Origin of the sequence: Thiomonas bhubaneswarensis, assembly GCF_001418255.1 — a bacterium.
In the GTDB taxonomy this organism is placed as follows: Bacteria; Pseudomonadota; Gammaproteobacteria; order Burkholderiales; family Burkholderiaceae_C; genus Thiomonas; species Thiomonas bhubaneswarensis.
In genome coordinates, this window is the sequence record NZ_LIPV01000005.1 from 224,070 (window position 1) to 280,284 (window position 56,215).

General features: G+C 66.2%; 57 protein-coding genes (2 of these 57 only partly in view). 34 read left to right on the forward strand and 23 right to left on the reverse strand.

Going from position 1 to position 56,215, the window contains the following annotated elements:
- Positions 1–304, reverse strand: partial view of an NRAMP family divalent metal transporter gene (locus ASC45_RS08535; protein WP_055450675.1) — the 5' end (the start) only. Its footprint begins 956 nt before the window's first position; the window shows 304 of its 1,260 coding nt (coding positions 1–304); it begins with the start codon at positions 302–304; its stop codon lies off the left edge, out of view.
- A 113-nt stretch (positions 305–417) separates the two neighbouring features.
- The gene (locus ASC45_RS08540; RefSeq protein ID WP_055450607.1) at positions 418–1,695 is read right to left on the reverse strand and encodes an Nramp family divalent metal transporter; all 1,278 of its coding nucleotides are present in this window, start codon (positions 1,693–1,695) and stop codon (positions 418–420) included.
- 199 nt (positions 1,696–1,894) lie between these two features.
- Here ASC45_RS08540 and ASC45_RS08545 point away from each other — a divergent pair, with 199 nt between their 5' ends.
- Positions 1,895–2,545 (forward strand): protein-L-isoaspartate O-methyltransferase family protein, encoded by a 651-nt coding sequence (locus ASC45_RS08545; protein ID WP_055450608.1) that lies wholly within the window; start codon positions 1,895–1,897, stop codon positions 2,543–2,545.
- A gap of 21 nt (positions 2,546–2,566) precedes the next feature.
- Positions 2,567–2,911: a rhodanese-like domain-containing protein gene (locus tag ASC45_RS08550; RefSeq protein ID WP_055450609.1), complete on the forward strand. Its 345-nt coding sequence runs from the start codon at positions 2,567–2,569 to the stop codon at positions 2,909–2,911.
- Here ASC45_RS08550 and ASC45_RS08555 read toward each other — a convergent pair.
- Genes ASC45_RS08555 through ASC45_RS08565 form a run of 3 tightly spaced genes read right to left on the reverse strand, consistent with a single transcriptional unit; the run spans position 2,905 to position 6,601 of the window.
- Entirely contained in the window at positions 2,905–4,191 is a 1,287-nt protein-coding gene (locus ASC45_RS08555; protein WP_342665692.1) for a 3-deoxy-D-manno-octulosonic acid transferase, read from the reverse strand. The genes ASC45_RS08550 and ASC45_RS08555 overlap by 7 nt on opposite strands.
- A 5-nt stretch (positions 4,192–4,196) precedes the next feature.
- A complete protein-coding gene (gene waaC / locus ASC45_RS08560; RefSeq protein WP_072243016.1) occupies positions 4,197–5,207 on the reverse strand; it encodes a lipopolysaccharide heptosyltransferase I in 1,011 nt (336 codons plus the stop codon).
- Positions 5,208–5,224: 17 nt separating this feature from the next.
- Positions 5,225–6,601: a phosphomannomutase/phosphoglucomutase gene (locus ASC45_RS08565; protein WP_055450611.1), complete on the reverse strand. Its 1,377-nt coding sequence runs from the start codon at positions 6,599–6,601 to the stop codon at positions 5,225–5,227.
- Positions 6,602–6,682: 81 nt separating this feature from the next.
- On the opposite strand from ASC45_RS08565, the gene ASC45_RS08570 reads away from it, so the two are divergent.
- Positions 6,683–7,537 (forward strand): symmetrical bis(5'-nucleosyl)-tetraphosphatase, encoded by an 855-nt coding sequence (locus ASC45_RS08570; protein ID WP_055450612.1) that lies wholly within the window; start codon positions 6,683–6,685, stop codon positions 7,535–7,537.
- Between the two features lie 18 nt (positions 7,538–7,555).
- On the opposite strand, the gene ASC45_RS08575 is transcribed toward ASC45_RS08570, so the two are convergent.
- On the reverse strand, positions 7,556–9,070 hold the full coding sequence (locus ASC45_RS08575) for an esterase-like activity of phytase family protein (protein ID WP_082454328.1): 1,515 nt from the start codon (positions 9,068–9,070) through the stop codon (positions 7,556–7,558).
- A 133-nt stretch (positions 9,071–9,203) separates the two neighbouring features.
- On the opposite strand from ASC45_RS08575, the gene ASC45_RS08580 reads away from it, so the two are divergent.
- The 3 genes from ASC45_RS08580 to ASC45_RS08590 are packed head-to-tail and all read left to right on the forward strand — an operon-like array spanning position 9,204 to position 12,320.
- Positions 9,204–10,895 (forward strand): AMP-binding protein, encoded by a 1,692-nt coding sequence (locus tag ASC45_RS08580; protein WP_055450614.1) that lies wholly within the window; start codon positions 9,204–9,206, stop codon positions 10,893–10,895.
- Positions 10,896–10,933: 38 nt separating this feature from the next.
- Complete coding sequence (locus tag ASC45_RS08585; protein WP_055450615.1) at positions 10,934–11,572, forward strand: MarC family protein; 639 nt, start codon at positions 10,934–10,936, stop codon at positions 11,570–11,572.
- Positions 11,573–11,603: 31 nt separating this feature from the next.
- Positions 11,604–12,320 carry a class I SAM-dependent methyltransferase gene (locus ASC45_RS08590; RefSeq protein ID WP_055450616.1) on the forward strand — a complete coding sequence of 239 codons (717 nt, stop codon included), beginning with the start codon at positions 11,604–11,606 and terminating at the stop codon, positions 12,318–12,320.
- A 1-nt stretch (position 12,321) separates the two neighbouring features.
- Here ASC45_RS08590 and orn read toward each other — a convergent pair whose 3' ends face one another.
- Positions 12,322–12,924, reverse strand: a complete 603-nt coding sequence (gene orn / locus ASC45_RS08595) for an oligoribonuclease (RefSeq protein ID WP_055450617.1) — start codon at positions 12,922–12,924, stop codon at positions 12,322–12,324.
- A 107-nt stretch (positions 12,925–13,031) separates the two neighbouring features.
- On the opposite strand from orn, the gene ASC45_RS08600 reads away from it, so the two are divergent.
- Genes ASC45_RS08600 through ASC45_RS08615 form a run of 4 tightly spaced genes read left to right on the forward strand, consistent with a single transcriptional unit; the run spans position 13,032 to position 15,985 of the window.
- A complete protein-coding gene (locus ASC45_RS08600; protein WP_055450618.1) occupies positions 13,032–14,342 on the forward strand; it encodes a M48 family metallopeptidase in 1,311 nt (436 codons plus the stop codon).
- A gap of 6 nt (positions 14,343–14,348) precedes the next feature.
- Positions 14,349–14,693, forward strand: a complete 345-nt coding sequence (locus ASC45_RS08605) for a 4a-hydroxytetrahydrobiopterin dehydratase (RefSeq protein WP_055450619.1) — start codon at positions 14,349–14,351, stop codon at positions 14,691–14,693.
- A gap of 9 nt (positions 14,694–14,702) precedes the next feature.
- The gene (rsgA, locus tag ASC45_RS08610; protein WP_055450620.1) at positions 14,703–15,668 is read left to right on the forward strand and encodes a ribosome small subunit-dependent GTPase A; all 966 of its coding nucleotides are present in this window, start codon (positions 14,703–14,705) and stop codon (positions 15,666–15,668) included.
- On the forward strand, positions 15,665–15,985 hold the full coding sequence (locus tag ASC45_RS08615) for a putative signal transducing protein (RefSeq protein ID WP_055450621.1): 321 nt from the start codon (positions 15,665–15,667) through the stop codon (positions 15,983–15,985). Before rsgA ends, ASC45_RS08615 begins: the two co-directional genes overlap by 4 nt.
- Here the strand turns inward: ASC45_RS08615 and ASC45_RS08620 are convergent.
- The 3 genes from ASC45_RS08620 to ASC45_RS08630 form a co-directional block, all read right to left on the reverse strand.
- Complete coding sequence (locus ASC45_RS08620) at positions 15,955–17,028, reverse strand: hypothetical protein (protein ID WP_174514711.1); 1,074 nt, start codon at positions 17,026–17,028, stop codon at positions 15,955–15,957. The two genes, ASC45_RS08615 and ASC45_RS08620, sit on opposite strands and share 31 nt — an antisense overlap.
- An 85-nt stretch (positions 17,029–17,113) precedes the next feature.
- Positions 17,114–18,049 carry an ornithine carbamoyltransferase gene (gene argF, locus ASC45_RS08625; protein WP_055450622.1) on the reverse strand — a complete coding sequence of 312 codons (936 nt, stop codon included), beginning with the start codon at positions 18,047–18,049 and terminating at the stop codon, positions 17,114–17,116.
- 17 nt (positions 18,050–18,066) lie between these two features.
- Positions 18,067–19,254 (reverse strand): aspartate aminotransferase family protein, encoded by a 1,188-nt coding sequence (locus tag ASC45_RS08630; RefSeq protein WP_055450623.1) that lies wholly within the window; start codon positions 19,252–19,254, stop codon positions 18,067–18,069.
- A 234-nt stretch (positions 19,255–19,488) separates the two neighbouring features.
- Between ASC45_RS08630 and ASC45_RS08635 the strand changes: the two genes are divergently transcribed.
- A complete protein-coding gene (locus tag ASC45_RS08635; protein WP_055450624.1) occupies positions 19,489–19,890 on the forward strand; it encodes a DUF3579 domain-containing protein in 402 nt (133 codons plus the stop codon).
- A gap of 117 nt (positions 19,891–20,007) precedes the next feature.
- Here ASC45_RS08635 and rpsT read toward each other — a convergent pair whose 3' ends face one another.
- Positions 20,008–20,304, reverse strand: coding sequence for a 30S ribosomal protein S20 (rpsT, locus tag ASC45_RS08640; RefSeq protein WP_055450677.1), 297 nt, complete (start codon positions 20,302–20,304; stop codon positions 20,008–20,010).
- A gap of 265 nt (positions 20,305–20,569) precedes the next feature.
- On the opposite strand from rpsT, the gene murJ reads away from it, so the two are divergent.
- The 5 genes from murJ (at position 20,570) to moeA (ending at position 24,833) form a co-directional block, all read left to right on the forward strand.
- A complete protein-coding gene (murJ, locus tag ASC45_RS08645) occupies positions 20,570–22,108 on the forward strand; it encodes a murein biosynthesis integral membrane protein MurJ (RefSeq protein WP_055450625.1) in 1,539 nt (512 codons plus the stop codon).
- Between the two features lie 97 nt (positions 22,109–22,205).
- The gene (locus ASC45_RS08650; protein WP_055450626.1) at positions 22,206–22,592 is read left to right on the forward strand and encodes a TraR/DksA family transcriptional regulator; all 387 of its coding nucleotides are present in this window, start codon (positions 22,206–22,208) and stop codon (positions 22,590–22,592) included.
- Positions 22,593–22,601: 9 nt separating this feature from the next.
- Entirely contained in the window at positions 22,602–22,943 is a 342-nt protein-coding gene (locus ASC45_RS08655) for a hypothetical protein (RefSeq protein ID WP_055450627.1), read from the forward strand.
- A gap of 1 nt (position 22,944) precedes the next feature.
- Positions 22,945–23,550 (forward strand): molybdenum cofactor guanylyltransferase MobA, encoded by a 606-nt coding sequence (gene mobA / locus ASC45_RS08660; protein ID WP_055450628.1) that lies wholly within the window; start codon positions 22,945–22,947, stop codon positions 23,548–23,550.
- Positions 23,547–24,833, forward strand: coding sequence for a molybdopterin molybdotransferase MoeA (gene moeA / locus ASC45_RS08665; protein WP_055450629.1), 1,287 nt, complete (start codon positions 23,547–23,549; stop codon positions 24,831–24,833). The genes mobA and moeA overlap by 4 nt, the downstream gene beginning before the upstream one ends.
- Here the strand turns inward: moeA and ASC45_RS08670 are convergent, their stop codons facing one another.
- The 4 genes from ASC45_RS08670 to upp form a co-directional block, all read right to left on the reverse strand.
- A complete protein-coding gene (locus tag ASC45_RS08670) occupies positions 24,834–25,271 on the reverse strand; it encodes a hypothetical protein (RefSeq protein ID WP_055450630.1) in 438 nt (145 codons plus the stop codon).
- A 118-nt stretch (positions 25,272–25,389) separates the two neighbouring features.
- Positions 25,390–26,709, reverse strand: coding sequence for a solute carrier family 23 protein (locus tag ASC45_RS08675; protein ID WP_055450631.1), 1,320 nt, complete (start codon positions 26,707–26,709; stop codon positions 25,390–25,392).
- 116 nt (positions 26,710–26,825) lie between these two features.
- The gene (locus ASC45_RS08680; protein WP_055450632.1) at positions 26,826–28,238 is read right to left on the reverse strand and encodes a purine-cytosine permease family protein; all 1,413 of its coding nucleotides are present in this window, start codon (positions 28,236–28,238) and stop codon (positions 26,826–26,828) included.
- A 152-nt stretch (positions 28,239–28,390) separates the two neighbouring features.
- Entirely contained in the window at positions 28,391–29,026 is a 636-nt protein-coding gene (upp, locus tag ASC45_RS08685; protein ID WP_055450633.1) for a uracil phosphoribosyltransferase, read from the reverse strand.
- A 221-nt stretch (positions 29,027–29,247) separates the two neighbouring features.
- Here upp and ASC45_RS08690 point away from each other — a divergent pair, with 221 nt between their 5' ends.
- The 9 genes from ASC45_RS08690 (at position 29,248) to ASC45_RS08725 (ending at position 38,646) form a co-directional block, all read left to right on the forward strand.
- A complete protein-coding gene (locus ASC45_RS08690) occupies positions 29,248–30,525 on the forward strand; it encodes a c-type cytochrome (RefSeq protein ID WP_055450634.1) in 1,278 nt (425 codons plus the stop codon).
- Positions 30,526–30,706: 181 nt separating this feature from the next.
- A complete protein-coding gene (locus ASC45_RS08695) occupies positions 30,707–31,954 on the forward strand; it encodes an amino acid ABC transporter substrate-binding protein (RefSeq protein ID WP_055450635.1) in 1,248 nt (415 codons plus the stop codon).
- A gap of 70 nt (positions 31,955–32,024) precedes the next feature.
- A complete protein-coding gene (locus tag ASC45_RS08700; RefSeq protein WP_055450636.1) occupies positions 32,025–32,906 on the forward strand; it encodes a branched-chain amino acid ABC transporter permease in 882 nt (293 codons plus the stop codon).
- Entirely contained in the window at positions 32,899–33,834 is a 936-nt protein-coding gene (locus tag ASC45_RS08705) for a branched-chain amino acid ABC transporter permease (protein ID WP_174514712.1), read from the forward strand. Before ASC45_RS08700 ends, ASC45_RS08705 begins: the two co-directional genes overlap by 8 nt.
- Before the next feature lie 28 nt (positions 33,835–33,862).
- The gene (locus ASC45_RS08710; RefSeq protein WP_245610005.1) at positions 33,863–34,546 is read left to right on the forward strand and encodes an ABC transporter ATP-binding protein; all 684 of its coding nucleotides are present in this window, start codon (positions 33,863–33,865) and stop codon (positions 34,544–34,546) included.
- Positions 34,543–35,262 carry an ABC transporter ATP-binding protein gene (locus tag ASC45_RS08715; RefSeq protein WP_055450637.1) on the forward strand — a complete coding sequence of 240 codons (720 nt, stop codon included), beginning with the start codon at positions 34,543–34,545 and terminating at the stop codon, positions 35,260–35,262. The genes ASC45_RS08710 and ASC45_RS08715 overlap by 4 nt, the downstream gene beginning before the upstream one ends.
- Positions 35,263–35,302: 40 nt before the next feature.
- Positions 35,303–35,440, forward strand: coding sequence for a hypothetical protein (locus ASC45_RS16190; RefSeq protein ID WP_342665693.1), 138 nt, complete (start codon positions 35,303–35,305; stop codon positions 35,438–35,440).
- Between the two features lie 12 nt (positions 35,441–35,452).
- Positions 35,453–36,367: a diguanylate cyclase gene (locus ASC45_RS08720; protein ID WP_342665694.1), complete on the forward strand. Its 915-nt coding sequence runs from the start codon at positions 35,453–35,455 to the stop codon at positions 36,365–36,367.
- Between the two features lie 176 nt (positions 36,368–36,543).
- Positions 36,544–38,646 (forward strand): GGDEF domain-containing protein, encoded by a 2,103-nt coding sequence (locus ASC45_RS08725; protein WP_055450680.1) that lies wholly within the window; start codon positions 36,544–36,546, stop codon positions 38,644–38,646.
- A gap of 9 nt (positions 38,647–38,655) precedes the next feature.
- On the opposite strand, the gene ASC45_RS08730 is transcribed toward ASC45_RS08725, so the two are convergent.
- From ASC45_RS08730 to ASC45_RS08750, 6 genes are read right to left on the reverse strand one after another with little or no spacing between them, the layout of a single operon-like run.
- A complete protein-coding gene (locus ASC45_RS08730) occupies positions 38,656–39,399 on the reverse strand; it encodes an SDR family NAD(P)-dependent oxidoreductase (protein ID WP_055450638.1) in 744 nt (247 codons plus the stop codon).
- Complete coding sequence (locus tag ASC45_RS08735) at positions 39,396–40,580, reverse strand: FAD-binding domain-containing protein (protein WP_055450639.1); 1,185 nt, start codon at positions 40,578–40,580, stop codon at positions 39,396–39,398. The genes ASC45_RS08730 and ASC45_RS08735 overlap by 4 nt, the downstream gene beginning before the upstream one ends.
- Positions 40,577–42,145, reverse strand: a complete 1,569-nt coding sequence (locus ASC45_RS08740) for a cryptochrome/photolyase family protein (protein WP_055450640.1) — start codon at positions 42,143–42,145, stop codon at positions 40,577–40,579. The genes ASC45_RS08735 and ASC45_RS08740 overlap by 4 nt, the downstream gene beginning before the upstream one ends.
- Complete coding sequence (locus ASC45_RS15515) at positions 42,120–42,314, reverse strand: DUF2256 domain-containing protein (RefSeq protein ID WP_072243018.1); 195 nt, start codon at positions 42,312–42,314, stop codon at positions 42,120–42,122. Before ASC45_RS15515 ends, ASC45_RS08740 begins: the two co-directional genes overlap by 26 nt.
- Complete coding sequence (locus tag ASC45_RS08745) at positions 42,311–43,810, reverse strand: cryptochrome/deoxyribodipyrimidine photo-lyase family protein (protein WP_055450641.1); 1,500 nt, start codon at positions 43,808–43,810, stop codon at positions 42,311–42,313. Before ASC45_RS08745 ends, ASC45_RS15515 begins: the two co-directional genes overlap by 4 nt.
- A gap of 53 nt (positions 43,811–43,863) precedes the next feature.
- Positions 43,864–45,777, reverse strand: a complete 1,914-nt coding sequence (locus ASC45_RS08750; protein ID WP_055450642.1) for a chorismate-binding protein — start codon at positions 45,775–45,777, stop codon at positions 43,864–43,866.
- A 129-nt stretch (positions 45,778–45,906) separates the two neighbouring features.
- Here ASC45_RS08750 and ASC45_RS08755 point away from each other — a divergent pair, with 129 nt between their 5' ends.
- From ASC45_RS08755 to ASC45_RS08780, 6 genes are all read left to right on the forward strand, one after another.
- Positions 45,907–48,006, forward strand: a complete 2,100-nt coding sequence (locus ASC45_RS08755) for a TonB-dependent receptor (RefSeq protein WP_055450643.1) — start codon at positions 45,907–45,909, stop codon at positions 48,004–48,006.
- 183 nt (positions 48,007–48,189) lie between these two features.
- The gene (locus tag ASC45_RS08760) at positions 48,190–49,512 is read left to right on the forward strand and encodes a branched-chain amino acid ABC transporter substrate-binding protein (protein WP_055450644.1); all 1,323 of its coding nucleotides are present in this window, start codon (positions 48,190–48,192) and stop codon (positions 49,510–49,512) included.
- 24 nt (positions 49,513–49,536) lie between these two features.
- A complete protein-coding gene (locus ASC45_RS08765; protein ID WP_055450645.1) occupies positions 49,537–50,511 on the forward strand; it encodes a branched-chain amino acid ABC transporter permease in 975 nt (324 codons plus the stop codon).
- Entirely contained in the window at positions 50,508–51,752 is a 1,245-nt protein-coding gene (locus ASC45_RS08770; RefSeq protein ID WP_055450646.1) for a branched-chain amino acid ABC transporter permease, read from the forward strand. The genes ASC45_RS08765 and ASC45_RS08770 overlap by 4 nt, the downstream gene beginning before the upstream one ends.
- Complete coding sequence (locus ASC45_RS08775) at positions 51,749–52,507, forward strand: ABC transporter ATP-binding protein (protein ID WP_055450647.1); 759 nt, start codon at positions 51,749–51,751, stop codon at positions 52,505–52,507. The genes ASC45_RS08770 and ASC45_RS08775 overlap by 4 nt, the downstream gene beginning before the upstream one ends.
- Positions 52,508–52,512: 5 nt before the next feature.
- Positions 52,513–53,214: an ABC transporter ATP-binding protein gene (locus tag ASC45_RS08780; protein WP_245610007.1), complete on the forward strand. Its 702-nt coding sequence runs from the start codon at positions 52,513–52,515 to the stop codon at positions 53,212–53,214.
- Here ASC45_RS08780 and ASC45_RS08785 read toward each other — a convergent pair.
- Positions 53,197–53,526, reverse strand: coding sequence for an RnfH family protein (locus tag ASC45_RS08785; protein ID WP_055450648.1), 330 nt, complete (start codon positions 53,524–53,526; stop codon positions 53,197–53,199). The genes ASC45_RS08780 and ASC45_RS08785 overlap by 18 nt on opposite strands.
- Positions 53,513–53,953 carry a type II toxin-antitoxin system RatA family toxin gene (locus ASC45_RS08790; RefSeq protein ID WP_055450649.1) on the reverse strand — a complete coding sequence of 147 codons (441 nt, stop codon included), beginning with the start codon at positions 53,951–53,953 and terminating at the stop codon, positions 53,513–53,515. Before ASC45_RS08790 ends, ASC45_RS08785 begins: the two co-directional genes overlap by 14 nt.
- A 76-nt stretch (positions 53,954–54,029) precedes the next feature.
- Between ASC45_RS08790 and smpB the strand changes: the two genes are divergently transcribed.
- The 3 genes from smpB to ASC45_RS08805 form a co-directional block, all read left to right on the forward strand.
- Positions 54,030–54,473, forward strand: a complete 444-nt coding sequence (gene smpB, locus ASC45_RS08795; protein ID WP_055450650.1) for an SsrA-binding protein SmpB — start codon at positions 54,030–54,032, stop codon at positions 54,471–54,473.
- A gap of 263 nt (positions 54,474–54,736) precedes the next feature.
- Entirely contained in the window at positions 54,737–56,041 is a 1,305-nt protein-coding gene (locus tag ASC45_RS08800; RefSeq protein ID WP_281173294.1) for an ammonium transporter, read from the forward strand.
- Between the two features lie 12 nt (positions 56,042–56,053).
- Positions 56,054–56,215, forward strand: the 5' portion of a protein-coding gene (locus ASC45_RS08805; RefSeq protein WP_055450651.1) for a hypothetical protein. It continues 129 nt past the right edge of the window; only the first 162 of its 291 coding nucleotides appear in the window; its start codon is at positions 56,054–56,056; the stop codon falls past the right edge of the window.

Below are 56,215 nucleotides of genomic sequence, written 5' to 3' on the forward strand. Positions count from 1 at the left end.
CCACCGACACCCAGGCCCAGCCGCCGCCGAAGGTTTCGCGGATCAACTCGCCATGCCCCTTTCCAGTGAAAATGCCCAACCGCACCGTCAGCTCCTGAACCACGTACAGGATAGGGATGAGCACGAGCTGCAGGCTGAGCAACTGATAACCCCACTGCGCCCCGCTCTGCGCCGCAGTGATCACGCTGCCGACATCGGTATCGGCCAGCATGACGACGAGCCCGGGGCCGAGCACGGCAAAAAACACGGCAAGGCGGGATAGCGGCGCGGAGCCGGGCTGCTGCAGCGATGGACTGGCGGACATGAGCATGTGCGAAGGTTGCCGCGGCGCGGCAGTACCGATGCAAATGCTAGTTACTTTTATTTGAAATTCAATTCCATTTACGTTTGCTCACACCTGTTGCCAGAACATCCGCCTCACAACAGCTTCACCAGCAACAGCACATTCAGCCCGACGATCAGAACCGCGACTGCCCAGCCCAGGCGCCGCAGCGCCGGGCGGTTGACCTGCTCGCCCATCAACTCTCGGTTGGAGGTGAACAGCAGCAACGGCACCAGGGCGAAGGGAATGCCGAACGACAGCACCACCTGAGAGAACACCAGGGTGCGCGTGGGGTCGATGCCCAGCATCACCACGACCACCGCAGGCAAGCTGGTCACCAGCCGCCGCACCCACAGCGGCACGGTGAAACCCACCAGGCCCTGCATCACCACCTGCCCGGCCATGGTGCCCACCACGCTGCTGGAAATGCCGCTGGCCAGCAGCGCCAGCGCGAACACCGTGGCCGCCCCCGCGCCCAGCACCGGGGCAAGGGTGCGGTAGGCCTCGCTCAGATCGTCGGCCGCGAGCCCTTTTTGATGAAAGGTAGCCGCAGCCACGGCCAGCATGGCCATGTTGATCAGCCCGGCCAGGCCCATGGCCAACATCACATCTTTCCAGGCAAACCGCACGAGCAGCGCCCGTCGCTGCACCGGGGCCTGGATGCGTCGCTGCGTGAGGCTGGAATGCAGGTAAATCACATGCGGCATTACCGTCGCTCCCAAAATGCCCACGGCGAGATAGACCGCATCGGGGCTGCCGCCGAAACTCGGCAGCAGCGTGCCCTGAACGATGGGCAGCAGGGCCGGACGACTCAGCGCCAGTTGCAGGCCATAGCCCAGCGCGATGACCGCGACCAGCGCGGCCACCACCAGTTCCAGCGGCCGAAAGCCCCGGCGCTCCAGCATCAGAATGCCCATGACGATCACGAACGCCGCCAGCACCGACACCCCCATCGGCAGGCCGAACAGCAGATTCAGCGCCAGCGCCGCACCGAGAAACTCGGCCAGATCGGTCATCATCGCCACGATTTCAGCCTGCACCCAGTAGAACCACACCAGCTTGCGCGGAAAGCGCTCGCGAATCAGCTCCGGGAGATTACGCCCTGTGGCAATGCCCAGCTTGGCCGACAGGCCCTGGACCAGAATGGCCGCCAGATTCGCCCAGAGCACCACCCACAACAAGGTGTAGCCGTGCTGGGCGCCGGCCTGGATGTTGGTGGCGAAATTGCCCGGATCGACATAGGCCACCGACGCGACGACCGCAGGCCCGATGAAAGGCAGCAGACGCCGCATGCCGCCCCTTCCCGGCCCGCCACTCAGCACAAGCTGCGCCGCGTGCGCCGTGCGCTGATCGAGTGTGGTGACATACGACATGGGTATCTCCCGGAGAACGTCCTGGAGATAATTTAGGCCGATCGATTTTTATTTCTAATTGGATTTATGTATTGCACCGTTAGCCCATCCGGACCGAAACGGCGCGGAATTTGCTTGACCGCAGACACCGGCGCGCACTGGGGGTAGGTGTGACAAATTAAACTATGCGCATTTTTTTGACTGCGCCAGCGGAGGACCGATGAGCATCGAGCAAGCCCGTTTCAACATGATCGAACAGCAAATCCGCCCGTGGAACGTGCTCGACGCCGGTGTGCTCGATCTGCTGGCCAGCGTGCGCCGCGAGGATTTCGTGCCTGCCGCCTACCGTGGTCTTGCCTTCATGGACATGGAAATTCCCCTGCCCTGCGGCCAGAACATGCTGGCGCCCAAGGTGGAAGCGCGGCTGCTGCAGGAACTCGCCGTGCGCAAGGACGAATGGGTGCTCGAAGTCGGCGCGGGCAGCGGTTTCATGGCGGCGCTGCTCGGCCATCGCGCCGCGGCGGTGCAGACGCTGGAACTGCACGAAGAGCTGGTGAGCATGGCGCGCGCCAACCTGCAGCGCGCAGGCATGACCAACGTCACCGTGGAGCAGGCTGACGGCGCTCACTACACCAAGCGCGGCGAGTTCGACGTGATCGTGCTCTCGGGCTCGGTGGCGCAGATTCCGCAAGACCTGCTGCAACGCCTGAAGGTCGGCGGACGGCTGGCGGCCATCGTCGGCTTCGAGCCAGTGATGCGCGCACAGATCGTCACCCGCGCCACCGAAACCGACTTCCGCACCCGCGACCTGTTCGACACCGTGGCCACGCGGCTGGAGCATTTCCCCGAACCGTCCCGCTTCCAATTCTGAATCTGAAAAAAGGACTCCCTAATGATCAAGCAACTCAGCGTGCGCGAGCTGGCCGACAAGGTCGAAGCTGCCACCGGCCCCATCACCGAATGGCAATTCCTCGACGTGCGCGAGCCCTGGGAGTTCCAGATGGCGGCCATCAAGCATCCCAACTGCCCGGTGGTTCACATCCCCATGAGCGTGGTGCCTCTGCGCCAGAACGAGCTCGATCCGGCCAAGCCGCTAGTCGTCATCTGCCGCAGCGGCAACCGTAGCATGATGATTGCCCGCTTTCTGGAGCAAAACGGTTTTGGTGAGCTTTACAACCTCAACGGCGGCATGACCGCATGGTCGCGCGAGATCGACCCTTCGGTGCCGCTTTACTGAGCACTGGCGTCGGGGGCGAGCGCCGCAGCAATCCACTCGGCCTGCCTGCGCGCCGCACCCTGATGCGCTGACGCGAATGCCAGCGCCTGCTGCGCCGCCTGCTGGCTAGCGTCGGCGTTGTCGATCCAGTCGCTCAGAGCCGCCCAGACCTGCGCAGCGTCGGCCGCCTGCACGGCAGCCCCTGCATCCAATGCCGCCTGCGCCGCAGCCGCAAAATTGAACTGCGACGGCCCCAGCACCACCGGGCAGCCGCAAGCGCAGGCCTCGATCAGATTCTGCCCACCCAGGGCAAGCAGACTGCCGCCGATGAAGGCCGCGTCGGCCATGGCGTAATACGCCGCCATTTCACCGACCGAGTCGCCCAGCCAGACAGCCGTCTGCGGCGTGGGCTGCGATGCGCTGCGCCGCTGCACCGACAGGCCCCGCGCCTGCAGCAACTGCGCGACCATGTCGAAACGCTGGGGATGGCGCGGCACCCACACCAGCAGCACCCGTTGCGCGAGCGCCGCGGGCAGCGCGTCCAGCAGCAGCGCCTCTTCGCTGCGCCCGCCCGACTCGCGGGTGGAGGCCAGCAGCAGCACCGGCCGCCCCGCCGCCGCCTTCCATGCCTGGCCGCGCCGCAGCAAAGCCGGGTCAGGATGCATGTCGAACTTCAGATTGCCCAGCACCAGCGCGTTCGCCGCGCCCAAGGCCAGGATGCGCCGGGCGTCGTCGGTTGTCTGCGCCGCAGCCTGCAACCCGCCCCAGGCCACGCGCGCCAACGAGGGCCAGCGCTGCCAGCGGCGCGCGCTGCGCTCGCTCAACCGCGCATTGGCCAACAGCAGCGGCACCCCGGCGCGGAGGCATTGCGCCGCCAGATTCGGCCAGACCTCGGTTTCCATCAGCACCGCGCAATCCGGCCGATGGCGCGCCAGAAACCGGCGCATCGGCCCCGGCAGGTCATAGGGCAGCCAGACCTGTTCGTCACCGGGCAGCAGCAGCGCCCGCCCCGCCTCACGCCCAGTGGCCGTCATGTGGGTGAGCAGCAGTCGCATGCCCGGCACCTGCTCGCGCAAAGCGGCGATGAGCGGCGCCGCCGCACGGGTTTCACCCAGCGAGACGGCGTGAACCCAGATCCGCGGCCCGTCCCCACGAGCGAATAAGGGCGATTCGCCGCGATACCAGCCCAGTCGCTGCGCCCAATGCTGGCGATAGAGCGGCTCCGCGCGCCCGCGCCACCACAACCGGACGAACGCCAGCGGCAGCAGCAGGCGCCAGAGCAAGGTGTAGAGGCGCAACACCGATCTCACCCGCGAGGGCGGTGACTCTCTGCCAGAACGGCCTGCGTCGCCTGCCACACCGCGTCCACCGCAGGCTGTTGGCCGCTGTCACCCAGACTGCGCCAGGGCCCGGCCGATTCGAACTCCACACTGTGCGGCGACGAGCCGGTGTAGATCGCCACAGCGGGTGTGCCCACCGCCGCAGCCAAGTAGAGCAGCCCGGTATCGACCCCGACGACGGCGCTTGCGCCTCGCAAAACCCGCATCCATTCGGCCAAGCCGAAGGCCGACGGTGCCGCCTGCGCCGCAGCAGCGGCCGCGCCATCACCCGCCCGCACCGCCGCGGCCAGACGCTCGGCGCGCTCGCGCTCGGCGGCATTACCCCAGGCAAACACGCACGCCCTGTCCTGCGCCGCCAACGCCTGACCGAGGGCGATCCAGCGCGCCTCGTCCCACAGCTTGCGATCCTTGGCCGTGGCGCTGAGCAGCATGACGTAAGACGCCTCGCCGGGCAACCATTCGGGACACTTGGCCTGCAGGCTCAGGCCGTAGCGTGGTTTGCCCTCCGGGGCGTAACCCAAAGCCCAAGCGACTAGCGCGCGATAACGCGGCACGGCGGCCTCGGTACGGTGCAGTGAGGTTTTCTGGCGGTGGCGGTAAAACAGCGGCGCCAGAGCTTCGCGCGCACTGGCCCACGACAGGCCGTAAAGCGGCCCGCGCGCCAGGCGCGCGATCAGCGCGCTTTTCACCAGACCCTGCAGATCGATCACCGCGTCGTAGGTCTCGGCGCGCAGCCCCGCCTTCCACTCGCGCCATTCGCGGCGCACGTCGGCCCGCCAGAAACCCTTGCGCCAGCGCCGCAGCGCCAGCGGGATGACCCGCCGCACACCGGGATGCGCGCGCACGATGTCGGCGTAGGCTTCCTCGACCAGCCAGTCGATCTGCGCGCCGGGGTGTGCGCTCAGGATGTCGTGCACCACCGGCAGGGCGTGCACGACGTCGCCCATCGAACTGGTCTTGACGATCAGGACGCGCAAGATGAAGTCAGTCCGGTTCAGAACGGCAGCTTCAGCGCCGGGTCCAGCGCGAGCAGGGCTGCGCGGAACTCGGTCTGCACCCGCGCCAGCGCGGCGGCATCGACGCCCTCGAAACGCAGCACCACACAAGGCGTGGTGTTGGACGGACGCGCCAGGCCGAAACCGTCGGCGTAGTCGGCGCGCACGCCGTCGATGGTGCTGATCTGCACCGCGCCGGGAAAGCGGCCCTCGCGCTGCAGGCGCTCGCACAAGGTGAAGTTGACGCCCTCGGGGGTATCGAGCTTGAGCTCCGGGGTGGAGACCGAATCGGGCAGTCCTTCAAGCACGGCGCCGGGGTTGTCCGTGCGCGAAAGGATTTCGAGCAGTCGCGCCGCGCCGTACTGCGCGTCGTCAAAGCCGTACCAGCGATCCTTGAAAAAGATGTGGCCACTCATCTCGCCGGCCAGCGGGGCTTGGATTTCCTTCATCCTGGCCTTGACCAGCGAATGCCCGGTGCGACCCATCACCGGTTCGCCGCCATGCCTGCGCACCCAAGCGGGAAGTTGCGCGGTGCATTTCACGTCGAACAGAATGGGCGCGCCGGGATTGCGCTCCAGCACCTCGGCGGCGTAGAGCATGAGCTGCCGGTCGGGCCAGATGATGGCGCCGCTGGGCGTGACCACGCCGAGCCGGTCGCCGTCGCCATCGAAAGCCAGCCCGAGTTCGGCGCCGGTGTCGCGCACGGTGCTTATGAGATCTTCGAGGTTGTGCGGGTCGGCGGGGTCGGGGTGATGGTTGGGAAAGGTGCCGTCGACTTCGCAAAACAGTTCGACGACGTCGCAACCGATCTCGCGCAGCAGCCGCGGCGCGAACGCGCCCGATACCCCATTGCCGCCATCGACCACCACCTTCATCGGGCGCGCCAGCTTGATATCGCCTTTGATGCGGCCGATGTAGTCGTCCACGATGCTGGCCTGGCGCAGCGTCCCCGTGCCGATGGCGAAGTCTTCACTCACCGTCAACTCGCGCAGCGCCTGAATCTGTTCGCCGAACAGGGCGTTGCCGCCAAGCACCATCTTCAGGCCGTTGTATTCCGGCGGGTTGTGGCTGCCGGTGATCTGGATGCCACTGACCACCGGCGTGGTGGCGCAGGCGTAATACAGCATGGGCGTGGCATTCATGCCGAGGTCGATCACGTCCGCCCCGCCGGCACGCAGCCCATCGCCCAGCGCCTTGGCCAAGGCGGGGCCGGAGAGCCGCCCATCGCGGCTGATGTTCACCGCCGTCTCGCCGCCACGGCGGGCCAGGGTGGCGAAAGCCTGGCCGATCAGGCGGCAGGCGTCTTCGGTGAGACTCTTGCCGACAATGCCGCGAATGTCGTAGGCCTTGAAAATCGAGGGATCGAGCTGCGCCATGAGGGCTCCGGTGAACGACGGGCAAGCAAACTTCAACTTGCGTCGATAGTATGGTCAGTTTGAAGATTCTAAGGAGAGGCTTTGGCGACCTATCTGATCGGCGACGTGCAGGGCTGTGCAGACGCGTTCAGCGCCCTGCTCGACGCGCTGCGGTTCGACCCGACGCATGACAGGCTCGTCGTCCTGGGCGATCTGGTCAACCGCGGTGCGCAATCGCTTCAGAGCATCGAGCGGCTCATGGCCCTGGGCGACAGCGCGCAGTGCCTGCTGGGCAACCACGACCTTCATCTGCTGGCTGTGGCGCACGGTGTGCGCAAGGCGCACCGCAATGACACGCTGGACGACATCCTGCAATCCCCGCGCCGCGCCGAGTTGCTCGACTGGGTGCGCAGCCGCCCTCTGGCGCTGATGGAACAGGGTTGGCTGCTGGTGCACGCTGGCGTGCTGCCACAGTGGTCGGCCGAAAAGACGCTGCAACTCGCTGCCGAAGTGGAGCGTCGCCTGCGCGCGCCCGACTATGTGGACTTCCTGCGCGTCATGTTCGGCAACCAGCCCGACGAGTGGAGCGAGAATCTGGCAGGGTTCGACCGCCTGCGCATCGTGGTCAACACCCTCACCCGCGCCCGCTTCCTCCAGGCCACCGGCCCTCACGCCGGGCGACTGGATTTCCACCACAAACAGGCCAGCGCCAACGGCGCCTCCGCCGAACTCCAGCCCTGGTTTGCGCTGCCGCAGCGCCGCACCGCGAAGACCCCCATCGCCTTCGGCCACTGGTCCACCCTGGGCCTGCACTGGGCACACAATGCCCTGTGCCTGGACAGCGGGTGTCTGTGGGGCGGCACGCTCACCGCGGTGAAGCTGCCGCCCGCCGGACAACCCTGGCTGGAGGTCACTCAGATCCCCTGCGACCGCAGCCTGGCGCCGATGACGGACTGAATCCGCACGGCGCCTAGCTTACTGCCCCAGCGCCTTGTTGATGACGTAGAAGTAAGACTGCGGCGAGACGATGCCGAAATCGTTGTCGGTCGTCAGCACAAAATTGTTGGGATCGAGAAAAGCTAGACCCTCGACCTTGCCGGGATTCGTGGCGGCCTTGGCGTCGGTGGCGGTGTTGAACACCAGCGTCTTGGTCACGGGGACGATGCCCGCCGATGCCAGGTCAGTCTGCTGCTCCAGCGACGGCTGGGTCGCGCGATCATCCCACTTGGTGCCGAGAATATTGGTCGCTTTGCTCAGATCGACTGCATAGAGTTTGGTGGTCAGACTGATGCGCTCGAGCTGGATGAGCTTGCCGCCTGGCGTCACGCTCATCTCGGAGAGTTTCACGTCGTTCTGCTTGGTCGAGTTGTCGAGGGCAAAGGTGTCGGGCGTATCGAGCACATACACATACTCCCCCGTCACCTGGCCAAAGCTGCCGTCTGACTTCAGGGAAGCCGTGAACAGTCGCACATTGCGCGAGATCTTGTAGGCGTCTTTCGACGGGTTGGACAGCGGGCTTTGGATCGAGAAATACAGTGTCTTGCCGTCTGCCGACAGGGCAACGCTCTCGATGCCGCGGTTCAAGCTGCGCAGATCCGTGATGCCAAGAAGCGCGCAGTTGATCGGATAGTTTGCGGCTTGCGCGCCAGCCGTGCCGTTTTTCAGCGCATCGCACACGCTCATGCTCTTGTTCGTGATCGGGTTGACCACGCCGCTGTCATTGGGCACGACACGCTCCAGCACCTGACCCGTGGCCGAGACATGCACCAGGCTGGGACCATATTCGTCGCCCAGCCAGAAACTGCCATCGGCCAGACGCACCATGGCCTCGGTGTCCAGCCCATTCTGGTTGAATGGCAGGGAGCCCAGCGTCTTGGTAAAGGCCAGTTCGGTGTTGGACACCGATTTATCGCTAGAGGTCGTTTTGGTCAGATCCTTGGGGCGATCGGGCAGGTCGTTGGAAAGCCCAGTCACTGGATTGCCATTGTTGTCGACGATTTTCAGAGTCTTGAGGGTTGTGGCCATGTTTTGGCCACCCGACTGAGCCAATTGCACCTGATAGATCGAAGGATCGAAACTCGGATCCGGGAAGATCTTGCCCGCCAAATTGCCGCAAAACCCTTTGATGCTGATGGGCGCATCGGCGACGTCCTCACAATCGATGTTCGGCCCGCGGTCGGAGGACGTCCACAGCACATTGAGCGCATCCTTGGGGTCGTGAAACGCCGCGCTGCCATAGCCCACGGTCATCTGGAACGGCTGAGATTGCGCTTGTGGCGCACTGGCTGCTGCTGGCGCACTGGCCGTGCTGAAGACGACGGGCGCCAGCAGATCCGTCGTGATGCTGTAAGTGCCCGCTGCGGCCACCACAGGTGTTACCGGTGTGGACTGCTGAACAACGGAATTACCAGAGCCGCCTCCGCAGGCGCCCAGCGATAGCGCGGCGAGCGCGGCAGTCAGCCAGTGCCATGATGTGGTCGGGTGATGCATGAAAACCTCCGTGGTGTCGTCTTTTTTGTAACCTTATGTTCTTTTTGTGACATCTCAGTGACCAGGTGTCACTGTGGTCTTGATCGCCTACCATCAAATCAGGCGAAACAGACCCAGACAAAGAGGAGACACCATGGTCCATCAAGACTTTCTCACCGCGCGCGACCTGCTGCTACGCCACCGCACCGACTACGTCCGTGCCTATGCCGAGTTCCAGTGGCCCGCGCTCGACCGTTTCAACTGGGCGCTGGACTATTTCGACCCCATGGCCGAGGGCAACGAGGCGCTGGCGCTATGGATCGTCGAAGAAGACGGCAGCGAGGCCCGCCACAGCTTTGCCGACATGGCACGACGTTCCGCGCGCATGGCCAACTTCCTGCGCGCACAGGGCGTGGGGCGAGGCGATCGCGTGCTGCTGATGCTGCCCAACTGCGTGGCTCTGTGGGACGTCATGCTCGCCTGCATCAAGCTTGGCGCGGTGATGATTCCGGCCACCACGCTGCTCACGCCCACCGATCTCGAAGATCGCATCGTTCGCGGCGAGGTCCGCCACGTTGTCTGCCTTCCAGCCGACACCGCGAAGTTCGCCGCCCTGCCCCAGGCGATCTGGTCGCGAGTCGCAGGCCGGTTTGCCGCAGGCGACGCACCGGCCGGATGGATCGCGCTCTCGGGGGCCGACGACGCCCCGACCGCGTTCACCCCGTACGGCATCACCAATGCCACCGACCCCTTGCTGCTCTACTTCACCTCCGGCACCACGTCCAAACCCAAGCTGGTTCTGCACACCCACCAGAGCTATCCCGTGGGCACGCTGGCGACGATGTACTGGATCGGACTGCAGCCCGGCGATGTGCACTGGAACATCAGCTCTCCCGGCTGGGCCAAGCACGCCTGGAGCAGCTTTTTCGCGCCGTGGAACGCCGGCGCCGCGATCTTCGCCTTCAACCAGAGCCGGTTCAACGCCGCTGCCACGCTGGCCACGCTGTCGCGCTGCGGCGTGACCACGCTGTGCGCGCCGCCCACGGTGTGGCGCATGCTCATCCAGGAAGACTTGAAGAGCTATCCGGTGAAGCTGCGCGAACTGGTCGGCGCGGGCGAGCCGCTCAACCCGGAAGTCATCGAGCGGGTGCGGTCGGCATGGGGCATCATCATCCGTGACGGCTACGGCCAGACCGAGACCTGCGCGCTCATCGGCAACAGTCCCGGCCAGCCGCTCAAACCCGGTGCCATGGGGCGGCCGATGCCGGGTTACCGCATCCGGCTGGTCGACATCGACGGCAACCCGGCTGAAGAAGGCGAAGTCTGCGTCGAGACCGAGCCGCGCCCGACCGGCCTGCTCGTCGGCTACGCGGGCGATGCCGAGAAGACTGCCCAGGCGCTGCACGACGGCCTCTATCACACCGGCGACGTGGCGCAACGCGATGCCGACGGCTACTACACCTTCGTCGGCCGCACCGACGATGTGTTCAAGTCGTCCGACTACCGCATCAGCCCCTTCGAGCTGGAGAGCCTGCTGATCGAGCACCCGGCCGTGGCCGAAGCCGCCGTGGTGCCCTGCCCCGATGCGCTGCGGCTGACCATTCCCAAGGCCTTTGTGTCGTGCCGCGTCGGCTTTGCGCCCAGCGCCGACCTCGCCCGTGAGATTCTCGCCTTCGTGCGCGAGCGCGCCGCGCCGTACAAGCGCATTCGCCGCATCGAGTTCTTCGATCTGCCCAAGACCATATCCGGCAAGATCCGCCGTGTGGAGTTGCGCAAGATCGAGTCCACACGGTCGCCAGGCAAGCGCGGCGAACAGGAGTTTTACGAGGAGGACTTCAACGGCTAGACGCAGCCCGTTCGCGACCACGCGGCTATAGTTCTCGCATGGACATCGGATTCGCCATCAAGGTGTTCACCGCGCTGTTTGCCATCATGAACCCGATCGCGAACATCCCGGTGTTTCTCTCGCTGACCAGCGGAGCGTCCGATGCCGCGCGGCGGCGCATCGCCTTGACCGCAATCCTGGGCGTCACAGTCGGCTGCATCATTTCGGCTGTGGCCGGACAGGCCATCCTGCATGTGTTCGGCCTTGGCATCGACGACTTTCGGCTCGCCGGCGGTCTGTTGATCCTGCTCATCGCATTGTCGATGGTGCATGGCAGCCCGAGCAGCCAGCACGCGTCCACGCCTGCGGAAAACGGCGACCTCGCCGACCGCAACGCCGAGGACATGGCGGTTTACCCGCTGACCATTCCGCTGCTGGTCGGTCCGGGCACGATCACCAGCATGATCATCCTTGGCCATGAAGCCGCCGTGAGCGGGCAGGCCATCGCCTTCGGCATCGGTCTGGGCGCATTCCTGCTGCTGCTCAGCGCCGGGCTGTTTGCCGCGCCGCTGATCGGCCACTACCTGTCGGCCAAGGCCACCGCCATCACTCAACGTCTGATGGGCATGATCCTCGCGGCCATCGCCATGCAGATGATGCTTGCCAGCCTGCAGCATGTTTTCATGTCCCGGAGTTGACCGGCCCGACAGGCTCCTAAAATTTGCGCCCATGAACCCGCAGCAAGATCTCGTCACCGACGAACTCCAAGTCCTGTCCGCTCTGGTCAGTCTGCCCGAAGCGCATGATCTGATCGAACTGGGCTGCGGCAATGCCCGCATGCTCACCGATATGCTCCGTCGCCATCCTCACCTCAGCGCCGCCGCGCTGGAGGTGGACGCGGTGCAGCACGCCAAGAACCTCGCACGCCTGGCGCCCGAGCTCAGTGGCCGACTGCAGTTCCTGCCCGACAGCGCCACGGCCATTCCTTTTCCCGACGCGCGTTTCGACGGTGCGTTGATGCTCAAATCGCTGCACCATGTGCCGGTAGCTCAGATGCCGCAGGCGCTGGCCGAGGCATGGCGGGTGCTCAGGCCCGGCGGTTGGTTTTACGTTTCGGAGCCGGTTTACGACGGCGCGCTCAACGACATCGTCAAGCTCTACAACGACGAGGGCACGGTGCGCGCCGCAGCCCAAGCCGCACTCGACCAGGCCCTGCAGACCGGCGCCTGGGAGCAGACCGCCGAGCGCCGTTTCGACATGCCCGCGCATTTTGCGAACTGGGAGTCATTCGAGCAGCGCATGCTCTACCCCAGCTTCGCTGATCATCAGATCACCGAGGATTTGCGGCAACGCGTGAAAGCCGCGTTCGATCCTCATTGCGGTGCGGACGGCGCGCATTTCACCCGCCCGATGCATGTGCGCCTGCTGCGCAAACGCACGGACTAACTCACCCCGCCACTTCAGGATCGATCCCAGCCGCGGGCACGCGCAGGAAATGCTCACGGTAGTGGCGCAACTCATCGATGGATTCCTGGATGTCGGCCAGCGCGGTGTGCGCTTGCTGCTTCTTGAAGGCGCTCACCAGCTCCGGGCGCCAGCGCCTCGCCAGTTCCTTGAGGGTGCTGACATCCAGATTGCGGTAGTGAAAATAGGCTTCCAGCTCGGGCATGGTGCGGGCCATGAAGCGGCGGTCCTGGCAGATGGTGTTGCCGCACATGGGCGACTTGCCCGCAGGCACATACCGCTTGAGGAAGGCGATGATGTCGCGGCTGGCCTGGGCCTCGTCCACCGTGCTGGCGCGCACCCGATCGGTCAGGCCGGATTTGCCGTGGGTGTTCTGGTTCCACGCGTCCATGCCGGCCAGCACGGCGTCGCTCTGATGGATGGCCAGCACCGGGCCCTCCACGCGCACGGTGAGCTGCGGGTCGGTCACGACCACGGCTACCTCGATGATGCGATCGGTGTCCGGATTCAGCCCGGTCATTTCCATGTCGACCCAGATGAGGTTATCGTCGTGACAGGCGAGGATGGAAGCGGCGGAATCGGACATGGAATGCACTCAGTGGGGACAAGGCTGCGGCGCGCGGCGAAAAACGGCCGGGTGGAATAATCTGCTATCAAGATCTGGCGCATGGCCGGAGCAAATAGGATTTTCGCATGAGCCCGCAACATTTCGCCCTCGCCTGGAGCGTGCTGTTCGCTAGCGCGCTGATCGGCGGCACCGCCCTGAAGCTCTGGCTGGCCCAGCGCCAGCAGCGCCATGTGCTGGCGCACCGCGAGGCCGTGCCCGCACCGTTTCGCGACAGCATTTCGCTCGAGGCGCATCAGAAGGCCGCCGATTACACCGTGGCCAAGCTGCGCTTCGGTCTGTGGACCACCTTGTTTTCGGCCATGATCGTGCTGGTGTGGACGCTCGAAGGCGGGCTGCATCTGCTCAACACCTGGGTCAGCAGCACCTTCGGCACCGCTTTGGGCGGGCAGCTTGCGCTGCTGGTGGCCTTCGCCGTGATCGGCGCCTTGCTCGATCTGCCCTGGGACATCGCGCGCACCTTCGGGCTGGAAGCGCGTTTCGGCTTCAACCGCCAGACGCCGCGCTCTTACGCGCTGGATCTGCTGAAAAACACTCTGGTCAGCGCCGTGCTCATGCTGCCTCTTGCCCTGCTGGTGCTGTGGATCATGCAGGTCGCCGGAGGCTGGTGGTGGCTCTGGGCCTGGGCTGGGCTGACCGCGTTCAGCCTGCTGATGATGGTGGTATATCCGCTGGTCATCGCACCGCTGTTCAACAAGTTTCAGCCGCTGCCCGACGGCGAGGTCAAGACCCGTGCGCAGGCGCTGATGCAGCGCTGCAACTTTGCGCTGTCCGGACTGTTCGTCATGGATGGCTCGCGCCGCAGCGCGCATGCCAACGCCTACTTCACCGGCATGGGCGCGGCGCGGCGGGTGGTGCTGTTCGACACCCTGCTCGGCCAGCTCAGCCCGGCGCAGATCGAGGGCGTGCTCGCGCACGAAGTCGGTCACTACAAGCGTCACCACATTCGCAAGCGCATGGTGGTGATGTTCGGGGTCAGTCTGGCAGGCTTTGCTCTGCTCGGTTGGCTGTCCAACCAGGTGTGGTTCTATGTGGGCCTGGGGGTGATGCCCAATCTGTTCGCGCCGAACCATGCGCTGGCGCTGATTCTGTTCAGTCTGGTGCTGCCGGTGTTCGGCGTGTTTTTCAGCCCGCTGGCCGCGGCCACTTCGCGCAAGCACGAGTTCGAGGCCGACGCCTACGCGGCCCAGCACAGCGACGCTCGCGCCCTGGGTGAAGCCCTCGTCACCCTGTACCGCGACAATGCCAGCACGCTGACGCCCGACCCGATGTATGTGCGCTTCTACTACAGCCACCCGCCTGCGCTGCAACGCCTTGAGCGGCTTGGCGCGCTGCCTGAAGCTGCCCCCAACTCGACCCATACCCCGGCAACCGCCTGAACGGCCATGACTATCGACGATCTGCGCAACGCTCACTGCACGCCGCTCGACGCCAGCCATCGCCTCGAAGGCGAGGCGCTCGCGTCCTATCTGCAACGACTAGACGGCTGGACGTTCGAGAACGGCAGCATCCGCAAGACCTTCTCCTTCGGCAACTATTACCAGACCCTGGCCTTCGTCAATGCGCTGGCCTGGGTGGTGCACCGCGAAGATCATCACCCCGATCTGCTGGTGCAGTACAACCGTTGCAGCGTGGCGTTCAACACCCATTCGGCTGGGGGCATCACGCGCAACGACTTCATCTGCGCGGCCAAGGCCGACGCTGTGTATGCGCAGGGCGTTGCGCGCTGACCCGCCTGCATGGACGCGCCTGACCGCATCGCCCCCCAGCGCCCCAAAGGCAAGCGCAACACGAAACATCCCCCTGCAGAAGCCCACAGTCTGGGGGCCCTGATCGTCGGCGCGTTCGGGCGACACTACCTGGCCCGGCTCGACAACGGCGAGGCTGTCGCCTGCGTGCCGCGCGGCAAGCGTGCCGAAGTGGTCTGCGGCGATCGGGTCTTGCTCGCGCCCGGGCATCCGCCGCTGGCCATCGAGCAGGTGCAGCCCCGGCGCAACGCCTTGTGGCGCGAAGACGCCTGGCGTAGCAAGATGTTCGCCGCCAACCTCGACCGGGTGCTGCTGGTCACGGCAACGTACCCCGGCATCCAGCACGGGCTGATCGGCCGGGCGCTCATCGCCGCCGATGCCGCCGACATCCCCGTCACCCTGGCACTCAATAAATGCGATCTGCCGCAGGCCACCGCCGCGCGCGCTGAAATGGCGCTCTACACCGCGCTGGGCTATGAGGTCGTCGAGCTCTCGGTGCGCACCGCACCACAAGCGGCGTTGGAGGCGCTCACGCCCTTGCTCAGTGGCCAGACCACCTTGTTGCTGGGCGCGTCGGGCGTAGGCAAGTCGAGTCTGACGAATCTGCTGGTTCCGCAGGCGCAGGCGCCCACCCGCGAGATTTCGCAAGCCCTGTCTGCCGGCAAACACACCACCACGGCCACAAGGCTTTATGCCCTGCCCGGCCTGCCCGAGGGCAGCGCGCTGATGGATTCGCCGGGGTTTCAGTCCTTCGGCCTGCACCATCTTTCCGTATCGCAACTGCAGCATGGCTTTCCCGAAATCCGGGCGCGCATCGGCCAGTGCCGATTCCAGAACTGCACCCACCGCGATGAGCCGGGCTGTGTCTTCACCACCGATCCGAACGCCATCTCGGCGGCGCGATTGGCGCTGTACCGCACGCTCTACGCCGAACTCACCTCGGCCGCCTCACGATGAAGCGGGTGGAAATCGCCCCCAATCTGGTCATCGCCACGCTCTGGGCCGATGCGCTCAACGCCGCGGGCATGCGCGCCGAGGTGTTTTCGCGCTACCTCACCAGCATCGCAGGCGAGATCCCGCCCGACCAGTGCGACCCGGCCGTCTGGGTGCTCGACGATGCCGATCTGCCGCGCGCCCGGCAACTGGTGCGCGAGTTGCGCAACCCTGTTCGCGGCGCCGTCTGGACCTGCGCCGAATGTGGCGAACGGCACGGCGCCCAGTTCGCTCAGTGCTGGAAGTGCGGTCACAACCGACCGATGTCGACACCCGACTGATCGCTTGCCCGGCGGGCTTGCGCATCGAAGGGCGCGGCCACGGGCGGCTCGGCCAGCCAGTCTTGCGCCCCCAGGAGCATGGCGAAGAGCAAAGCCCCGATCGCCGCGCCACTGATGAGGTCGCCACGCCCCAGCGTCCAGACGCCCCACCCGCCATGCAGGCTCCACTCCAGAAGGCTGAAGACCCCTCCACCCCAAAGCAGCGCTTGCCGAGAAGATCGTGACAACCAGGGGGCAAGAAACAAGCCCAAGGCGATCAAGGAAACGACCCCGGCGACAAACACCGCAAGAAGCTCCATGCCCATCGCATGGCCAAGCTCCATCCAGACGGCGATCCACTCGGCCTGCCATCCTGACGCGGTGGTCTGGGCCAGCGCCAGAGACTGCGAAAGACGCATCCCCAAACTCGGTTGCCACGCCGCCCACGCCGCTGTGGCCCAGAGTATTGCTGTGAGCCAGAAAGCCCACCGTACCCGCAGCGCTGCAGGCCGCCGCAATGCCGCGTCTGACCAGGCCGAGCCCTGCCAGGCGCGCAGCAGCAACAACAAGGCGAAACCCAGTGCATAAACGATCGTGACCCTGCTGGCCGCTCCACCTCCGAGCACGCCCCACATGAGCCCTTCGTAGGCCAGCCCCAGCCAGCCCAGCACCGGAAAGGCCCAACCCGTCAGCAGACCGACGGTGAGCAGCGCCTCGATCCCGAACAGCAGTGCCAGCGCCTCATTCACGCCGATCGCCGAAAAGACATGCCAGACCGCGCCATGCAGCGCCGCCTGCCACGACGACTGAATGCCCGCATCGCCGGCCTGCCGAGCGATGGCGGCGAGATGGGCCGCATATTCCGGGTGAAAATGCAGCCCGAGATTGAAGGCAAAGCACACACCAAACACAATGCGCGCCCAACGCAACGCCCGCATCGCCGCCAGGTCGTTCCACCGACTCGGCGCATCAGGGCGCGGCTCGGTCGTGGGCAAGGGCAGCCTGACTTTCGGCACGCCACTGCCGTGATGCGACGCCGGAGATATCTGTTGTGTGGACGCCATGCCTGTACTCCCAGACGGTGCATCGTTCGATGATGCACCGCAGCGGAATTTTGCTCAGGCAGGCTTAAAGGCGACTTAGGACTCGTCAGTCGAGACGTCCGAGCAGCAGAAATTCCATCAAGGCCTTCTGGCCGTGAAGACGGTTTTCGGCCTCGTCCCATACCACGCTCTGCGGCCCATCGATGACCTCGGCGGCCACTTCCTCGCCACGATGTGCCGGCAGGCAGTGCATGAACACCGCGTCGGCCTGGGCGCGCGCCATCATCTCGGCATCGACCATGAAGCCGCGGAATGCCTGCTCGCGCGCGAGTTTCTCGGCTTCAAAGCCCATGCTGGTCCACACATCAGTGGTGACCAGATGCGCGCCCTCGCAGGCCTGCCGCGGATCTTCGAACTCGCGCAGATGCGCGATCTGCGCGGCACTCAGCGCATAGCCCGGCCGCTCTTTCTCCACGCCATAGCCTTTGGGCCCGGCGAAGTGCAGGGTGAAGTCGAGCACTTCCGCGGCTTGCAGCCAGGTGTAGAACATATTGTTGGCATCGCCGATCCAGGCCACGGTCTTTCCCTGGATCGGGCCGCGATGCTCAATAAAGGTCATCACGTCAGCGAGGATCTGGCAGGGATGGAATTCATTGGTCAGGCCGTTGATCACCGGCACGCGCGAATGCGCGGCAAAACGCTCGACGATCTCCTGACCGTAGGTGCGGATCATCACCAGATCGACCATGCGCGAAAACACTTGCGCTGCATCCTCGATGGGCTCGCCACGCCCCAGCTGGCTGTCGCGGGTGTTGATGTAGATGGCCGCGCCGCCGAGTTGATGCATGCCGGCTTCGAAGCTCAGGCGGGTGCGGGTGGAGTGCTTCTCGAAGATCATCGCCAGCGTGCGATCGGCCAGGGGCTGATGCGGCTCGTAGCGCTTGAACTTGGCCTTGATCAGCGCGGCGCGGGCGAATACATAGTCGTACTCCTCGCGGCTGAGGTCGGAAAATTGCAGGTAGTGCCGCAGCGTCGTTTTCATCACAGTCTCCTTGTTCGTCACGGCGTGGGTGCGGTTTGCAGAAACCCGTGCACTGCAGGAACCAGCGCCTGCACCAGAAGGTCGGCCTGCTCTTGCGTGAAGATCAGCGGCGGAAGCAGGCGGATGACGCGCTCCTGCGTGACGTTGAGCAACACGCCGCGCTCCAGCATCTGCCCGACCAGGGCGCCAGCCGGGCAGTCGAGCTCGATGCCGATCATCAGCCCCTGGCCGCGCACCTCCACCACGCCGGGCGTGCCCGCAAATGCCTGGCGCAAAGCCTGCTGGATCTGCTCGCCGCGCGCCTGCGCGTTGGCCAGAAGGCCGTCCTCGTCGATCACGGCGAGGGTTTCCAATGCCGCGCGACAGGCAAGGGGATTGCCGCCAAAGGTCGTGCCATGCTGGCCGGGGCCGAACGTCGTCGCGGCGGTTCCGCACGCCAGCAGCGCACCGATGGGCACGCCAGAGGCCAGCCCCTTGGCCATGGCGATGACATCGGGCTTCACCCCGGCCCACTGGTGGGCGAACCACTTGCCGGTGCGGCCCGTTCCGCACTGCACCTCGTCGATCATCAACAGCCAGCCCTGCCGGTCGCAGAGCGCGCGCGCTGCGCGTAGAAAGTCGGCCTGCGCCGGCTGAATGCCGCCCTCACCCTGAATCGCCTCGACGAAGACCGCCACGACGTCGGGATGGGTATCGGCCACTGCCTGCAGCGCCGCAACGTCGTTGAGCGCAACACGCACGAAGCCTTCGACCAGAGGCTCGAAGCCCTTCTGCACCTTGGGGTTGCCCGTGGCCGACAACGTGGCCAGCGAGCGCCCATGAAATGCACGCTCGAACACCACGATCTCCGGGCGGGCAATGCCACGATTGTGTCCGTGCAGACGCGCCAGCTTGATCGCGGCCTCGTTGGCTTCCAGCCCGGAATTGCAGAAGAACGCCGTGTCCATGCCGCCCAGAGCGCAAAGACGATCGGCAAGCTGCTCCTGGAGCGGAATCTGGTAGAGATTGGAGGTGTGGATGAGCTTGCCGACCTGATCGCGCAGCGCGGCCACCAGGCGCGGGTGGGCGTGACCCAGCGTGTTGACCGCGATGCCCGACAGCGCATCCAGATATCGCCTGCCCTGCGTGTCCCAGACCCAGGCACCCTCTCCGTGCGACAGCGCTATCGGCAGCCGCGCATAGGTGTTCATCACATGGGAGGGCATGGGCAATTCTCCTTTGCAAAAAAAGCAAAACCGGCGGGCAGATGTCGCAAAAAGCGCCGCGCGCCGGGGGGAAAGCCGGAATTATAGAGAGCACGCCGTGACAGACGGACCGGCGCGGTGACATGACGTTTGTTGCAACTGAAACACAGAATCACGGTTCGGGTTTACCCGGAAATACTGCGATGCAGCATAATTGCGGCACCGCAGCAAAACTGCCTCTTCAAGGATTCAGCCATGAGCGCCCTTCCCCACTCCCTCCAACTGGTCAAACCCAGAGAAATTTTCATTCGCGGCATCACCAAGGATGGCCGCACCTTCCGTCCCAGCGACTGGTCCGAGCGTCTCGCCGGGCTGATGGCGCGGTTCCGCCCCGCCGGTCAGGGCACCAAGGAAGCCCACCTCGGCTACTCGCCCTATTGCGTGCCCACGCTGGTGGAAGGCGTGCGTTGCCTGGTGGTGAGCGAATCGCTGCGCGACGTCGAGCCGATGGCGTTCGACTTCCTGATGAACTTCGCCCGCGACAACCAACTCGACGTGTTCGAGGCCTGCCTCACCGACCTCGCCGAGGAAGAGGCCGAAGTGAGCGATCTGCAAGTGGCGCGTGACGCACTGCAACGCGTGTTTCAGGCCGCTTGAGGCGAAAACGCTTCGCCCTGTTGCCCTCAACTGAGGAAGAAGGCGCAACAAAAAGCCCGCATCTGCGGGCTTTTTTGTGGGCCGATGCGGAGAATCGGCCGGAGCAGGCAAGGCAAATCAGGCTGCGAGCGCCTTGATCGCCGCGTTCAGACGGCTCTTGTGACGCGCTGCGGTGTTCTTGTGGAAAATATTCTTGTCGGCGATCGAATCCAGCACGGGAGCGTTGGCCTTGAATACTTCCATGGCCTTGGCGTGGTCGCCAGCGGCGATGGCCTTGCGCACCGACTTCACGGCGGTACGGAAGCGCGAACGCAGCGCGGTGTTGGCGGCGTTGGCCTTGATGGATTGACGCGCGCGCTTGCGACCCGACGGGGTGCGAACGCTCTTCTTTTTGGCTGCGGCTTTGGTTGCCATGTGAAATCCTTCCTGTTGCCTGCTCGGAAAACCCGCCATTATAGACCAAAACAGGCCACACGCCAGCCGTTCCTAGAATCCCAGATTGTCCATCAGGCGGCGCTTCGCGCCTGCACGGGCGCTGGCGGTCGGGTTGGGGCGTCTTTGACCCCGGGCGACAAGCCCATAGCTCGAGCTATGGGCGCGAAGCGCGGGGTCAAAGACGCCCCAACCCGCCTCGCCATCATCCCGTGCCCTCATGAACGATCTGGGATAATGCTGCCCGGTGAATCTGCTCAAGGCTGCCTCCACCATCTCCCTGCTCACGCTGACCTCGCGCATCACCGGCCTGGTGCGCGAAATCATGGTGGCGACCTATTTCGGCGCCAACGCCTGGACCGACGCCTTCAACGTGGCGTTTCGCCTGCCCAATCTGCTGCGGCGCATGTTTGCCGAAGGCGCGTTCTCCCAAGCCTTCGTGCCGCTGTTGTCGCAGACGCGACAGACCCAGTCGGAGGCGCAGACCCAGGAACTGATCGATCAGGTCTCGACCGCCCTGCTCTGGATACTCGCGGGGATCAGTCTGGCCGGGGTGTTGCTGTCGCCCGTACTGGTCTGGCTCACGGCCTCGGGGTTGCACCCTGAGGCCTTTGACGCGGCGGTGTGGATGACGCGGCTGATGTTTCCCTATGCCGGACTGATCTCGCTGGTTGCGCTCAGCGCCGGCATTCTCAACACCTGGAAGCATTTCGCGGTGCCTGCGGTCACACCGGCGCTGCTCAATCTGGCCATCATCGGCGCAGCCGTGGCCTTTCACAAGCTGGTGCACCCGCCCATCTTTGCCCTGGCGATCGGGGTGATGATCGGCGGCGTGGTGCAGCTCGCGGTGCAATGGCCGGCGCTGCGCAGATACGCCGTGGTACCGCGCTTTCGTCTGAGCTTTGTCAAGGCTTGGCGTTCGGAGGGCGTGCACCGGGTGGTCAAGCAGATGCTGCCCGCGAGCCTTTCGGTTTCGGTGGCGCAGGTCTCGATCGTCATCAACACGCAGATCGCCTCGCACCTGCACCCGGGTAGCGTCTCGTGGCTGGCCTATGCCGACCGGCTGATGGAGTTTCCGACTGCCATTCTGGGCGTCGCGCTGGGCTCCGTGCTGCTGCCCAGCCTGTCGCGCGCCAGCGCGGCGCAAGACAGCGCCCAGTACAGCAAACTGCTGGACTGGGGCCTGCGCCTCACCCTGGTGCTGGCCCTGCCCAGCGCCATCGCCCTGCTGCTGTTTGCCCAGCCGCTGGTGTCGATGCTGTTCAACTATGGCCGCTTCGACCATGCCGACGTCCTGGCCACGACCAGTGCACTGCGTGCCTACGGCATCGGCCTGCTCGCGCTGATCGGCATCAAAATTCTCGCGCCGGGTTTTTACGCCCGGCAGGATTTGCGCACGCCGGTCAAGATCGCCCTGGTCGTGCTCGCCTGCACGCAGTTGATGAACCTGCTGTTCGTACCCTGGCTGGGTCACGCGGGGTTGGCCCTGGCCATCTCCATCGGCGCGCTGCTCAACGCCAGCCTGCTGTTTCGCGGCTTGCGCAAACGCGGTATGTACCAGCCGCAGCCCGGCTGGGGGGGCTACGCCCGCCGCATCGCGCTGGCGCAGTTGCCCCTGGCTGGCGTGCTGCTTTGGGGCGCGCAGAATCTGCCCTGGGATCGCGCGCACGGCGATCTGACGCGGCTGGGCATGGGGCTGGGCCTGCTAGCGGTGGGCGCTGTGCTGTATTTCGCAACCCTGGCGCTGCTGGGTTTTCGGCTGCGCCAATTCATCCACCGCGAATGAGCTGTTGCGCCAGCGCAAGCCGCTGGCTGAGGTAGGGTTTCACAATGGATGCATGATGGGCGCTGAGATCCATTCATGCGACAACCGGGAGAACGCTATGAGCCTAAGCACCGAACAACGTCAAACCCTGCGCGACAAGCTGTTGCAGCGCCGCAGCCAGATGGTGGACGATCTGCGCGATGAATCGATCAGCGACGAGGGCACCCTGGCCGTGCGCAGCCATCGCGGCGAGACCGACGACGAGGCTGTGGTCGAGGCCATGGACGCGGTGGAGATCGCCTCCACCGCGCGTGACGCCAACGAGCTGGCGGCGATCGACCGCGCCTTGCAACGGCTCGATACGCCCGACTTCGGCATCTGCATCGATTGCGGCGCCGAGATCGAAACGGCCCGGCTGATGGCCGAGCCGACCGTGTTGCGCTGCACCGCGTGCCAGCAGCGCTTCGAACACCAGCACCACACGCCCGGCGGCGCACGGCTGTAGCATCCGGGCATGTCTGCACGCCCTGCCCTCCCGTCTGATCCACCCGGCCTGGAGCGCACGCTCACGCGCTGGCTGATCCCGGCTTACATCGTCGGCGTCGGCCTGCCCTGGGTCATCGGTGCCTGGATCAAGACCCGCTACGAGCCAGGCCTGCTCAACACCGATCCGCAGCCCATGCGCGATCTGGTCGATATTTTCTGCATCGGCGTCAGCCTGTTCGACGCCACGCTGGTGTTCACCGTGGGCATCGGCTGCCTGGTGGTGTCCATCATGAAAGGCCCGGTTCGCTGGGCCGACGGCTCCCGCGCCACGCAGCATGTTCGCGAACCGGACGATCGGGAGCTTCCTTGACATGGTTTCTGCGATCGACCGTGCCGACATCACCGGCCTGATTCTCGCGGGCGGACGCGGCAGCCGCATGGGCGGCATCGACAAGGGACTGCAACCCTGGCGCGGGCTGCCCATGGCGCAACAGGTGCTCGCGCGGCTGCAGCCCCAAGTCGGCCCAATGCTGATCAACGCCAACCGAAACTTGGACGTCTATCGCACCTGGGGGCTCCCGGTGCTGAGCGACAGCCCGGAGCGCGACTTTGCCGGGCCGCTGGCGGGTTTTCTCGCCGGGCTGGAGGTCTGCACCACGCCGTATCTGCTCACCGCGCCGTGCGATTCGCCGCTGCTACCCCCCGATCTGGCCGCACGTCTGGGGGAGGCGCTGCTAGCTGAGCGCGCACGCATTGCGCTGCCGCGCGCGGGAGGAAGACTGCAGCCGGTGTTCTGTCTGATGGAGGCGGGTTTGCGCGACGATCTGCGCGCCTTCGTCGCCTCGGGCGGCAGCAAGATCGACCTGTGGACCACGCGGCATCCGCTGGCCATCGTCGATTTCGACGACGCCCATGCCTTTGAGAACATCAACACCCAGGCCGATCTGCAGCGTCTGGAGCAAACCCCATCGCCATGACAGCTTCCTTCGATCTGCAGCAGGTCGTGTCCTGCGTCAGCGGTTATGACCCCAACGCCCTGCGGGTGGACGCCGCGCTGGCCGTCATCCAGGCCAGCGTGCAGCCGGTGCAGGCGATCGAGCGCGTCGCCGTGCGCGAGGCGCTGGGCCGCGTGCTGGCGCAGGACATCGCCTCGCCGATCGACGTACCGGCGCACGACAACTCGGCCATGGACGGCTACGCCCTGCGCGGTGCCGATCTCGCCGCCCAGGGCGACACGGTGCTGACCATCGCCGGGCGTGGTCTGGCCGGGCATGCCTTCGAGGGCGAAGTAACGGCGGGCAGCGCCTTGCGCATCATGACCGGCGCGGTGATGCCCGCCGGATGCGACACCGTGGTGCCGCAGGAGTTCTGCCGCGTCGAAGGCGACAGAGTCATCATCCCGCAAGGCGTGGTGCGCCCCGGCGACAACCGCCGCCTGCGCGGCGAGGATCTGGCGCGGGGACGAACCGCGCTGCCTGCGGGCAAGCTGCTGCGCCCGGCCGATCTGGGGCTCATGGCCTCGCTGGGCATGGCCGAAGTGCCGGTGCGGCGCAGGCTGCGCGTGGCGTTTTTCTCCAGCGGCGACGAACTTCGCTCCATCGGCGAGCCGCTCGATGCGGGCTGCGTCTATGACAGCAACCGCTACACCCTCTGGGGCATGTTGCAGCGCCTGGGCTGCGAGGTCATCGACCTCGGCGTGGTGGCGGACGAGCCGCAGACGCTGCAAGCTGCGCTGCGCACCGCCACCGAATGTGCCGACGTGGTCATCACCTCGGGCGGGGTCAGCGTGGGCGAGGCCGACTATCTGCGCAGCACCCTCTCCAGCATGGGCGAAGTGGCGTTCTGGCGCATTGCCATGCGGCCCGGGCGTCCGCTCGCGTTCGGGCAGTTGCGCTCGGGCGCGCGCAGCGCATGGCTGTTCGGCCTGCCGGGCAACCCGGTGGCGGTGATGGTGACGTTCTACGCCTTCGTCCGCCCGGCGCTGTTGCACGGCATGGGCGCCAGCCCGCAGCCGCAGCCCATGCTGCGCGCGGTCAGCAGCCAAACCCTGCGCAAAAAGCCCGGCCGCACCGAATACCAGCGCGGCCTGCTCACCGCCTTGCCGGACGGCCGCTGGCAGGTCAGCCCCATCGGCAATCAAGGCTCGGGCGTGCTGAGCTCGATGTCGCAGGCCCACGGCCTGATCGTGCTGCATCACGATCAGCAAACCGTGCAGACAGGCGGCGAGGTCGATGTGCTGCTGTTTGAAGGGCTGGTCTGATCAAAAGAGCTTGTTGATCAGATCGTCGCCCAGCCCCATGCCGGCGCCCATTTCCATGGCGCGGCCGAAACCCGAGTTGAGAAAGCCGTCGAGCGCGCCCATGATGCCGCCGCCCTGCTGCATCGGCATGGCCGCGTTCTGCGCCATCATGCCCTGCGGCATATAGCCCGGCTGCATCGCGGCGGGCATGGCCTGCATCTGCTGCGCCTGGTTCTGCCACATGCCGTGAATCGCCTGCAACACCTGGCTCATCTGCTGCTGCTCGGCCTGCACGCCCAGTGCCACTTCGCGCAGATCGAGCAGCCATTCACGCGCATCCTGATTGCCGCCCTGCGCGGCGGTCTGCAGCTTGCCGGCCAGTGCCTGCAATTGTTGCCCGACCTGCTGCGCCTGACCTTGCAGTTGCTGATACTGCTGATCGATGGTCTGAATGTCCATGCGTCACCTTTCTTGCGTCTTTGACTGCCGTTATTGCACGCCAAGTGACGTGAGATGGGGGTCAGCGAAAGTCAGAGTCGCAACAGACGGTGACACTGGATCCATGCGCACACGCGACTTACTCGACCGCGTCGAGAAGCCTGTCGCGCTGGTCGGCTGCAGCACCGCGCCGGCCGAGCAAGGCGTAAAGCAGGATGGCGCCGAAGGTCGCGGTGCCGATGCCGCCCAGGGCAAAATCGCCGAACTTGAGGGTGAAGTCGGCCGTGCCCAGCATCAGGGTGATGGCGACGATGATGAGATTGCGGCTGTCGGAGAAGTCCACCTTGTTGTCCACCCAGATCCGCGCACCCGACACGGCGATCAACCCGAAGATGACGATGGCCACGCCCCGCAGCACCGGCGGAGGAATGAGGTGGATGAGCGCACCGAATTTGGGGCTCAAACCGAACAGAATGGCGATCACCGCGGCGGTGGCGAAGATCAGCGTGGAGTAGATCTTGGTCGCTGCCATCACGCCGATGTTCTCGGCGTAGGTCGTCACCCCCGTGCCGCCGACCGAACCCGACACCATGGTGGCGATGCCGTCGCCCAGAAAAGCCCGCCCCATGTAGCGATCGAGGTTGCGGCCCGTCATGGCGGTGACGGCCTTGATGTGGCCGAGGTTTTCCGCCACCAGGATGACCACGACCGGCACGATCAGGGTCATCGCCTTGGGTTGGAACTCGGGCGTGGCGAACGCAGGCACGCCGAACCATGCCGCCTGGGCGACGCCCGAAAAGTCCATCGGCGTGCCCAGGCCCAGGCCATTGGTCAGCACGGCGTAAATCACGCTGGCGATGATCAGCCCCACCAGGATGAGCAGCCGCTGCACCATGCCCCGGGTGTACACCGCCACCAGACCAATGCTGATGAAGGTGATCAGCGCCATCCAGTCGTCGAAGGAACTGGCGCCGTGGCTCTTGATGGCGATCGGCGCCAGGTTCAGCCCGATCACCGCGACCACCGAGCCCGTCACCACCGGCGGCATGAGCCGTTCGATCCACTTCACGCCCACGCCCATGACGATGAGGCCGATCGCCGCATACACCACGCCGCAGGCGATGATGCCGCCCAGCGCCACACCGATGTTCGGGTTGGCTCCGCTGCCGGAATAGCCGCTGGCGGCGATGACCACGCCGATGAAGGAAAACGACGATCCCAGATAGCTCGGCACCCGGCCGCCGACGACCAGGAAGAAGATCAGCGTGCCGATGCCGCTCATCAGAATAGCGATATTGGGGTTAAAGCCCATCAGCAGCGGCGCAAACACCGTGGAGCCGAACATGGCCACCACATGCTGCAGCCCCATGGCCAGGGTCTGCGGCCCTGGCAGGCGTTCATCCGGGGCGATCACCCCGCTGGTCTTGAGTTGCCAATTTGGGAAATAGCCTTCGGCCATGTCGAGCTCCGTGTGTCGTGTTGTTGTGCCGCGGCCATGGGCTGGCCGCGGTGGTGGCGTGCTGCCACGCCGTCATGCTACGAGCACAGGACACCCTCGACGTCGAACGCGCGGGTTCACCGGCTAGAGCCGCGCAGTTCGATGCGGCGCAGAGCCAGATAGACGACGGCCGCGAACAGCACGCCAAGCTCGAAGCCGATGTCCATGCCGTAGGGCGGATTGAACAGCCCGGCGACCGGCCCGACGAACAGCGACTGCGCCGCGCCCAGATACACCCCGAACAGCCCCGCCGCCATGGCGATCACCGCGGCCCAGCCCACGGGCAGCTTGCCCGGGGTATTCCAGCCGTCGAGGTCGTAGCGACCTCGGCGGAAAACCGCATGTTCCAGGATCAGGATGATGGCCCACGGCCCCAGCCAGTAAGCCACCACCAGGAGAAAATTCTCCAGCGTGGCGTTGAAGTGCGCGGCCGAAGGAATGGCGATGAGCACATAGACCACCGCGCCGATCAGCGTCCAGACCGCGCGATTGATCTTCTGAAAACCGCGACCGAGCACCTGCATCGACAGGCCGGCCGAGTAGTCGTTGGGAATGTTGTTAGCGATGACCGAGAGCGCCAGCAGCAACAGCAGCAATTTGCCCGCCCCGCCCAGCGGCTGCAACGCATCGGACAGCAGGGCGCCACCGCCACTCTGCGCTGCCTTGCCGAACGCCGTCACCGTGGTCAACCCCAGACCGAGCGACTCCAGCAGCATGCAGGGCACGATCACGCCGAAAAAGGTCAGCCAGAACACCCGTTTTGCCGAAGTGTCCTCCGGCTGGTTGACGTTGTAGTCCGCGGCGTATGAACTCCAGCCCGTGGCGAAGCCGAAGATCGCCCCGCCGAACGACACCAGCGAGGCGACATGCGCCATGGTCCACACCGGGGTGGGCAGCGCCTGCATCTGGCCGCCTGCGGTGAACAGCACGATGAGAAAGATCGCCGCCATCGGCATCCAGGCAAAGCGCTCGTAGCGATGCACGTAGCGATAGCCGTACAGACTGACCGCCGTGGTCAGCAGGGCGATGAGCAGAATGCCTGCCCATGTGGGCACCGCGCCGCCGCTGATGGCCGTGACGATCTGCGCGCCGACGATCACGTTCACCGCCGACCAGCCGATGCACGCCGCCACATTGAACAGCGCCATGATCTTCGCGCCATGCCAGCCGAAGGAATAACGCGAGATCGTCATCTGCCGCAGACCGAGCCGGGGGCCGAGCGTGGCGAAGAACGCCACCGGCAACACGCCCAGTACGTTGAACAGCACGATCACGCCCAGGCTGTCCCAGAACCCGAGCCCGAACACCGGCACCGCCAGCGCGCCCAGCGCCACGGTGGAGATCACCAGATTGGCCGACAGCCACATGGTGAAGTTGTCGAACACACGAATGTGCGCGCGCTCGTGCGGCATCACGCGCTCGATGCCGCGTTGCTCGATGCCTGATGGGGCAGAGACCTTCGCCTCGGCCGCCGTGGAAAGGGTCGACATGGGAGTGTCCTTGTGCGTGGTGTGAACGGATCGATAGACCGCACTGCGATGGTGCGGATCGGATTCTGGCCATCCACGTTAGCACGATCCATGCCGGAATACCCGGCAGCGGTAACCGGGTGTTGCGCCTGTCGCCGCGCTGATACCGACGTTTACTTCGTGCCGAAAATGCGGTCGCCCGCGTCGCCCAGGCCCGGCACGATGTAGCCGTGATCGTTGAGCCGCTCGTCGATGGCGGCCAGGGTGATGGGCACGTCCGGGTGGGCCGCGCGCACGGTGCGCACGCCCTCGGGCGCGGCCAGCAGGTTCACCAGCTTGAGCGAGGTCGCCCCGGCGCGCTTGAGGTGGGTGAGCGCGGCGGCGGCCGAATTGCCGGTGGCCAGCATGGGATCGACCACGATGACCAGGCGCTCGGCCATGTCGTCAGGCACCTTGAAGTAATACTCCACCGGCTCCAGCGTGGCCGGGTCGCGGTACAGGCCGATGTGGCCGACGCGGGCGTTGGGCAGCAGGTCGATCATGCCGTCGAGCATGCCGTTGCCCGCCCGCAGGATGGACACGAGGCACAGCTTCTTGCCCGCAAGGATGGGCATGCGGCAGGCGGCCACCGGCGTGGTCACGTCCACCAGTTCGGTGGGCAGGTCGCGCGTAGCCTCATACGCCAGCATCGCCGCGATCTCGCGCACCAGGCGGCGGAAGTTGTCGGTGGTCGTGTCTTGGCTGCGCGCCAGCGTGAGCTTGTGCTGCACGAGCGGATGGGTGACGACGTGTACCTGGGAATCAAACATGGCGAGTCTCGTTGGAAATGTGACGTTGTGGGAACAAGGGCAATTTTGCGTCAGGGCGCTGTGCGCACCTGCAACACCCGCAACCGTTGGTATGAAACGACCGGGAAATCGGCTCTGAGGGTTTGCACGGATGCCGTCGGTGAACCATACTGCATTGCAGCAGAACAAAAATCCGCGGCGCCATTTGCAACGCATTGGCGAGGCATTTCCCGGAGACCCTCATGCGTTCATCCCTTCTGACCCTGGCCGCTGGCTGCGCGCTCGGCCTGCAGGCTCACCTCGCCCTTGCCGCACAGGCCACGCCCAACGACCCCGAAGTGCTGCACGGCGCCTACCTCGCTCGGGCCGGCGACTGCATCGCCTGCCACACTGCGCCGAAAGGCCAGCCCTTCGCCGGTGGCCTGCCGATGAATCTGCCGATGGGCATCGGCAAGGTGTATTCGCCCAACATCACCCCCGACAAGACCGACGGCATCGGCAACTGGACCTTCGAGCAATTCGACGAAGCGGTGCGCCACGGCAAGTCGCCGCGGCTGGGCTATCTCTACCCGGCCATGCCCTACCCGTCCTACGCGCGCATCCAACCTGAAGACATGCGCGCGCTCTACGCCTACTTCATGCATGGCGTGAAGCCGGTGGCGCAAGCCAACAAGCCCGAAGACATCCCCTGGCCGCTGAACATGCGCTGGCCGCTGGCCATCTGGGACTGGATGTTCGCCCGCAGCACCGTCTATCAACCCGACCCGAAGCAGACCGCGCAATGGAACCGCGGCGCTTATCTCGTCGAAGGTCTGGGCCACTGCGGCGCCTGCCATACCCCGCGCGGTCCGTTCCTTCAGGAGAAGGCGCTGGAGCCCGGCGGGCCTGATGGCAGCCTCTACCTGTCTGGTGCGCGCATCGACAACTGGTACGCGGCCAATCTGCGCGGCGACCTGCAGGACGGCCTGGGCCGCTGGACTCCAGCGCAGGTGGTGCAGCTGCTCAAGACCGGGCGCACCTCGGACTTCACCATCGTCGGCAGCATGACCGACGTGGTGCACGACAGCACCCAGCATCTCGACGACAACGACCTGCAGGCCATCGCAGTGTTCCTCAAGTCGCTGCCCCCGGTGCGGCCGAACTCGGCCATCAACCAGCCGCAGACGCCGGTGATGACCGCAGTTGCCCGGGCCGGCGCGCCGCTGTATGCCGCACATTGCGCCATGTGCCATCAGGCGCAGGGACAAGGCATACCGAATGTGTTTCCCGCGCTGGCGCTCAACCCCACGGTCAACACCCCCGACCCGCTCAACACCATCCGCATGATGCTGCACGGCGGCCACACGGTGGTGACCAAGGGCAACCCCACACCCATGGCCATGCCCGACCTCGGCGCCACGCTCAACGACCAGCAGGTGGCCGAAATCGCCAGCTATGTGCGCAGCAGCTGGGGCAACGACGCGCCGAACGTGGGCACGAGCGAGGTGGCGAAGATCCGCAAGATCGTGGCGCAGCAGTAGGTAAGGCGCGGCCATTTGCGACGGCGCGCACATGCAGAAAGACGCTGCGCGCAGGCTTTGGACATGACTCGTTGCAATTCAATGCACTTGTTCACCGCTTCCCGCAAAGTCCGGCAGGAGAATGAAACATGACATTCACCGGCGCGCGATGCACGCGCCGGTTCATCCTCTGGAGACTCTCATGCCCCTGCATACATCCCGCAACATCCTGCGCCAATTCGCCGCCGGTCTGGCGCTGAGTGCCACCGCGCTGGCTGCCCATGCCGCCACCGCGCCTTCCGAAATCAAGATCGGCACGCTCTACGCCAGCAGCGGTCCCTTCGCCGTGGCTTCGCAAGGCCAGTATGAAGGCCTGAAATACTGGGCCGACGCCATCAACAAAGAGGGCGGCGTGTTCGTCAAGGCCTTCAACAAAAAGATTCCGGTCAAGCTCGTCGCCTACGACGACCAGAGCTCCACCTCCACCGCCACCACGCTCTACAACCAGCTCATCACCCAGGACAAGGTGGACGTGCTCGTGGCCGACTTCGGCTCGGTGCTCACCTCGGTGGCCGTGCCACTGGCGGCCGAGCATCACATGCTGTTGATCGACCCCACCGGTTCGGGCGCCAACTTTTTCACCAAGCCGACCAACTACCTGGCTGACGTGAGCATCCCGTCGAGCACGGTGTGGCCCATCCCGCTGGCCAACTATCTGGTGCAGCAGAACATCAAGAAAATCGCCATCCTCTACGGCGCCAACGACTTCGACGCCTCCCAGGCCGCCACCCTCAAGGAGGTTCTGGCCAAGCATGGCATCAAGCCGGTGTACGACCACGGCGTGCCGACCACCGAGTCGAACTACACCATCCTGCTGCACGCCATCGCGGCCACGCAGCCCGAGGCGGTGCTGGAGTTCGGCTATGCGCCCAATGACATCGCTTTTCTGAAGGCACTCGATCAGAGCGGCCTGCACTTCCCGATGACCTTCACCATCTTCCCCGGCCAGTTGCTGCAACTGCTGACCAAGAACGTGGGCGAGAAGGCGCTGGCCTATACCTACACCTACCCGACGCCGCCGCTGGTGAAGTACGAGAAGGTGAGCTATGGCATGAACACCCAGCAGTTCGTCGATGCCTTCAAGGCCGCGACGAAAAAGGAACCCAACTTCCTCGACTGCTCGGGCTACAACACCGGCCTGATCGTGCAGCACATGCTCGACATGGCGCCCAAGTTCGACCAGCTGGCCTTCCATCAGGCCATCATGGACATGTCGGGCAAGACCACCACCCTGCTCGGCCCCTTCGATGTCAACGCCAACGGCGCCCAGCTCGGCCAGCCCTTCCCGGTGGCGCAGCTCCAGCCCAAGGGCGGCAAGCTCGACGTGGTCGTGGTCTATCCGCAGGACAAGGCCACCGGCAAGGCGGTTTATCCGGCGCCAAAACCATAAGCATCGAAGTCGGGCAGGCGAATAACCCCGCCCGCCTTTTGCAGACTGACGCAAAGCTCAGGGAGGGCGCGTGGAACTGCTCGAATACGCCATCATCGGCGGCATTCTGTATGGCATTTTTTTCAGCCTGATCGCCATCGGGCTGAATCTCATTTTCGGCGTCATGCGCATCATCAATCTGGCGCATGGACAGTTCATCGTGCTGGGCGGGTATGCCGCCTGGGTGGTGTCGCGCCACTTCGGGTTCAACCCGCTGTGGGCCGTGCCGCTTTGCATCGTGGCTGCAGCGGTCATCGGCTATCCCTTGTATTACGCGGTGGTGCCGCGGCTGCAGCGTTCGCAAGACCCGGAGATGCTATCGTTCATCCTGTTCTTCGGCATCGGGCAGGTGCTGGAGGCGATCACCGTTCTGGGCTTCGGCGCCGACCAGCGCTCGCTGCCCAGCGAGGCGCTGGGGTCGGGCAATATCGGCGTGTTCGGCCAGGCATTCCCGGACAGTTGGTGGTGGGCTGCGGCTGTGAGCATCACCGCCATCGTCGCGCTCTGGCTGTACTTCACCCGCACCAAACTGGGCTACGCCACCCGCGCCATCATGGCCAACCGCGACGAGGCGCTGGCCACCGGCATCAGCGTGAACAAGGTATCGGCGCTTGCCTTCATCGCTGGTCTGGCACTGGCGGGCATGGCCGGGGTCTTCCTGCCGTATCTGCTGGGCTCGGTTTCGCCCGATCAGGGCAGCGAGCTCACCACGACCTCGTTCGCCATCGTCATCATCGGCTCGCTGGGCAACCCGCTGGGCACGGTCATCGGGGGTCTGGTGTTCGGGCTGGGCACCATGATCATGCAGACCTTCTATTCGTCGTGGTCGAACCTGGTGCCGTATGTGCTGCTGCTGGTGATCGTGCTCATCCGTCCCACGGGTCTGCTCGGAAAGGCGGTGCGCAGTGTCTGAACGCTTTCTGCTGCAGCGCTGGCGTACCGGGCTCATCGTCCTGGCGCTGCTGATCGCGGCATTCCTGTTGCTGCCGCATGTCTACGGCAACGAGTCGCTGCTGTTCACCTTGATGACCTTCATTGTGCTCGCGCAGGGGCTCAACCTGCTCTATGGCTTCACCGGCTACCTGCCCTTCGGCTATGTGGGCTTTTTCGGCTGCGGCGCTTACGCCACTTCGCTGCTGGTGCTGCACAGCGGCCTGCCGGTGCTGCTGTGCGTGGTCGGTGGCGGGCTCGCCGCCGTGGTGATGGGGCTGATCCTCGGACCGCTGCTGCGGCTGTCGGGCGCGTATTTCTCCATCGCCAGTCTGGCGGCGTCGCAGATTCTGTATGACGTCGTCTCCAACACCAATCTGGCCGACATCACCGGCGGGCCTTATGGCCTGAAGATCGAGCAGGTCTACGCGCCGACGGCGAGCTACCACACTATGCTCGTGATCCTGGTGCTGGCCACCGCGCTGGCCGCGTGGTTCCGGCTCTCGGCCTTCGGCATGGGCCTGCGGGCCATGAAGCAGGACCCGGTCAGCGCCGCCATGGCCGGCATCAACGTCGTACGCGCCCGCCTCATCACCTGGCTGATCTCGGCCGGGGTGGCCGGACTGGCCGGCGGCGCTTATGCCTGGAATCTGTCGGTGTTCTATCCCGAGGCGGTGTTCACGCTGCAGATCTCGGTGTTCGCCATCGTATTTTCGCTGTTCGGCGGCGTGGGCACGGTCATCGGCCCCATCATTGGCGCGAGTGTGCTGTACAGCCTGTATTCGGTCATCGGCATTTCGACGCCGCAATACTTTCAGCTCATCTACGGCCTGCTGATCGCGCTTCTGGTGCTGTTCATGCCCGGCGGAGTGCTGTCGCTGTTTGCGCGCAGAGGTGTCCGTGTCTTCTAACCCGCCCCCCCTCCTCCGGCTCGAAGGCGTGAACAAGCGCTTCGGCGGGCATGTCGTGCTCAACGACGTCAGCTTCAGCCTGGCGCCCGGCGAGATCGTCGGTCTGGTCGGCCCCAACGGCTCGGGCAAGACCACGACCATCAATGTCATCTGCGGTCTGTACCGCGCCGACAGCGGCAGCATCGTGTTCGACGGCAAGCCCGTGCATCGCGTCCCCATGCACGAACTGGCGCGAATCGGCATCAACCGCACCTTTCAGGTGCCCAAGACTTTCCGAGACATGACGGTGCGCGAGAACATCGAGGTCGCCGCATATTTCGGCCACGCCGATCAGCGCGCCGATGTGAACGCCCTCCTGCGCGACATCGATCTGGAGGCACAGGCCGACAAGCTGGCCGGGTCGCTCACCGTGAACCAGCAAAAGCTGCTCGATCTGGGCCGCGCGCTGGCCACCGGCCCGAAGCTGCTGCTGGTCGATGAGATCGGCGCCGGTCTGAACCCGGCCGAGCTCGGCGGCATCGCCGAGTTGCTGCGCAAGCTGGCGCAGCGCGGCATTGCGCTGATCGTGGTGGAGCATCTGATGGCCTTTCTGGGCAGCATCACCCAGCGGGTCATCGTGCTCGGCGCCGGGCGCATGCTGTTCGAGGGCTCGCTCGACGCCGCCTCGCGCCACCCCGAGGTCGTGGCCGCCTTTTTTGGGGAGGCGGCATGAGCGCCGTTTTTGAATCTACGCTGCTGAGCGTGCGCGGGGTGCAGTCCGGCTACGGCGCGCTGCAAGTGCTCTGGGGCGTGGATCTGGACGTGATGCCCGGCGAGACCGTGCTGCTGCTCGGCGCCAACAGCGCGGGCAAGTCCACTCTGCTGCGCACCCTCATCGGCCTGCTGCCCTGCTGGCGCGGCGAGATTGCCTTCGCCGGTGAACGCATCGATGCCCTGCCGCCCGAGCAGCGCATTCGCCGCGGCATGGCCTATATGTCGGAGCTGGGCGTGTTCCCGACTCTGTCCATCGACGAAAACCTCGCCCTGGGCGGGTACTTCCTCAGCGATGCGCAGGTGCGCAAGCGCAAGGAACAACTGTTCGCCCTGTTTCCCGATCTGGCCGCCAAGCGGCGCGACGCTGCCGGCACGCTCTCGGGCGGGCAGCGCAAGATGCTGGGCATCGCCAAGGTGCTGATCTCCGAGCCCCGGCTGCTGCTGATGGACGAACCGTCCTCGGGCCTGGCGCCGGTGTTCGTGAAGCAGGTCATCGAGGTGCTGAAGACCAGCATCGGCGCAGGCACCGCCCTGCTCATCGCCGAGCAGAACGTGGCTTTTCTGGAACTGGCCGACCGCGGCTATCTGATCGATCACGGCAAGGTGCGCCTGTCGGGCACCCGCGCCGAACTCGAAGCCAGCGACGCGGTTCGCGAGACATATTTCGGGCTATAAACTCTGGCCGCTGCGCGCATTCGGCCGCGCTTCCTACCCCATGTCCCCGCCTGCGCCCCATAGAGAACTCGCCCAGCAAACCGCCTTCCGTCGCATCTACCCTCTTCGCGTCATCGGCATGGGCTTGGGCGGGGTGGCGATTGCCGGGGTGCTGATCGAACAGCAGGCGTCGCCCTGACGCTGGGCGCTCATGGTCGCAAGCTGCCTGCTTTGGCCGCAACTGGCCTACGCCATGGCCCGTTGGAGCCAAGACAGCTACGGCGTCGAAAAGCGCAACCTGCTGATCGATTCGGCCATCGCCGGGATGTGGGTGCCCTTGCTGCACTTCAATCTGCTGCCCAGCGTGGTGCTGGTGACCGTGACCACGTTCGACAAGCTCAGCAGCGGCATGCGGCGGCTGTGGCTGGCCTCGCTGCCAGGGTTGTTCGGCGCAGCGGCGTTGGTGACGCTGTTGCTGCGTCCGCCGCTGCAACTGGAGAGCTCGTTGCTGGTCGTCATCTGCACCCTGCCCTTGCTGGTGGTGCACACGCTGTCGAGCAGCATCGCCAGCTACCGACTGATCCGCACCGTGTCGCGGCAGAACAAGATGCTGGAATTGCTGCGCCGCACCGACGCCCAGACCGGCCTGTTCGCCCGTGAACACTGGCAGACACAGGCCGACGCGGCGCTGCAGCGGTTTCATGCCACCGCCCAACCCGCCTGCCTGCTGATGATCGACGTGGATCATTTCAAGAGCATCAACGACAGCTTTGGCCATCTTGCCGGCGATCAGGTCATCGCCCAGGTGGGCGAACTGATCCGCAACACCGTCCGCGCCGAAGACTGCGCCGGGCGTTTTGGCGGCGACGAATTTGCCGTGCTCTGCCAGAACCTCGTCATCGCCGATGCGAGCCCCATCGCCGAGCGCATCCGCGCCCAACCGCTGACACTGCGGCTGCCGGATCACCCGACCCTGCGCCTGAGCAGCAGCATCGGCCTGGCCGCAGCCAAGCCCGGCTACACCAACCTTCAGGCGTGGATGGCCGCGGCCGACGCCGCGCTCTATGCGGCCAAGCAACAAGGGCGCAACCAGGTGGTCAACGTACCTTTGGCAGCGCTGCCCTGAGCGCCACGGCGTCCGGCACCGGCGGCGCCATCAGCTCGACGAGTCGGCTTCCGTCGGCGCAAAAATCGTCCGTTGCAGGACTTAGTCGCGGTTTTGGCTGATTTGCAGCGTCGGCACCCCCCTCTTTCGGGGTGGATTCGCTTACATTCGTGGGCATCAAGACCTCGACCCGTCCCATGCCCACCGTCCGACCCGATGCCAGCCCGCCCCAGACGCTCGTGGTCGAGCGCTGCAAGCTGCTGTTGCACACCATGCCCGTCTCGGCGCTGACCAATGGTGTGGTGGCGGCCATCGCCGTGGCGCTGCTCGGCCCGGTGTTGCCGGACGGCGGCATGCAGCTCTGGGGGGCGGTCATGCTCGGGCTGCAGGTCTTGCGCCTGCTGCTTTGGCTGATCTGGCGCCGCAGGCCAATCGCGTCGCTGAGCGAAGCGCAGCAAAACCGCAAGTTGTTGCAGTTGCGTGTGTACGCCTGGCTCACTGCCGCAACCTGGGGCGCGCTGCCGATCACCCTGTTTCCGACCGAGACGCTGTCGCAGAGCTACCTGGCGTTCATCCTGGCGGGCATCAGCGGCGCCGCCGTGGCCGGGCTGTCTTTCGACGCCTGGACATCAGCCGTCTTCGTGCTCGCCGTGGTCGTGCCGTTGATTCTGCGGCTGTTCCTCGTCGGCACATCGTCCACCCTCGCCCTGGGGCTGTTGGTGTGCGTATACCTGATTTACCTCATGTCTGCGGTGCGCCGCAGCCAGAGCCAGTTCCTGCAGATGCTCGACTGGCGCTCGAGTGCCGAAGCCGCAGGTGCCAGCGCACAGTTGCAGGCGCGGCGCAATGCTGCCCTGGCCAGGGCCAACCAGCTCGGCACCTTGGCAGACGACCAGAACGCGTTTTTCGAGGCGCTGTGCGTGGCGGCGGTCGAGCAGACCGGGGTGGACTCGATCGCCATCCTGCGCCTGAACGCACAGGATGAATTTGTCGTCATCGCCCAGGTCGGCGCGCCCAGGCCGACGAGCATCGACGCCACCGCACGGCTGGCCTGGCAGTCAGGCGCAGCGCAGTTCGTCCAGGAAGGCCCGCGGCAGCATGGCCTGCTGCCGTTGCGCCGTCACGGCGAGCGCGTTGCACTGCTCCAAGCCTCGGGCAGCACGACGTCGCAGGGCGACACGGCACTGCAAGACTGGCTCAGCAGCCTTGCCGCGAGCATCGACCGCGGCTTGCAGGCCCTCTGGCAGCGCGAGCGCATCGACCGGCTGCAAAAGCTCTATCGGGCGCTGATCCGCGAAGGCGAAGTGGTGCTGCAGTCGCGCAGCGCCGAAGACATGTTGCAGCACACCTGCGACACCCTGACCAGCGACACCCCGTTCCACGCGGCATGGCTGGCCCGCCCCGACGACAGCGGCGCGTTTCGCGTGCTGGCGCGCGCCGGGTCGGGTGCCGAACAGCTCGATCATTTCCGCGTGCATCTCGACGATGCGAACCGGGCGCCCCTCGTGCTGCGCGTCTGGGACAGTCGGGCGCTGCAGGTCTGCAACAATCTGCTGCACGACCGCGCCATGCAGCCCTGGCACGCCACGCTGGCGCGCTACCGCTGGCATGCGGCGCTGGCGACCCCGGTGCTTCGCGACGGTGAGCTGTGGGGCGTGCTGGTCTTCACCTCGCCCCAGGCGCAGATTTTCGACGACCAGACCATCGCCCTGTGCGAGCAGGTTTCGGCCCTGCTGGGGCATGGGCTCGACGAGCTCGACCTGAAAGACCGGCTGGGCCATCTGCAGCGCATCGAAGCGCACCGCGCGCGCCACGACACGCTCACCGGCCTGCCCAATCGCTACGCCCTTGAGCAGCATCTGCCCGAAGTCATCGCCCGCGCGCGCAGGCAGGGCAGCGTCTTCGCTCTGGGCATGATCGACCTCGACGGCTTCAAGCGCATCAACGACACCTGGGGGCACAGCGCCGGCGACCGTGTGCTGCGCGAACTCACCCGCCGCCTGCAGGCCGTGCAGCGGCAGACCGATTTTCTGGTGCGTCTGGGTGGCGACGAGTTCATCGTGGTGATGGAAGACCTCAACCCGCTGGAGATCCAGACCGGCTTCGCCAACAGCATGCGGCGGCTGCGTCAGGCCGTGGCCGATCCGTTCGACATCGCGCCCAACGTGCAATTGCCGATGGAGATGAGCATCGGCATCTCGGCCTACCCGCTCGATGCGCAAGACGCCGACAGCCTCATGCGCCTGGCAGACAAGGCGATGTACGCGGCCAAGGCGCGAAACCAGGCGGCGACGGATTGAGCCAGCTTCTCACTTCACCAACGGCCGAATGGTGGTGAAGCCGCCGTCCACCGCGATGCACTGGCCGGTGATGCGGCTGGCTGCGTCCGACAGCAGCCAGGCCATGACCTGCGCGATCTGATCGGCCGTCTGCACCCCGCCCAGCGGATACTGCTTGCCCGCGCCCTCGCGCATCGCCGGCATCTTGAGCATGCCCGCCGTCAGCGGCGTGTCGGTCATGCCCGGCGCGACGGCGTTGACCCGCAGGCCAAGCGGCGCATAGGTCGCCGCCGCGCTGCGCACCAGGCCCTCGATGCCGGCCTTGGCCGCGGCAATGCTCTCGTGGTTGGCCACGCCGATCTGCGCCACCACCGAACTCACCATGACCGCCGCGCCCGGCTGTTGCGCCGCGCGCCGCGACTCGACCCACGCCGCGAGCATGCACAAGGCGCTGTCGAGATTCACCCGCAGCACCTCGCGCCACTGCTGCGGGGTGGTGCGATGCAGGGGAGCGATCAGGGTGTTGCCTACGCAATGGGCCAGGTGCGAAGGCGCGTCGCCCAGGCTTTCGGCACACTCGCTGACGGCCCGCGCAGCGCCTTCGGGCGTGGTCACGTCGGCGCTGATGCGCAGCGCGCAGGGGACGTCCTGCATGGATGCGGCATCGCGCCCGACCGCCGCCACGCGCCAGCCTTCGTTGTGGAGCTGGGCGCTCAGCGCGCGGCCGATGCCGCCGCGCGCGCCGGTGATGAGAACGATGGGCTGTGTACTCATGAAACATCTCCTTCGGTTTGGGGGCTCGGGTGCAGCACGCGAACCCGAGACCAGTAGGCGGAAAACGATCGGCAAAACCCGGCCGGCTCGTCGAAGGCGGGGGGTGGCGCAGCCAACCCGACTTCGTTCCAGGCAACGGGAAGATGGCCATTGCGCCAGCCTCGCACCGAACGAGCAGTGCGCATTGCATGCACTAGCGCCTGGGTCGATCCGATCCAGCGCAACGGGGTGAGCGCCTGCATCCGGCTCACGACAAAACGCCAGCGCGCCTGCGCCCACGGCCACGAGGCGTGGGCATCGACATCGCACACCGCGACCGGCAACGCACCAGCGGGCACCTCGCCGAGAGACCAGGGGTGGACGAGCCAGACGTCGCGGCCCGCGACCGCGGCGGCATCGGGCACCGAAAACACTTGGGCTGGAGGATGCGATGACCGCACCGGCTCGACCACCCCTGCATGCTCGCCCGGCTCCGGCCCCCATGCCTGCGGCTGCCGCGCGCGCTGATCGAGCAGCTCGTAGGGCACATCGACGCTCGTGCCCTTGCAACCCCAGGCCGCAGGCGCGAACTGCGCGACATTGTCGGCGTTGAACAGATAGGGCTTGTGGCTGGCCGTGCCCGCCACCCATTGCCACGACAGATGGTTGCTCGCCAGATCGCCATCGAGCAGGTGACCCAGCATCCAGTCCGCGCCGGCCCGCCAGTGAACCTTGCGCAGATGCACCGTGTACGACGCCAGCCAGAGCCGGGCGTGGTTGTGCAGATAGCCGTCGCGGTACAACGCGCGCACGGCCAGGTCGATGGCCGCCACCCCGGTGCGCGCCTCGCGCAGATCGGCAGGCAGCTCGCGCGAGTAGGCCTCGTCCGGCAACGGGCCGGGATGGCGCGATTGCAGGATGCGCTCGCCCTCATGCCGCCAGACATGCTGGAAGTAGGCACGCCAGCCAAGTTCCTGCAACAGTTTGTGCTGCGGGGGCAGTTGATGACGGTCGCGCAGGTGGCGCACCACCGCCGCCAGATCGAGAAAGCCGTGTGTGAGATAGGGCGACAGGCGCGTGACCCGGCCTTCGAGGTGATTGCGGGTGCGCGCATAGTCTGCGGGCGACACCGCATGCAGCCGGGCCTGGGCCGCCTCCAGGGTGGGCTCGAACGCTGCGGCAGGGGCGACGGCCAAGTTCACTGCATATCCCGTATGGCCTGAGCCTGCGCCACGATGCGCGCCCGTTCCTCGGTGGACACGCGCGCAAGATTGCGCACCTGCATGACGGTGCGGGGGTTGGCCGCCAGCGCCGATTCGTGGCGCAGCAGAAAGTCCCAGTACAGCGTGGTGTAGGGGCAGGCGCGCTCACCCACGCGCTGCGCCGGATCGAATCGGCACGCCGCGCACAGACTGCCGCCGCTCATACGCTGGATGTACTTGCCGCTGGCGATGTACGGCTTGCTCGCCATCAGGCCGCCGTCGGCTGCCTGACTCATGCCCAGGGTGTTGGGCAGCTCGACCCATTCGACGGCATCGACATACACCGCCAGAAACCACTGATGCACCTGCTGCGGCTGCACCCCGAGCAACAGGGCATAGAGACCGATGACCATCAGCCGCTGAATATGGTGAGCGTAGCCGTAGCGCAGGGTCTGGCCGAGCGCGTCGCGCAGACAGACCATGTCGGTCTGGCCGGTCCAGAACCAGGCGGACAGGTTCGCCGTGGCCTGCAGTGCATTGCGCTCGGCGTAGCCCGGCATCTGCGTCCAGTAAATGCCGCGCACATACTCGCGCCAGCCGAGGATCTGCCGGATGAAGCCCTCCGCGCTGGCCAGCGGCACCCTGCCTTCGCGCCACGCGGCCTGCGCCGCCTGCACCACCTCGCGGGGGTTGAGCAGCTTGAGATTGAGTGCGCTGGAAAGATGCGCATGCCAAAGCCAGGGCTGGCCGGGCCAGAGCGCGTCCTGCCAGCGGCCGAAGTCGGGCAGGCGCTGCTGAATGAAGCGATCGAGCGCCTGCAAGGCCTGGCTTCGGGTGACCGGCCAGGAAAAATCGTCCAGCTCGCCGGGGTGTCGGGCAAAGCGCTCGGCCACCAGGGCGATGACCTCGCGGGTCGTGGCATCGGGCGCGAAGCGCAGCGTTTCGGGCACATCGCTAGGCCCGGTCTTGGGAAAGGCCTCGCGGTTTTCGGCATCGAAGTTCCACTGTCCGCCTGCGGGCTGGTCGCCTTCCATCAGCACATCGTGGCGCTGGCGCATGACGCGGTAGAAATACTCCATGCGCAACTGCTTGCGTCCTCGGGCATGGGCGGTGAAATCGCGCACCGTGGCATAGAAATGCCGGTCTTCGCGCAAATCCAGCGGCACGCCGTGAGCCGCCACCGTGGATCGGATGGCCTGCAGCACCCGCCAGTCGCCGGGCGCGGTCATCACCACGCGCTGGGGCTTGAGCCGTTGCAAGGCCAGGTCCAGTTCAGCCGCCAGCGTGCCCGCGTTGTCGGGGTGGTCGAGCGCGGTGTAGTGAACCACCAGCCCACGGTCGCGCAAGGTCTGGGCAAAGTGCCGCATCGCCGCCAGAAACAGCGCAATGCGTGGCTTGGACGACCAGACGTGGGTAGATTCCTCGGCGACCTCGGCCATCCACACGGCATCGACGCCGACATCGACATCGTCGAAGACCCCGGCCTGCGCATCGAGCTGGTCTCCGAGCACCACGATCAGGTTTCTGATGGGCGGGCCGTCAGACTTCGGGCTTCGATCCGTCATGGTCTCTCTTGCCCCTTTTGTGTTTGCGGCAAGCCTCGGAGCAATAAAGCACCGACTCCCAGTTCTTCGCCCAGGCGCGCCGCCAGCTCATCGGGCGGCCGCATGCCGCGCAAGGCTTGCTCGGCAGCTGGCTCTTGTTGCCCTTGTGACCGGATCGCGTCGCGCTCATTCGAACAGCTCCTGCTGCTGCGGTGCCTCGCCGTGATCGCTCTGCGCGCGCCGCGAGGTGGAGGTTTTCCTCGGTCTGCCGCTGGGCGGCAGGCCGCTTTTGCGCGAGCCGTGGCGCTGCTGCACGGCGTCAGCCTCGGCGCGTGCCTGCGTGCTTTGGCGAATGGCATACACCCGGTCTTTCGCCCGCCTGACGGCGCTGCGCTCATCGACGATGGGCGAGGGATAGGCCGGCGTGCCCCACTCGGGCACCCAGCGGCGGACGAACTCGCCTTGCGGGTCGTGGTCGGCCTGCTGCTTGCTCGGCGAGTACACGCGCAGGGTGTTGATGCCGGTGGTGCCCGATTGCATCTGCATCTGGCTCCAGTGGATGCCTGGCTCGAAATCGAGAAACTGCCGCGCCAGATGCAGCCCGGTCTCGCGCCAGTGCAGCCAGAGGTGATAGGCGGCAAAGCTCACCAGCATCGCGCGCATGCGGAAGTTGATCCATCCGGTGGCGTTGAGGCAGCGCATGCAGGCGTCCACCATGGGAAAGCCCGTACGTCCCTCGCGCCAGGCCTCGAAACGCTCGCGGTCGAACTCGGTCTCGCGCAGGCCGTCGTAGGCACGCGCAAAGTTGTGGAACTCGATCTCGGGCTGGTCTTCGAGCTTCTGCATGAAATGGCAATGCCAGCGCAGACGCCCGGCAAAACCGCGCAGGTGATAGGCCATGCTGCGCTCGGCCGCATCGGGGCTGGCCAGGCAGGCGCGAATGCGGCCTTCGGTGGCCTGGTGCACCTGCCGCATCGACAGCGTGCCGAAGGCCAGATGCGCACTCAGCCGCGAGCAGCCTTGCTCCGCGCTCAGCGGGCTGGACAGATCGCGGCGATAGTGGGCGCCGCGGTGGGTCAAAAAACTGTGCAGGGCGTCGAGGGCCGCAGCGCTGGAGGCTGGCGGCGTGGGCCGCGCCCGCGGCAGCTCGAGCTCGGCGTGAGTGGGAAAGACACCGGCATTGAGCGCGGTCGGCGCGGGCCGCAGGCCTAGCGGGCACGGCAGAACCGGCGCGTCCATGCGGGCCTGCCACGCCGCGGCCCAGCCCTCACGACGCCGCAGGCGACGCACCACGCCGTTTTGCGGCCACTCCTGCCATGACACGCCGCTGGCGCGGCACCACGCGGCCACGCGCTTGTCGCGCGCATACGACCAGCCGGGGCCGGTTTCCTCGTGACTGAACAGGTGGGTGAACGGCGCAGCGCGATGAATCTCGGCCAGCACCTGCGGCATGTCCCCGACACGAACCAGCAGCGTGAGGCCGAGCGCGGCGAGGTCTTGGCGCAGCGCGGCAACCGCATCCGCGGCGAACTGCACATGCTGCGGATCGCATTCCGTACTGCGCAGCCACTCGGGCTCGACCACATAGAGCGCCATCGCCGCATCGCAACGCGCGGCCGCATCCAGAGCGGCATGGTCATGCACGCGCAAGTCACGTTTGAACCAGACGAGGGCCAGGCTGGACATGGGAAAATGATGCCATGCCGCCTTGATCCTTTGCAGCCAGGGGGCATAGACCCTCAGAGCACGGCTGCCATCACCCCGCGCAGGCTGTTGACCACCGCCAGGCGTTCGGCGTGGTGCAGGGCCGAGGCGGGCAGCACCGCCTCGCGCAGGCCGCCGTGGTCGATCAGCCACTGCCGCCCGACGCCGGGCAGCAGACCGCTGGACAGCGCTGGAGTCGTCCAAACCCCATCCAGGCGCAGCAGCAGCGAACTGCGCGCGCCTTCGCACAGTTCGCCGCGCTCGTTGCAGAACACCTGATCGAACGCGCCCTGCGCCTGCGCGGCCTGCCAGGCGGCGTCGTAGCGGGCGCGATGCGTGGTCTTGTGCCGCAGGAACGGATCGGTGGAATCGAGCACACCCGCCGCCAGCAGCAGCCGCACCGGCTGCGGTGGCGGGCTCGGCATGGGCTGCACGTCGAGGTCGAAAGCACCCGACTTGCGCAGCACCAGCCGGGTGCGCCACCCTGCCGGGGCGAGCGCGGCGCAGGCCGGCTCCCAGCGGTCGTTCGCGGCGGGCTGCGGCTGCGGCACGGCGTCGGCCAGGTCGGCATGCGCCTGCACCAGGGCCCGCCGCAGCGCCGACAGGTCGCAGGCAAAACCGAAGAACGCCGCCGAAGCGGCCAGCCGGGCGAGGTGCCGCTCGATGCGCTTGCTCTGCGCGGGCCAGATCGCGGCGAAGGTCTCGATCAGGCCGAAGCCGGGATCGAACGCGGTGACGAAGCGCAGCTTGTCCCAGCATTCCTGCCATTCGGCCGCGGGGTCGGAGTCGATGACCACGCCGCTACCCACGCCCAACCGGAAGGCGCGCGTGCCTGCAGTCTCGCCCGCAGTCTGCACCTCGGCATCGACCTCCAGGGTGCGGATGGGCACGCTGAACACCGCCAGCGGACCTTGTTGCGCGGTGCGCGGGTCGATGAATCCCAGCGCCCCGGTATAGAGCCCGCGCGGCGCGGCTTCGAGCGTGCGGATGATCTCCATGCTCTTGCGCTTGGGCGCGCCGGTGACCGAGCCGCAGGGAAACAGCGCGGCGAAAATCTCCGCCCAACGACGGGGACCTTCCCGCTCGTCGAGCACGGCCTGCAGGCTCGACGTCATCTGCCACACGGTGGGATAAGGCTCGACGGTGAAGCGCTCGGGCACCTGCACACTACCGGGCACGGCCAAGCGCCCGAGGTCGTTGCGCAGCAGGTCGAGGATCATCAGATTCTCGGCGCGGTTCTTCGGATCGGCGGCCAGCACCAGCGCGGCCTGGGCATCGGCTTGCGCATCGGCCAGGCGCGGCGCCGTGCCCTTCATCGGCCGCGCCCGCAGGGCCGCGCCGTCGCGCGCGAAAAACAGCTCGGGCGAAAAGCTCAGCACCCAACGCGCGCCCAGCTTGGCCAGACAGGAATAACGCGTGGGCTGCGCCTGCCGCAGCGCGGCATAGAGTGCCAGCGGATGACCGAACACCTGTCCGTGCAGAGGCCAGGTGAAGTTGATCTGATAACTGTCGCCCGCACGCAGATGCTCTGCGATGCGCAGCAGCTCCGCTGTGTACCGCTTGGGCGTGATGCCGGGCCGTAAGCCAGCCACGCCGCAGGGCTGTTCAGCCTGAGCTGCCGGCAAGGTAGCGATCTGCGTCTGCAGCCATTGCTGCGTCTGCTGCGCGCTCAGCAGCGAAGCCCGCGCGAAGGTCAGCACCTCCACCAGCGGCGTAGCCTCTGGCGCGCTCGCATGCACGGGCAGCCCGGCCAGCGCCTGCGCCGCTTCAAAGGCCACGAACACCGCCGCGTGCAGGCCTTCCGCCGCGGCGGCATCGATCTGGGCAAACACCGGCAACACGTCCTGCTGCGACAGCGCGCGCCACTGCGCCTGCGGCGCCCACAGCAGCCGGCTCGACGGCTGCGCCGTGCTGGCCTGGGCATCATCGAACAACACGAAATCCTGCATCAGAACACCTTGTTCGCCCGGGAAAACCCCTGTGCATCCATCCCCACAACTGCGACTTTTTGTCGCGCAGGTGTGTGCCGTGCCTGCCCTAGATTCCCACGTTTCGTCGTTCTGTCACATTCTGTCACCATGTCCTCCACCATCCCCGCAACGCTTGCCCCCACCGCCGTCGCCCTGGCCCTGGCCGCCCTGTTCGGCGCCAGCGCCGCCCACGCCGCAGACGGCGCCAACATCCTGCCCGAGGTCACGGTCAGCGCGTCCGGTCTGCAGGGCTTCGGCAGCAGCGATGTCACTCTGCAGCCCAGCGCCGCGCAGCGCGCCAGCACCGCAGACAGCGCCAGTCTGCTGAACCAGGTCGCCGGCGCCGCCGTGGTGCGCAACGGGCCGCTGACCGGCATTGCCGAACTGCGCGGCCTGATGGGCGACAACGTCAACGTGCAGGTCAACGGCATGACCATCACGCCGGCCTGCCCCAACCACATGGACCCGCCGCTGCACTACATCACCCCGCAGACCTTGGGCACGCTCACGGTGTATCCGGGCATCGCGCCGGTCAGCGTGGGGGGCGATCATATCGGCGGCGCCATCGTCGCCGAGGCCGCGCCGCCGCAGTTCGGCGCGGGCAGCGGCCTGACCCTGCACGGCCGCATCAACGCCGCAGCCGACAGCTCCAACGACGGCAGCAGCCTGCTGCTGGGCGCCACCGCCGCCAACGACCGCATGAGCCTGGGCTACACCGGCCAGTGGCTCAACGCCGGCAATCTGCGCTGGCCCGGCGGCACCGTGGCCGACACCGGCTACCACGCGCTCAACCACGACCTCACCTTCGGCCTGAAGCTGCCGGGCGACGGCCTGTTGCAGCTCGACGCCAGCCAGCACCACACCCGCAATGCCGGCACCCCGGCGCTGCCCATGGACATGATCGACGACAAGGCCGAGAGTTACAGCGCCCGCTACACCGGCAAGCTCGGCGCGGGCATCCTGGCGGTGAAGGCCTATCACCACAACATCGACCACCTGATGGACAACTACAGCATGCGCAAGGTCATGCCCGGCGGCATGGCGATGCAGGCCCCGGCCACCAGCACCGACAAAGGTGCCGCCATCGACTACACCCTGCCCGATGGCGCCAACACCTGGAGGGGCGGTCTGAGCTGGCATGGCAACGACTTCCAGGCCTACTCGCTCGCCGCAAGCGGCCTGCCCGCCAGCAAGCGCGACAACATCACGCCCTCGACCCGCCGTCACCTCGGCGCCTACGGCGAATGGGAGCGCGCTTGGACGCCGCAGTGGAACACCCTGTTCGGCCTGCGCGCAGACCAGATCAAGACCGACGCCGCCCCCGTCACCGCCCTGGGCATGGCGCCCAACGCCATGAGCCTGGCCGATCAGGCCAAGTTCAACGCCGCCAACCGCGCCTTCACCGACAACAATTGGGACGTGGTGCTGCAAACCCGCTTCAAGGCCGCTGAAAACCTCACCTACACCGCAGGCATCGCCCGCAAGATGCAGTCGCCCAGCCTGCTGCAGCGCTATCTGTGGAGCCCCGCCAACGCCAGCGCCGGCATGGCCGACGGCCGCACCTATCTGGGCAATCTGGCGCTGCGTCCCGAAGTGGCCGACACCATCGACCTCGGCGCCGACTGGCGCGGCGCGGGCTGGCGCATCGCCCCGTCGGCCTACTACAGCCGTGTGCACGACTACATCCAGGGCACACCCATTGCCCGCAAGGACGCCGCCGGTCTGCCCGTGCTGCAATACAACAATGTGCAGGCCGAGCTGTACGGCCTCGACATGAACTGGGCCTACGCGCTGGGTCTGCCGCGCGGTGTCAGCCTCGACGGCGTGGTGAGCTATGTGCGCGGCAAGCGCACCGACGTGGCCGACAACCTCTACCGCATCGCTCCGCTGCGCGCCACCACCAATCTGCGCTACGCCAGCGGGCCGTGGAGCGCCAATCTGCAATGGGTGCTGGCGGCAAGGCAGAACGAGGTTTCGGCCTACAACGGCGAAAAGCCCACCGGCGGCTATGGCGTGGTCAACCTGCACGGCACCTGGCAGGCCAGCTCCGCGCTGCAAGTCACCGCCGGGCTGAACAACCTGTTCGACAAGAACTACGCCGACGCGCTCAGCGGTGTCAACCGCGTTTCCGGCGGCGATCTGCCGGTGGGCGCGCGCATCCCCGGCGCCGGGCGCTCGGTCTTCGTCGGGCTGAACTACGCGTTGTAAAAGCGGAAAAGCCCATGGCCGACGCCATGGGCGCGAAGCCCCCGCGCTTGAGCCCACAGCCGCGGGGATTTGTGCCGCCCGACAGGCTCCTAGTCCGAGTCTCCCGGGTTGATAGCATTGCCTCTTTGACCGTCTGCGCCAAAGCTTGCGACCGACGGCACAGAACAAGAGGCAACGCGAACCATGCACAGTACCCGTCGAGATTTTCTTTCCACTCTGGCTGCAGGCATGCTGCTGGGCGCAAGCCCAGTGAAGGCGCGGGAGATTCCCACCGTCAAGCTGGCTTTCATCGACCCGCTCACCGGCCCCTTCGCCGCCGTGGGACAAAATCAGTTGCAGAGCTGGCAGTTCGTCGCCGACCGGGTCAACCGCGCCAACACGGCCGGCGTGCGCTTCGAGATCGTGCCCTTCGACAACAAGGGCGCTGTGCAAGACACCGTCAACGCCCTGCAGGCCGCGGTGGACCAGGGCATACGCTATGTGCTCCAGGGCGATGGTTCGGGCGCGGCGTTGGCCTTGTCGAAGGCCGTGAGCCGCCACAACAGCCGCCATCCGGGCAAGGAAGTGCTCTACCTCAACTACGCGGCGGTCGATCCGGCGCTCACGGGCAGCGACTGCAGCTTCTGGCATTTCGCGCTGCAGCCCAGCGTGCCGATGACCATGCAGGCGATGACCGACGACATCCGCAACCGGCCGGAGATCAAGCGGGTCTATCTCATCGAACAGGACTATTCCTTCGGCCATCAGGTGGCGAAGTACGCGCGCGAAATGCTCGCGCTCAAGCGCCCGGACATCCAGATCGTCGGCGAAGATTTCGTGCCCCTGGGCCAGGTCAAGGACTTTTCGCCCTACATCGCCAAGGTGCAGGCGTCCAAGGCCGACTGCGTCATCACCGCCAACTGGGGGCCAGACCTCACCCTACTCATCAAGGCCGCGCAGCAAGGCGGACTCAAGGCCGATCTCTACACCTTCTACGCCAGCAGCCTGGGCGCTCCCAGCGAAATCGGCCCGCACGATGCCGGGCGCGTGAAGCTGGTCTATTACAGCGAACCCAACCTGCCCGGCGTGCTGCAAAGCCTGCAAAAGGGCTTTAGCGACAAGTACAAGCAAGACTTCTCGGTGCCCGTGACCTACACCGGCCTGGCCCTGCTCACCGCCGCGATGACCAAGGCGCACAGCACCGAACCGCTGAAAGTCGCGCAAGCGATGGAAGGCCTCAAGTTCCACACTTTCAACGGCGAAGTCACCATGCGCGCGGCCGACCACCAACTGCTCCAGCCCATTTACGTCAGCGTCTGGCAGCCGGTCTCGAGCGCCAACCCCTACAACGTGGAGCAAACCGGCTACACCTTCGCGCTGGAGCACACCTACCCGCCGGGCAAGACCACGCTGCCCGCGCAATGCACCATGCAGCGGCCGCTGACCACGGAGGTCTATCCGGTCAAACAGCCCAAGCTGTCGGCCAGTGCCGTAAGCACGAGCGGCGCCGCACCCGCTTCGCGCTGAGGCTTCGGGAGCCCCGGTTCCCGCATGGACGCGCTCGCCCTCTCCGCGCTCAACGGTCTGAGTTACAGCCTGCTGCTGTTCTTGCTGGCTTCGGGCCTGACGCTGATTTTTTCGCTGCTCGGCGTGCTCAACTTCGCCCACGGCAGCTTTTACATGCTGGGCGCCTATCTGGCATGGCAAAGCAGCCAGTGGTTCGGCTTCTGGGGCGGCTTGGTCATCGCCCCCCTGGGCCTGGCGCTGCTGGGCACGGCTTTCGAGGTCGGGGTGCTGCGGCCCCTGCGGGCCCGCGGTCATCTGCCTGAACTGCTCGCCACCTTCGCCCTCGGCATCGTGCAGGTGGAAGTGGTGCGCCTGCTGTGGGGCAATGGCTCGGTGCCCTATGCCATTCCCCATGCGCTGCAGGGCAGCCTGCTGACGCTGGGCGGCGTGGACTTTCCGGTCTATCGTGGATTTGTCATGGCCATGGCGCTGGCCGCGCTGGCGGTAGCCTGGCTGCTGCTGTGGCGCACGCGCGCCGGCTTGATCGTGCAGGCCGCGCTGACTCACGCCCCCATGGTGCAGGCCTTGGGTCACGACGTGCGGGCGGTGCAGACCGGGGTTTTCGCCGCGGGCGCGGCGCTGGCCGGTCTGGCCGGCGCGGTGGGCGGGCCACTGCTCATCACCGAACCCGACATGGCCGCGCAGATGGGCGCGCTGCTGTTCGCGGTCATCATCATCGGTGGATTGGGCTCGCTGCGCGGCGCCATGCTGGGCGCCTTGCTGGTGGGCGAGGTGCAGACGCTCGCGGTGGCGGTCAACGGCTCCATCGCCGACGTCCTGGCTCGCCTCGGCTGGCAGACGCCCGCCGCATGGCCCGCGCGCGATGGCCTGCTGGCCAGCCTGCTGCATCTCGATCTTGCGCGCGCGGCTCCCTTGCTGCCCTATCTGCTGCTGGTCGTCGTGATGGTGCTGCGCCCGCAGGGACTGACCCGCCGATTCGCTTTGAGAGAGCCTTCGTGAGTACGATCAGGCGGCGTCGGACGCTCACCGCATCGGCGCTGTTCGCGGCGACGGTCGCCTTGCCGCTGGCGCTGCCGCTCAGTGGCGCTACCTTTTCCCTGCTGTCGCAACTGACCGTGGCCTGGCTGATGCTGCTGTCGGTCGGTCTGCTGGCCTCGCGCGCGGGGCTGCTCAGCTTCGGGCAGGCGATGTATGCGGGTCTGGCGGCCTATGCCGCGGCGCATGCGATGAACGCCATCGCCGCAGCGGGCTGGCCGCTGCCCTTCGCGCTCGTGCCGCTGTACGGCGGGCTGTTCGCCGCGGGCGTCGCGCTGGTGGCTGGGCCCATCAGCGTGCGCCACGGTGGACTAAGCTTTGCCATGATCACCTTAGGGCTGGGTGTGCTCGTGGCGCTGGCCGCACCGATGCTGCAAGGCTTTTTCGGCGGCGAAGGCGGCATCTCGACCGACCGCACCGCGGGGCCGGTCTGGCTGGGGCTGAATCTGCTGTCACAGCGTCAGGTCTATGGCGTGAGCGCCGCGTATGTGCTGCTCGGCGCGGGCCTGTTGCGCTGGCTGGACGGCACGCGGCTCGATCTGCTCGCCCGCGCGGTACGCGACAACCCGCTGCGCGTGGCCACGGGCGGAGCCGCACCCCGGCGCGTGCGCTCGTATTTCGTCGTGGTGAGCGCCTTTCTCGCCGGTTTGTCCGGTGCGCTGCAAGCCCTGCACTTCGAGCAGGTCAGCGCCGGATCGCTGGGCCTGGCGCCATCGAGCATGGCCCTGCTCTTCAGCCTGGCTGCGGGCAGCGGCACCGCATGGGGCGCGCTGCTCGGCTCGGGGCTGATGGTCGGCAGCGAAGTCCTGCTCGCCTCGATCTCCCAGGCCTGGATGTTGTATGTCGGCCTGGGCTTTCTGCTCATCGTGATGTGGGCGCCGCAGGGTCTGGCCATGGTGCTGGGCGATCTGACGCAGCGTCTGCGCGCGCGGCGCGACCCCGATGCTCTGTGGGGTCTGGCCGCGCTGCTGCTTTGCGGCGCAGTGACGCTCATCGGCGCCAGCAGCCTGATCGAACTGCTCTACGCGGTGCGGCAACAACTGCTGGCGCATGGCACGCTGCGGCTCTGGGGGGTGACGGTGCGCGCCTACAGCGCCGAGGTATGGGTCGGCGCGGCCTGGCTGGGCGTTGTGGGCGCGGGGCTAGGCGCCCTGGTGTGGCGCCAACTGGCGACGCGGCTGCATGCCGGGGAAGGGCCGACATGAACGCAGCCACGACGCCTGCCGTGCTCGAAGTGCGCGGCGCGAGCTGTGTGCTCGGGGGCCAGACCATTCTTTCGAACGTGAACCTGCGCATCGGGACGGGCGAGCGGGTGGCGCTCATCGGGCCCAACGGCGCGGGCAAGTCCACGCTGTTCCAGGCGATCAGCGGGCTGGTAGCGCTGAGTGCGGGCAACATCTGGCTCACCGGACGGCGCATCGACCGGCTGCCGCCCAGCCGCATCGCGCTTGCCGGCGTGGGGCGCAGCTTCCAGTCGCCGCAGGTCTTCGCCTCGCTGAGCGTGGCTGACCATCTGCGCGCCGCCCTCATCGCCCGCCAGCGGCCGCGCCAATGGTGGCGGCAACGAGCAGCCGACGCCGCGACGGAGCGCAAAGTCCAGCATGGGCTGAGCCTGCTGGGTTTGCAGACCTGCGCAGACCTCACGCCGCAGCAGATCGACTACCCCCGACTGCGCGCGCTCGAACTCGGCCTCGCCCTGCTGGGTCAGGCACCGCTGCTGCTGCTCGACGAGCCCACCGCGGGCATGAGCCGCGCTCAGGCGGCAGCCATGTTCGATCTGATCGCCCGCGTCGCTACCGACCGCACCCTGCTGCTGATCGAGCACGACCCCGACAGGCTGTTGCGCCTGGCCAGCCGGGTGATCGTGCTGCATCAGGGCCAGGTGCTGGCCGACGGCACTCCCGAGCAAATCCGTCAGGATGCCCGGGTGCAGGCGGTCTATCTGGGCGCGGCGACATGACGGCCATGCTCACGCCCGAACCCATGCTCCAGGTCGAGGCGCTGCACGTCGGCTATGGGCGGGTGCAGGTGTTGCGCGGGGTGCATCTGCACCTGCGCGCCGGGGAATTGCTGCTGCTGCTCGGACGCAACGGCAGCGGGCGCAGCACCCTGCTCAAGGCGCTGATGGGTCTGGTTCCCGCCACCGGATCGGCCCGTCTGGCCGGGCGCGAACTCCTCCCCCTGCCCGCCCACCATCGCGCCCGACTGGGGCTGGGCTATGTGCCCGAGCAGCGCGAGATCTTCCCCCGCCTGAGCATGCGGCAAAACCTTCTGCTGGGCGCCAAGCCCGGCCCCAGCGGCGCGGCGAGCTGGAACGAGGCGAGCGTGCTGCGCCTCTTTCCGGCCTTGTCGCCCCGCCTGGATGTGTCGGCGCAGGCGCTTTCGGGCGGCGAACAGCAGATGCTCGCCATCGCCCGGACGTTGATGGGCAACCCCACGGTGCTGCTGCTCGACGAGCCGACCGAAGGCCTGGCGCCGCAGCGCGTGGCCGAGACGGCCGCTCTCGTCGATCAGCTGCGGTCGCAGGGACTCGGCCTGCTCATGGCCGAGCCCAAGCCCTGGGCCTGGTCGCTGGCCGATCGCGTGATGGTGCTGGGCGATGGACAGGTGCAGTTCGACGGAGCGCCGCATGAACTGCCGCAGGACGTTTCAGCCGCCTGGCTTTGAGCGCGCCTTGTGACGCGCCGCCGCTGCGCGCAGACGGCGCGCGGTCATCGGATCGACCTGCAGCGGGCCGCACAGGTCGATGCGATCGCCGTCGCGCAACACCTGTTGCGGGCCGACACGGCGACCGTCGATGCCCGCGGCAAATTCGGGCCGGCTCAATTCGGGATGCGCGGCCAGCATGCCGCTGACTTCGATCGCCTGCGCCACCGTGGCGCCTGCGGGCAAGGTGATCTGGCGCAGGTCCGCCTCGCCCGTCTCGGGCGCGTAGAACACGGCAATACGCAACTCCCCGCTGGCTTCAGCGTGGCCCATAAACCTGCTTGGCGCGCTGCACGAAGGCATCGACAAAGCTGCTGGCGATGTGATTGAACACCGGGCCGATGACCTTCTCCACCAGAAAATTGGAGAACTTGTAATCGAGCAAAAACTCGACCTTGCACGCCTTGCCATCGGCCAGCGGGTTGAACACCCAGCGACCGTGCAAGGCGGAGAACGGCCCATCCACCAGCCGCATGCGCACCTCCTCACCGGGCACGTTGGTGTTCTGCGTGGTGAAGCTCTGGCGTATGCCCTTGAAGTCGATGGTCACGCTGGCGCGCACCGAGTCGCCGTCTTGTTCCTGCACCGAAGCGCCGCCGCACCAAGGCAGGAACTCGGGATAAGCTGCCACATCGGTGACCAGGTCGTACATCTCCCGCGGGCTGTACCAGATGAGGACGGATTTGTGAACCTGGGGCATAGACGAGCGCGTGCGGTTGAAGGCTTCTTAGAATCGGTCGATTGTATTGAGCCGGGCAAACCCCATATCCCCAAGCATGAGCATCGCCGAAAACCGCAAGGCCCACTTCAATTACTTTCTCGAAGATCGCTTCGAGGCGGGCATCGTGCTCGAGGGCTGGGAGGTCAAGTCCATCCGCGCCGGTCAGGTGCAGCTCACCGACGGCTATGTCGTCATCCGTGATGGCGAGCTGTTTCTCATCGGCATGAACGTCACCGCGCTGAACAGCGCCTCCACCCACGTGCGGCCCGACGCCTCGCGCACGCGCAAGCTGCTGATGCACAAGGACGAAATCCGCAAGCTCATCGGCAAGGTCGAGCAACGCGGCTACACCCTGGTGCCGATCAACCTGCACTACAAGGGGGGACGGGTGAAGGTGGAGGTGGCACTGGGCAAGGGCAAGAAAGACCACGACAAGCGCGACACCGAGGCCAAACGCGATTGGCAACGCGAAAAGGCGCGCATCATGAAGACGCGGTAGTCGCCGCATGTTTTCAGTGCAGCGCAGCGCGGCAGCGCACCAATGCCGTGCCGTCGCTTGCGATTGCTTGCACCCCACCCCAACAGGTGCTTGCGCAACAGCGTGGTTTGTGATTTGTTTCACACCCCACAGCGATCGAGCCGCTGCTGTGCGCTGGTCTGGAAATTGCGAAATCCCCTTCACAAACTTGATCAGGGGCTTTCATGCACAGCACGCTTTCACACCCAGACAACATCTTGCGCAGCAGGCTATCCCGCAGCGCCATACTGGCCGCTCTTGCCAGCTTCTTCCCAATCGGTGCATTGGCGCAGACCGCGCCAGCGTCGCTGTCGGTACCGCACGTCGTCAATACCTCCACGCTGAATTCCGGTGATACCGCCTGGATGCTGGCCTCCACCGCGCTGGTGCTGATGATGACCATCCCCGGACTGGCGCTGTTCTACGCCGGCATGGTGCGCAAGAAAAACATTCTCGGCATCACCATGCAGGTCTTCGCCACCACGGTGCTGGTCACCCTGCTGTGGTTCATTGCCGGGTACAGCCTGGCATTCATGCCGGGCAGCCCGTATATCGGTGGCCTGTCGCGGCTGTTTCTGGATGGGGTGTTTTTCAGCAAGAGCAGCGGTACGGTGTCGGTCAGTGAACTGGCACCCACCATCCCCGAGTCGGTGTATGTGATGTTCCAGATGACCTTCGCCATCATCACCCCGGCGTTGATCGTGGGGGCGTTTGCCGAGCGCATGAAGTTCTCTGCCATGCTGGTGTTCATGGGACTGTGGTCGCTGCTGGTGTACGCCCCGGTGGCGCATTCTGTCTGGGAGCCGTCGGGCTGGCTGGCGTCGCTGGGCATGCTCGACTTTGCCGGCGGCACGGTGGTGCATGTGAATGCGGGCGCTGCGGGCCTGGCCTGCGCCATCGTGCTGGGCAAGCGCCAGCGCTGGGGGCAGGAGCCGTTCCTGCCCGCCAATCTGACCTACACCATGATTGGCGCGGCGCTGTTGTGGGTGGGCTGGTTCGGTTTCAACGCCGGCTCGGCCTGCGCCGCCGATGGCCGTGCCGGCATGGCCATGCTCGCCACCCAACTGGGCACCGCTGCGGCCGCGTTCAGTTGGATGCTGACCGAATGGACTCTGCGCGGCCGCCCCACTCTACTTGGCATCTGCTCAGGTGCCGTGGCTGGACTGGTGGCCATCACCCCGGCGTCGGGCTTTGTCGATCCCATGGGCGCGGTAGCGGTCGGCCTGATCGCCGGTGTGATTTGCTATTGGGGCGCCACCGGGCTCAAGCGTCTGCTCGGCGCGGACGACGCGCTCGACGTATTCGGCATTCACGGCGTGGGCGGTTTTGCTGGCGCGGTGCTGACCGGTTTATTCGCCGTGCCGTCGTACAGCGGTCAAACCGCCTCGGTGCTGGTGCAGACGCTGGGAGCCTGCGCCACGCTGGTCTACAGCTTCGTCGCCAGTTTCATTGTGCTCAAGCTGATCGATGCCGTCATGGGCCTGCGGGTAGATGCCGAGGCTGAAGAGGCTGGGCTGGATCTGAGCCAGCATGGCGAGCGCATCGAATAAGGAGTGCACGACATGGGAAGTTCCGAAGCCCTGGCACTGGCCGCTCACCTGCACGTGCTGTTGCGCCGCAAAATCGGGCGGGTGACGGACACGGAGTGGATGGCGCAGAACGCCGATTACGCGAAGGAAGTGCTGCGCGTGGCACGCGCCGAGAACGACGCGGACCTCAACCAA

Coding starts and splice junctions, on each gene's coding strand:
- ASC45_RS08540 (WP_055450607.1), bottom strand. CDS start 1,695: ATGTCGTATGTCACCACACTCGATCAGCGCACGGCGCACGCGGCGCAG.
- ASC45_RS08545 (WP_055450608.1), top strand. CDS start 1,895: ATGAGCATCGAGCAAGCCCGTTTCAACATGATCGAACAGCAAATCCGC.
- ASC45_RS08550 (WP_055450609.1), top strand. CDS start 2,567: ATGATCAAGCAACTCAGCGTGCGCGAGCTGGCCGACAAGGTCGAAGCT.
- ASC45_RS08565 (WP_055450611.1), bottom strand. CDS start 6,601: ATGGCGCAGCTCGATCCCTCGATTTTCAAGGCCTACGACATTCGCGGC.
- ASC45_RS08575 (WP_082454328.1), bottom strand. CDS start 9,070: ATGCATCACCCGACCACATCATGGCACTGGCTGACTGCCGCGCTCGCC.
- ASC45_RS08580 (WP_055450614.1), top strand. CDS start 9,204: ATGGTCCATCAAGACTTTCTCACCGCGCGCGACCTGCTGCTACGCCAC.
- ASC45_RS08585 (WP_055450615.1), top strand. CDS start 10,934: ATGGACATCGGATTCGCCATCAAGGTGTTCACCGCGCTGTTTGCCATC.
- ASC45_RS08590 (WP_055450616.1), top strand. CDS start 11,604: ATGAACCCGCAGCAAGATCTCGTCACCGACGAACTCCAAGTCCTGTCC.
- orn (WP_055450617.1), bottom strand. CDS start 12,924: ATGTCCGATTCCGCCGCTTCCATCCTCGCCTGTCACGACGATAACCTC.
- ASC45_RS08600 (WP_055450618.1), top strand. CDS start 13,032: ATGAGCCCGCAACATTTCGCCCTCGCCTGGAGCGTGCTGTTCGCTAGC.
- ASC45_RS08605 (WP_055450619.1), top strand. CDS start 14,349: ATGACTATCGACGATCTGCGCAACGCTCACTGCACGCCGCTCGACGCC.
- rsgA (WP_055450620.1), top strand. CDS start 14,703: ATGGACGCGCCTGACCGCATCGCCCCCCAGCGCCCCAAAGGCAAGCGC.
- ASC45_RS08615 (WP_055450621.1), top strand. CDS start 15,665: ATGAAGCGGGTGGAAATCGCCCCCAATCTGGTCATCGCCACGCTCTGG.
- ASC45_RS08620 (WP_174514711.1), bottom strand. CDS start 17,028: ATGGCGTCCACACAACAGATATCTCCGGCGTCGCATCACGGCAGTGGC.
- argF (WP_055450622.1), bottom strand. CDS start 18,049: ATGAAAACGACGCTGCGGCACTACCTGCAATTTTCCGACCTCAGCCGC.
- ASC45_RS08630 (WP_055450623.1), bottom strand. CDS start 19,254: ATGCCCTCCCATGTGATGAACACCTATGCGCGGCTGCCGATAGCGCTG.
- ASC45_RS08635 (WP_055450624.1), top strand. CDS start 19,489: ATGAGCGCCCTTCCCCACTCCCTCCAACTGGTCAAACCCAGAGAAATT.
- rpsT (WP_055450677.1), bottom strand. CDS start 20,304: ATGGCAACCAAAGCCGCAGCCAAAAAGAAGAGCGTTCGCACCCCGTCG.
- ASC45_RS08650 (WP_055450626.1), top strand. CDS start 22,206: ATGAGCCTAAGCACCGAACAACGTCAAACCCTGCGCGACAAGCTGTTG.
- ASC45_RS08655 (WP_055450627.1), top strand. CDS start 22,602: ATGTCTGCACGCCCTGCCCTCCCGTCTGATCCACCCGGCCTGGAGCGC.
- mobA (WP_055450628.1), top strand. CDS start 22,945: ATGGTTTCTGCGATCGACCGTGCCGACATCACCGGCCTGATTCTCGCG.
- moeA (WP_055450629.1), top strand. CDS start 23,547: ATGACAGCTTCCTTCGATCTGCAGCAGGTCGTGTCCTGCGTCAGCGGT.
- ASC45_RS08670 (WP_055450630.1), bottom strand. CDS start 25,271: ATGGACATTCAGACCATCGATCAGCAGTATCAGCAACTGCAAGGTCAG.
- ASC45_RS08675 (WP_055450631.1), bottom strand. CDS start 26,709: ATGGCCGAAGGCTATTTCCCAAATTGGCAACTCAAGACCAGCGGGGTG.
- ASC45_RS08680 (WP_055450632.1), bottom strand. CDS start 28,238: ATGTCGACCCTTTCCACGGCGGCCGAGGCGAAGGTCTCTGCCCCATCA.
- upp (WP_055450633.1), bottom strand. CDS start 29,026: ATGTTTGATTCCCAGGTACACGTCGTCACCCATCCGCTCGTGCAGCAC.
- ASC45_RS08690 (WP_055450634.1), top strand. CDS start 29,248: ATGCGTTCATCCCTTCTGACCCTGGCCGCTGGCTGCGCGCTCGGCCTG.
- ASC45_RS08695 (WP_055450635.1), top strand. CDS start 30,707: ATGCCCCTGCATACATCCCGCAACATCCTGCGCCAATTCGCCGCCGGT.
- ASC45_RS08715 (WP_055450637.1), top strand. CDS start 34,543: ATGAGCGCCGTTTTTGAATCTACGCTGCTGAGCGTGCGCGGGGTGCAG.
- ASC45_RS16190 (WP_342665693.1), top strand. CDS start 35,303: ATGTCCCCGCCTGCGCCCCATAGAGAACTCGCCCAGCAAACCGCCTTC.
- ASC45_RS08720 (WP_342665694.1), top strand. CDS start 35,453: ATGGTCGCAAGCTGCCTGCTTTGGCCGCAACTGGCCTACGCCATGGCC.
- ASC45_RS08725 (WP_055450680.1), top strand. CDS start 36,544: ATGCCCACCGTCCGACCCGATGCCAGCCCGCCCCAGACGCTCGTGGTC.
- ASC45_RS08730 (WP_055450638.1), bottom strand. CDS start 39,399: ATGAGTACACAGCCCATCGTTCTCATCACCGGCGCGCGCGGCGGCATC.
- ASC45_RS08740 (WP_055450640.1), bottom strand. CDS start 42,145: ATGACGGATCGAAGCCCGAAGTCTGACGGCCCGCCCATCAGAAACCTG.
- ASC45_RS15515 (WP_072243018.1), bottom strand. CDS start 42,314: ATGAGCGCGACGCGATCCGGTCACAAGGGCAACAAGAGCCAGCTGCCG.
- ASC45_RS08745 (WP_055450641.1), bottom strand. CDS start 43,810: ATGTCCAGCCTGGCCCTCGTCTGGTTCAAACGTGACTTGCGCGTGCAT.
- ASC45_RS08750 (WP_055450642.1), bottom strand. CDS start 45,777: ATGCAGGATTTCGTGTTGTTCGATGATGCCCAGGCCAGCACGGCGCAG.
- ASC45_RS08755 (WP_055450643.1), top strand. CDS start 45,907: ATGTCCTCCACCATCCCCGCAACGCTTGCCCCCACCGCCGTCGCCCTG.
- ASC45_RS08760 (WP_055450644.1), top strand. CDS start 48,190: ATGCACAGTACCCGTCGAGATTTTCTTTCCACTCTGGCTGCAGGCATG.
- ASC45_RS08765 (WP_055450645.1), top strand. CDS start 49,537: ATGGACGCGCTCGCCCTCTCCGCGCTCAACGGTCTGAGTTACAGCCTG.
- ASC45_RS08775 (WP_055450647.1), top strand. CDS start 51,749: ATGAACGCAGCCACGACGCCTGCCGTGCTCGAAGTGCGCGGCGCGAGC.
- ASC45_RS08780 (WP_245610007.1), top strand. CDS start 52,513: ATGCTCACGCCCGAACCCATGCTCCAGGTCGAGGCGCTGCACGTCGGC.
- ASC45_RS08785 (WP_055450648.1), bottom strand. CDS start 53,526: ATGGGCCACGCTGAAGCCAGCGGGGAGTTGCGTATTGCCGTGTTCTAC.
- ASC45_RS08790 (WP_055450649.1), bottom strand. CDS start 53,953: ATGCCCCAGGTTCACAAATCCGTCCTCATCTGGTACAGCCCGCGGGAG.
- smpB (WP_055450650.1), top strand. CDS start 54,030: ATGAGCATCGCCGAAAACCGCAAGGCCCACTTCAATTACTTTCTCGAA.